The organism is Sphingobium chlorophenolicum, from assembly GCF_000722875.1.
GTDB lineage: Bacteria > Pseudomonadota > Alphaproteobacteria > Sphingomonadales > Sphingomonadaceae > Sphingobium > Sphingobium chlorophenolicum.
On record NZ_JFHR01000001.1, the window covers coordinates 283949 to 334753 of the forward strand.

At 64.8% G+C, this 50805-nt stretch carries 47 protein-coding genes and 1 tRNA gene (1 of these 48 running past the window's edge); 13 read left to right on the forward strand and 35 right to left on the reverse strand.

What is annotated here, in order from left to right:
- The 7 genes from BV95_RS01375 to BV95_RS01405 form a co-directional block, all read left to right on the forward strand.
- A protein-coding gene (locus BV95_RS01375; protein WP_232037389.1) for an efflux transporter outer membrane subunit crosses the window boundary here: on the forward strand, positions 1 to 744 show its 3' portion. It extends 669 nt beyond the left edge of the window; 744 of the gene's 1413 nt are visible here — the last part of the coding sequence; the start codon falls outside the window, past its left edge; it ends in the stop codon at positions 742 to 744.
- The gene (locus BV95_RS01380; protein ID WP_021246282.1) at positions 744 to 1817 is read left to right on the forward strand and encodes an HlyD family secretion protein; all 1074 of its coding nucleotides are present in this window, start codon (positions 744 to 746) and stop codon (positions 1815 to 1817) included. The genes BV95_RS01375 and BV95_RS01380 overlap by 1 nt, the downstream gene beginning before the upstream one ends.
- Positions 1814 to 4564 carry a ribosome-associated ATPase/putative transporter RbbA gene (gene rbbA, locus BV95_RS01385; protein WP_030538167.1) on the forward strand — a complete coding sequence of 917 codons (2751 nt, stop codon included), beginning with the start codon at positions 1814 to 1816 and terminating at the stop codon, positions 4562 to 4564. Before BV95_RS01380 ends, rbbA begins: the two co-directional genes overlap by 4 nt.
- 1 nt (position 4565) lies before the next feature.
- The gene (locus tag BV95_RS01390; protein WP_030090407.1) at positions 4566 to 5690 is read left to right on the forward strand and encodes an ABC transporter permease; all 1125 of its coding nucleotides are present in this window, start codon (positions 4566 to 4568) and stop codon (positions 5688 to 5690) included.
- Between the two features lie 294 nt (positions 5691 to 5984).
- Complete coding sequence (locus BV95_RS01395) at positions 5985 to 6776, forward strand: helix-turn-helix transcriptional regulator (RefSeq protein ID WP_013846843.1); 792 nt, start codon at positions 5985 to 5987, stop codon at positions 6774 to 6776.
- A 193-nt stretch (positions 6777 to 6969) separates the two neighbouring features.
- A complete protein-coding gene (locus BV95_RS01400) occupies positions 6970 to 7755 on the forward strand; it encodes a type IV toxin-antitoxin system AbiEi family antitoxin (protein ID WP_021690794.1) in 786 nt (261 codons plus the stop codon).
- Between the two features lie 4 nt (positions 7756 to 7759).
- On the forward strand, positions 7760 to 8680 hold the full coding sequence (locus BV95_RS01405) for a nucleotidyl transferase AbiEii/AbiGii toxin family protein (protein WP_013846841.1): 921 nt from the start codon (positions 7760 to 7762) through the stop codon (positions 8678 to 8680).
- 213 nt (positions 8681 to 8893) lie between these two features.
- Here the strand turns inward: BV95_RS01405 and BV95_RS01410 are convergent, their stop codons facing one another.
- Positions 8894 to 9247 (reverse strand): hypothetical protein, encoded by a 354-nt coding sequence (locus tag BV95_RS01410; protein ID WP_013846840.1) that lies wholly within the window; start codon positions 9245 to 9247, stop codon positions 8894 to 8896.
- A 597-nt stretch (positions 9248 to 9844) separates the two neighbouring features.
- Between BV95_RS01410 and BV95_RS01415 the strand changes: the two genes are divergently transcribed.
- Positions 9845 to 10294: a hypothetical protein gene (locus BV95_RS01415; RefSeq protein ID WP_013846839.1), complete on the forward strand. Its 450-nt coding sequence runs from the start codon at positions 9845 to 9847 to the stop codon at positions 10292 to 10294.
- On the opposite strand, the gene BV95_RS01420 is transcribed toward BV95_RS01415, so the two are convergent.
- The 23 genes from BV95_RS01420 to BV95_RS01535 form a co-directional block, all read right to left on the reverse strand.
- Positions 10291 to 14061, reverse strand: a complete 3771-nt coding sequence (locus BV95_RS01420) for a conjugal transfer protein TraG N-terminal domain-containing protein (protein ID WP_013846838.1) — start codon at positions 14059 to 14061, stop codon at positions 10291 to 10293. The two genes, BV95_RS01415 and BV95_RS01420, sit on opposite strands and share 4 nt — an antisense overlap.
- Before the next feature lie 14 nt (positions 14062 to 14075).
- A complete protein-coding gene (locus BV95_RS01425; RefSeq protein WP_013846837.1) occupies positions 14076 to 15500 on the reverse strand; it encodes a conjugal transfer protein TraH in 1425 nt (474 codons plus the stop codon).
- A 45-nt stretch (positions 15501 to 15545) separates the two neighbouring features.
- On the reverse strand, positions 15546 to 16130 hold the full coding sequence (locus BV95_RS01430; protein ID WP_013846836.1) for a hypothetical protein: 585 nt from the start codon (positions 16128 to 16130) through the stop codon (positions 15546 to 15548).
- Positions 16127 to 16999: a conjugal transfer protein TraF gene (locus BV95_RS01435; RefSeq protein ID WP_013846835.1), complete on the reverse strand. Its 873-nt coding sequence runs from the start codon at positions 16997 to 16999 to the stop codon at positions 16127 to 16129. Before BV95_RS01435 ends, BV95_RS01430 begins: the two co-directional genes overlap by 4 nt.
- The gene (locus BV95_RS01440) at positions 16996 to 17607 is read right to left on the reverse strand and encodes a S26 family signal peptidase (protein ID WP_013846834.1); all 612 of its coding nucleotides are present in this window, start codon (positions 17605 to 17607) and stop codon (positions 16996 to 16998) included. The genes BV95_RS01435 and BV95_RS01440 overlap by 4 nt, the downstream gene beginning before the upstream one ends.
- Entirely contained in the window at positions 17579 to 18460 is an 882-nt protein-coding gene (locus BV95_RS01445; protein WP_013846833.1) for a type-F conjugative transfer system pilin assembly protein TrbC, read from the reverse strand. The genes BV95_RS01440 and BV95_RS01445 overlap by 29 nt, the downstream gene beginning before the upstream one ends.
- Positions 18432 to 19550 carry a conjugal transfer protein TraN gene (gene traN / locus BV95_RS01450; RefSeq protein ID WP_013846832.1) on the reverse strand — a complete coding sequence of 373 codons (1119 nt, stop codon included), beginning with the start codon at positions 19548 to 19550 and terminating at the stop codon, positions 18432 to 18434. Before traN ends, BV95_RS01445 begins: the two co-directional genes overlap by 29 nt.
- Positions 19547 to 21490 carry a hypothetical protein gene (locus BV95_RS01455; RefSeq protein WP_013846831.1) on the reverse strand — a complete coding sequence of 648 codons (1944 nt, stop codon included), beginning with the start codon at positions 21488 to 21490 and terminating at the stop codon, positions 19547 to 19549. The genes traN and BV95_RS01455 overlap by 4 nt, the downstream gene beginning before the upstream one ends.
- Positions 21491 to 21809: 319 nt before the next feature.
- The gene (locus BV95_RS01465) at positions 21810 to 22826 is read right to left on the reverse strand and encodes a TraU family protein (RefSeq protein ID WP_013846830.1); all 1017 of its coding nucleotides are present in this window, start codon (positions 22824 to 22826) and stop codon (positions 21810 to 21812) included.
- The gene (locus BV95_RS01470) at positions 22823 to 23488 is read right to left on the reverse strand and encodes a conjugal transfer protein TraW (RefSeq protein ID WP_013846829.1); all 666 of its coding nucleotides are present in this window, start codon (positions 23486 to 23488) and stop codon (positions 22823 to 22825) included. Before BV95_RS01470 ends, BV95_RS01465 begins: the two co-directional genes overlap by 4 nt.
- Complete coding sequence (locus tag BV95_RS01475; RefSeq protein ID WP_013846828.1) at positions 23478 to 23714, reverse strand: hypothetical protein; 237 nt, start codon at positions 23712 to 23714, stop codon at positions 23478 to 23480. The genes BV95_RS01470 and BV95_RS01475 overlap by 11 nt, the downstream gene beginning before the upstream one ends.
- Positions 23711 to 24253, reverse strand: coding sequence for a hypothetical protein (locus tag BV95_RS01480; RefSeq protein ID WP_143761317.1), 543 nt, complete (start codon positions 24251 to 24253; stop codon positions 23711 to 23713). The genes BV95_RS01475 and BV95_RS01480 overlap by 4 nt, the downstream gene beginning before the upstream one ends.
- Positions 24217 to 24624, reverse strand: a complete 408-nt coding sequence (locus BV95_RS01485) for a hypothetical protein (RefSeq protein WP_037446411.1) — start codon at positions 24622 to 24624, stop codon at positions 24217 to 24219. The genes BV95_RS01480 and BV95_RS01485 overlap by 37 nt, the downstream gene beginning before the upstream one ends.
- Positions 24624 to 24950, reverse strand: a complete 327-nt coding sequence (locus BV95_RS01490; protein WP_013846825.1) for a hypothetical protein — start codon at positions 24948 to 24950, stop codon at positions 24624 to 24626. The genes BV95_RS01485 and BV95_RS01490 overlap by 1 nt, the downstream gene beginning before the upstream one ends.
- Positions 24947 to 27463, reverse strand: coding sequence for a TraC family protein (locus tag BV95_RS01495; protein ID WP_013846824.1), 2517 nt, complete (start codon positions 27461 to 27463; stop codon positions 24947 to 24949). The genes BV95_RS01490 and BV95_RS01495 overlap by 4 nt, the downstream gene beginning before the upstream one ends.
- Positions 27460 to 28062 (reverse strand): TraV family lipoprotein, encoded by a 603-nt coding sequence (locus BV95_RS01500; protein WP_013846823.1) that lies wholly within the window; start codon positions 28060 to 28062, stop codon positions 27460 to 27462. Before BV95_RS01500 ends, BV95_RS01495 begins: the two co-directional genes overlap by 4 nt.
- Positions 28063 to 28097: 35 nt before the next feature.
- Positions 28098 to 29411, reverse strand: a complete 1314-nt coding sequence (locus BV95_RS01505) for a TraB/VirB10 family protein (protein ID WP_013846822.1) — start codon at positions 29409 to 29411, stop codon at positions 28098 to 28100.
- Positions 29408 to 30166, reverse strand: coding sequence for a type-F conjugative transfer system secretin TraK (locus BV95_RS01510; RefSeq protein WP_013846821.1), 759 nt, complete (start codon positions 30164 to 30166; stop codon positions 29408 to 29410). The genes BV95_RS01505 and BV95_RS01510 overlap by 4 nt, the downstream gene beginning before the upstream one ends.
- Entirely contained in the window at positions 30150 to 30788 is a 639-nt protein-coding gene (locus tag BV95_RS01515; protein ID WP_013846820.1) for a TraE/TraK family type IV conjugative transfer system protein, read from the reverse strand. Before BV95_RS01515 ends, BV95_RS01510 begins: the two co-directional genes overlap by 17 nt.
- Before the next feature lie 8 nt (positions 30789 to 30796).
- Positions 30797 to 31063 (reverse strand): type IV conjugative transfer system protein TraL, encoded by a 267-nt coding sequence (locus BV95_RS01520; RefSeq protein ID WP_013846819.1) that lies wholly within the window; start codon positions 31061 to 31063, stop codon positions 30797 to 30799.
- 136 nt (positions 31064 to 31199) lie between these two features.
- Entirely contained in the window at positions 31200 to 31517 is a 318-nt protein-coding gene (locus BV95_RS01525; RefSeq protein WP_013846818.1) for a hypothetical protein, read from the reverse strand.
- 181 nt (positions 31518 to 31698) lie between these two features.
- The gene (locus BV95_RS01530; RefSeq protein WP_013846817.1) at positions 31699 to 32469 is read right to left on the reverse strand and encodes a DsbC family protein; all 771 of its coding nucleotides are present in this window, start codon (positions 32467 to 32469) and stop codon (positions 31699 to 31701) included.
- On the reverse strand, positions 32456 to 32761 hold the full coding sequence (locus BV95_RS01535) for a hypothetical protein (protein ID WP_013846816.1): 306 nt from the start codon (positions 32759 to 32761) through the stop codon (positions 32456 to 32458). Before BV95_RS01535 ends, BV95_RS01530 begins: the two co-directional genes overlap by 14 nt.
- A 260-nt stretch (positions 32762 to 33021) precedes the next feature.
- On the opposite strand from BV95_RS01535, the gene BV95_RS01540 reads away from it, so the two are divergent.
- Positions 33022 to 33627, forward strand: a complete 606-nt coding sequence (locus BV95_RS01540) for a helix-turn-helix domain-containing protein (protein WP_233423676.1) — start codon at positions 33022 to 33024, stop codon at positions 33625 to 33627.
- 46 nt (positions 33628 to 33673) lie between these two features.
- A complete protein-coding gene (locus BV95_RS01545; protein ID WP_013846814.1) occupies positions 33674 to 34342 on the forward strand; it encodes a MobA/MobL family protein in 669 nt (222 codons plus the stop codon).
- 59 nt (positions 34343 to 34401) lie between these two features.
- Here BV95_RS01545 and BV95_RS01550 read toward each other — a convergent pair whose 3' ends face one another.
- Genes BV95_RS01550 through BV95_RS01570 form a run of 5 tightly spaced genes read right to left on the reverse strand, consistent with a single transcriptional unit; the run spans position 34402 to position 41003 of the window.
- Positions 34402 to 35949, reverse strand: coding sequence for an efflux transporter outer membrane subunit (locus BV95_RS01550; RefSeq protein ID WP_234703078.1), 1548 nt, complete (start codon positions 35947 to 35949; stop codon positions 34402 to 34404).
- Entirely contained in the window at positions 35949 to 37085 is a 1137-nt protein-coding gene (locus BV95_RS01555) for an ABC transporter permease (protein ID WP_013846812.1), read from the reverse strand. The genes BV95_RS01550 and BV95_RS01555 overlap by 1 nt, the downstream gene beginning before the upstream one ends.
- Positions 37085 to 38212 (reverse strand): ABC transporter permease, encoded by a 1128-nt coding sequence (locus BV95_RS01560; RefSeq protein WP_013846811.1) that lies wholly within the window; start codon positions 38210 to 38212, stop codon positions 37085 to 37087. Before BV95_RS01560 ends, BV95_RS01555 begins: the two co-directional genes overlap by 1 nt.
- Complete coding sequence (locus BV95_RS01565) at positions 38209 to 40008, reverse strand: ATP-binding cassette domain-containing protein (RefSeq protein WP_013846810.1); 1800 nt, start codon at positions 40006 to 40008, stop codon at positions 38209 to 38211. Before BV95_RS01565 ends, BV95_RS01560 begins: the two co-directional genes overlap by 4 nt.
- Positions 40005 to 41003, reverse strand: a complete 999-nt coding sequence (locus tag BV95_RS01570) for an HlyD family secretion protein (protein ID WP_013846809.1) — start codon at positions 41001 to 41003, stop codon at positions 40005 to 40007. Before BV95_RS01570 ends, BV95_RS01565 begins: the two co-directional genes overlap by 4 nt.
- Before the next feature lie 103 nt (positions 41004 to 41106).
- On the opposite strand from BV95_RS01570, the gene BV95_RS01575 reads away from it, so the two are divergent.
- A complete protein-coding gene (locus BV95_RS01575) occupies positions 41107 to 41790 on the forward strand; it encodes a TetR/AcrR family transcriptional regulator (RefSeq protein ID WP_013846808.1) in 684 nt (227 codons plus the stop codon).
- A 518-nt stretch (positions 41791 to 42308) separates the two neighbouring features.
- The gene (locus tag BV95_RS01580; protein WP_013846807.1) at positions 42309 to 42524 is read left to right on the forward strand and encodes a helix-turn-helix transcriptional regulator; all 216 of its coding nucleotides are present in this window, start codon (positions 42309 to 42311) and stop codon (positions 42522 to 42524) included.
- Between the two features lie 288 nt (positions 42525 to 42812).
- Here BV95_RS01580 and BV95_RS01585 read toward each other — a convergent pair.
- The 6 genes from BV95_RS01585 to BV95_RS01610 all read right to left on the reverse strand — a co-directional run bounded on the left by BV95_RS01585 (position 42813) and on the right by BV95_RS01610 (position 48711).
- A tRNA-Lys gene (locus BV95_RS01585) sits at positions 42813 to 42888 on the reverse strand.
- Between the two features lie 123 nt (positions 42889 to 43011).
- Entirely contained in the window at positions 43012 to 44124 is a 1113-nt protein-coding gene (gene rodA / locus BV95_RS01590) for a rod shape-determining protein RodA (protein ID WP_013846806.1), read from the reverse strand.
- Positions 44121 to 46199 carry a penicillin-binding protein 2 gene (gene mrdA, locus BV95_RS01595; RefSeq protein WP_037446417.1) on the reverse strand — a complete coding sequence of 693 codons (2079 nt, stop codon included), beginning with the start codon at positions 46197 to 46199 and terminating at the stop codon, positions 44121 to 44123. Before mrdA ends, rodA begins: the two co-directional genes overlap by 4 nt.
- Positions 46196 to 46723 carry a rod shape-determining protein MreD gene (gene mreD / locus BV95_RS01600; protein ID WP_037446420.1) on the reverse strand — a complete coding sequence of 176 codons (528 nt, stop codon included), beginning with the start codon at positions 46721 to 46723 and terminating at the stop codon, positions 46196 to 46198. The genes mrdA and mreD overlap by 4 nt, the downstream gene beginning before the upstream one ends.
- A complete protein-coding gene (mreC, locus tag BV95_RS01605; protein ID WP_037446423.1) occupies positions 46720 to 47652 on the reverse strand; it encodes a rod shape-determining protein MreC in 933 nt (310 codons plus the stop codon). Before mreC ends, mreD begins: the two co-directional genes overlap by 4 nt.
- A gap of 12 nt (positions 47653 to 47664) precedes the next feature.
- Complete coding sequence (locus BV95_RS01610) at positions 47665 to 48711, reverse strand: rod shape-determining protein (RefSeq protein ID WP_007685698.1); 1047 nt, start codon at positions 48709 to 48711, stop codon at positions 47665 to 47667.
- A gap of 150 nt (positions 48712 to 48861) precedes the next feature.
- Between BV95_RS01610 and mutL the strand changes: the two genes are divergently transcribed.
- Positions 48862 to 50634 carry a DNA mismatch repair endonuclease MutL gene (gene mutL / locus BV95_RS01615; protein WP_013846802.1) on the forward strand — a complete coding sequence of 591 codons (1773 nt, stop codon included), beginning with the start codon at positions 48862 to 48864 and terminating at the stop codon, positions 50632 to 50634.
- The last annotated feature ends 171 nt before the right edge of the window (positions 50635 to 50805 follow it).

The following is a 50805-nucleotide window of genomic DNA, read 5'->3' on the forward strand; positions in this document are numbered from 1 at the left end:
GCGCTGCAAGCGCTTGAGCAGGACCGCGACGTGAACCGCAACGCGCTGGCGCTGCTGGTCGGGCGGCCCGTGGAGATCGTGCCTGGGCCCCTCGGTCTTGCCGAAACCGGACCGGATATCGCCCTTCCGCCGGGCTTGCCCTCCGACCTTCTGGTCAACCGGCCTGATATCGTGGCGGCGGAATATCAATTGCGGGCGGCCAACGCCGATATCGGCGCGGCGCGGGCGGCGTTCTTTCCCAATATCAGCCTGACGGGTGCCTTCGGCACGGCGAGTTCCGATCTCGACGGGCTGTTCGGCGACGGGAGCCGCGCGTGGAGCTTCACCCCGACGATCGCCCTGCCGCTGTTCAATGCGGGCCGCCTTTCCGGCAACCTCGATCTGGCGAAAGCGCGGCAGGTCGAAGCCGTGGCCAGCTATGAAAAGACCGTGCAGGGCGCGTTTCGTGATGTTTCCGACGCGCTGGTCCGGCGCCGGCAACTGGCGTTGCGGATCGACACCGCGCGCAGCTCGCTGGACGCCTTGCGCGAACGGGCTCGGCTGGCCGGGTTGCGGTTCGACAACGGGCGTTCGGCCTATCTGGAAGTGCTGGACGCGCAACGCGACCTTTTCGACACCGAACAGGCGCTGATCCAGTTGCGCCGCGCTCATCTGGCGAGCGGCATAGCCCTCTACGCGGCGCTTGGCGGGGGTCCCGCCGAAGTCGTCCACGACAGCAACGATCAAGGCGGAGAACACAGGTGATGACGGCGTCCCGGAAGACATGGCTCATCAGGGGCGGCATCGCGGCGGCGCTCGTCGTTGTAGCTCTGCTCCTTTGGCAGGTGCTCAAGCCCGGCGATTTGCCCGAAGGCATCGTCGGCGGTAACGGCCGGATCGAAGCGGTTGAAATCGACGTTTCCGCCAAATCGCCCGGCCGCATCCGCGAAATCCTGGTCGACGAAGGCGCGTTCGTGCAGGCGGGGCAAGTCGTCGCCCATATGGATACGGACGTGCTGAGTGCCCAGAGGGCCGAAGCCGAAGCGCAACTGGCGCAGGCGCTGAACGGCATCCAGATCGCGACCAGCCAGGTCGCGCAGCAGCAGAGCAACCGGGCGGCGGCTCTCGCCGGCGTCCGCCAGCGTGAGGCGGAGCTGAACGCGGCGCGCAAGCGGCTGGCGCGATCGGAAACGCTGGCGCGAGAAGGTGCGACCGCCGTGCAGGAACGGGATGACGATCAGGCCCGCGTCGAAGGCGCGGCGGCGGCAGTGGAGGCCGCTCGCGCCCAACTCGCGGCCGTCGACGCGGCGATCACGACGGCGCGCAACCAGGTGATCGGCGCGCGTTCGCAGGTCGATGCCGTGCGCGCCACCATCCAGCGGATCGAGGCCGATATCCGCGACAGCGACCTCAAGGCGCCGACGGCCGGCCGCGTGCAATATCGCGTCGCCCAGCCGGGCGAAGTCGTGGGTGGCGGCGGGCGCGTGCTCAACCTGGTCAATCTGGGCGACGTCTACATGACCTTCTTCCTGCCGGAAACGGTCGCGGGCAAGGTGGCGCTGGGCAGCGATGTACGCATCGTGCTCGATGCGCTTCCGGATCGTGCGATCCCTGCGAAAGTCAGCTTCGTTGCCGATGTGGCCCAGTTCACGCCCAAGACGGTGGAGACGCAAAGCGAGCGCCAGAAACTGATGTTCCGCGTGAAGGCGCAGATCGATCGCAAGTTGCTCGATCGCTATATCACCCAGGTCAAGACCGGCCTTCCGGGCATGGCCTATGTGCGGATCGATCCGAAATCCGAATGGCCCGCGAAACTGACCGTCAACGTGCCGCAATGACGGAAGCTGTCGCCCGCGTTTCGGGCGTGAGCCTGCATTACGGCAAGGTGCTGGCGCTCGATGATGTGAATCTTGAAATCCCCGCCGGGCGCATGGTGGCGATGATCGGCCCGGACGGCGTCGGCAAGTCCAGCCTGTTTTCCCTGATCGCGGGCGCGCGAGCCATCCAGGAGGGCCGGGTCGAGGTGCTGGGCGGCGACATGGCCGAGGCCCGCCACCGCAACGCCGTGTGTCCGCGCATCGCCTATATGCCGCAGGGGCTGGGCAAGAACCTCTATCCTACGCTCTCCATCGACGAAAATCTCGAATTCTTCGGGCGGTTGTTCGGGCAGGACGCGGCCGAACGCGAGCGCCGCATTGCCGACCTCACCGAAAGCACGGGCCTCGCGCCGTTCCGCAAGCGCCCGGCGGGCAAGCTTTCGGGCGGCATGAAGCAGAAGCTCGGCTTGTGCTGCGCGCTCATCCACGATCCCGATTTCCTGCTGCTGGATGAGCCGACAACCGGCGTCGATCCCATGTCGCGCGCGCAATTCTGGGATCTGATCGACCGCATCCGCGCGAACCGCCCGCACATGAGCGTGCTGGTCGCCACGGCCTATATGGAAGAGGCCGAACGCTTCGACTGGCTGATCGCGATGGACGCGGGAAAGGTGCTGGCCACCGGCACCGCAGCCGACTTCTATGCACGCACCGGCGAACAGTCGCTGGAACAGGCGTTTATCTCGATGCTTCCCGAGGAGCGCCGCCGCGGGCACAAGCCGGTGGAAATTCCGCCGCGCAGCGACGGCGGCGAGGCCGAGATCGCCATCGAGGCGCAGGGGCTCACCATGCGTTTCGGCGATTTCACGGCAGTCGATCATGTCGATTTTCGCATCGAGCGCGGCGAGATCTTTGGATTCCTCGGCTCCAACGGCTGCGGCAAGTCAACCACCATGAAGATGCTGACCGGCCTGCTGAAAGCCAGCGAAGGCCAGGCCTGGCTGTTCGGCCGCGAGGTCGAGAATGACGACATGGCGACGCGCCGGCGCGTCGGCTATATGAGCCAGGCCTTCTCGCTCTACTCGGAACTGACGGTCCGGCAGAACCTCGAGCTGCATGCCCAGCTCTTCCATGTTCCCGCCGAAGACGTGCCGGCCCGCGTGAGGGAAATGGCGCAGCGGTTCGGCCTGGATGGCATCATGGATGCGTTGCCCGGCGCCTTGCCGCTGGGCCAGCGCCAGCGGCTCAGCCTAGCCGTCGCCATGATCCACAAGCCGGAAATGCTGATCCTCGATGAACCGACGTCCGGCGTCGATCCGATCGCGCGGGACCAGTTCTGGCAGATGATGATCGACCTGTCCCGGCGCGACAAGGTGACGATCTTCATTTCCACGCACTTCATGAACGAAGCGGAGCGGTGCGACCGCATATCGCTGATGCATGCGGGCAAGGTGCTGGTCAGCGACACTCCCGCCGCCATTGTCGAGAACCGCGGCGCGGCGGACCTGGAAGAAGCGTTCATCGCCTATCTTCAGGATGCGAGCGGCGAGACGCCGACAGAAAAGAGGGACGATCCGGTTCCTGCGGGCGCGCCTGCCGCGGCCGATCAGGACATTTCGGCTGCACCGGCCCGCTCCCCATGGTTCATGCGGCGCCGGATGATGAGCTATGCCCGGCGCGAAGGGCTGGAATTGCGCCGTGATCCCATCCGCGCCACTCTGGCTCTGCTCGGCAGCGTCATCCTGATGTTCATCATGGGCTATGGCATCAGCATGGACGTGGAGGACTTGCCGTTCGCCGTGCTGGACCGCGACGGCACGACCACCAGCGAGAACTACGTCCTCAACCTGGCCGGATCGCGCTATTTCATCGAACGGCCGCCGATCACCGACTATAGCCAGTTGGACCGGCGGATGCGCTCGGGCGAACTGAGCGTGGCCCTGGAGATTCCGCCCAATTTCGCGCGCGACCTGCGCCGGGGCGTGCCGGTGCAGATCGGTGTATGGGTCGATGGCGCCATGCCGCAGCGGGCTGAGACCGTGCAAGGCTATGTCCAGGCCCTGCATGCCCACTGGCTCAGTGAAATGGCCGTGCAGGAAACAGGTGCGCGGCCATCGATGGGTCTCGTCAATATCGAGCTGCGCTATCGTTACAATCCGGACGTGAAAAGCCTTGTGGCCATCGCGCCGGCCGTGATTCCGATGATGCTGCTCTTGTTCCCGGCGATGCTGACGGCTTTGAGCGTGGTGCGGGAAAAGGAGCTGGGATCCATCGTCAATTTCTACGTGACGCCGATCAGCAAGGTGGAATTCCTGCTGGGCAAGCAGCTTCCCTATGTCGCGCTCGCCATGCTGAACTATGTCCTGCTGGTGTTCCTCGCCGTCACGATGTTCGGCGTGCCGTTGACGGGCAGTTTCCTCGCGATGACGCTGGGCGCTCTCTTCTATACGCTGTCGGCGACGGCCATCGGCCTGCTGTTCTCCATCTTCATGCGCAGCCAGATTGCCGCGATGTTCGCCACCGCCATCGGCACGATCCTGCCCGCCGTGCAGTTTTCCGGCCTGATCAACCCGGTGTCCTCGCTCGAGGGGGCGGGCGCGGTGATCGGATCGATATATCCCGCGACCTGGTTCGTCACCATCTGCCGCGGCGTCTTTTCCAAGGGGCTGGGGTTCGCCGACCTCTGGCCCGACCTTCTCGTGCTGTTCGCGACGTTTCCCGTCATCCTGGCGCTGTGTGTCGCGTTGCTGCGCAAGCAGGAGAGCTGATATGCGCCACGCGGCCAACATCTACCGGCTCGGCATCAAGGAACTGCGCAGCCTGTGGCGCGATCCGATGATGCTGTTCCTGATCCTCTATTCGTTCTCGGTGGGGATCTACGTCGCGGCAACCGCCATGCCGGAAACGCTGCACAAGGCGCCTATCGCGATCGTCGATGAAGACCAGTCGCAGCTTTCCAGCCGGATAACCGGCGCCTTTTATCCGCCGCACTTCACGCCCCCTTCGATCGTGGGACTGAACGAAGTGGACAAGGGGCTGGATGCCGGGCGCTATACGTTCGCTCTCGACATCCCGCCCGATTTTCAGCGAGACGTACTTGCGGGACGCCAACCCGGCTTGCAGCTCAACGTTGACGCTACGCGGATGAGCCAGGCTTTCACGGGCGGCGGCTACATCCAGCAGATCGTGCAGGGCGAAGTTGCCGAATTCATGAAAGGCACGCGTGCGAGCACGCCGGTCCCGGTCGAGCTGGCGCTGCGCGTGCGGTTCAATCCTACGCTGGCGCAAAGCTGGTTCGGCGCGGTCATGGAAATCATCAACAGCGTCACCATGCTGTCGATCGTGCTGACGGGCGCGGCCCTGATCCGCGAGCGCGAGCACGGCACGATCGAACATTTGCTGGTGATGCCGGTGACGCCATTCGAGATCATGGCCAGCAAGGTCTGGGCCATGGGGCTCGTTGTCCTGGTCGCCTGCGCTTTCGCGCTTTTCGCGATGGTGGAAGGGGTACTGTCCGTTCCCGTCGAAGGGTCGATCGCGCTGTTCCTCGCCGGAGCGGGGCTGCACCTGTTCGCCACGACCTCCATCGGCATCTTCATGGGGACGATCGCGCGCTCCATGCCGCAGTTCGGCTTGTTGCTGATGCTGGTGCTGCTGCCGTTGCAGATGTTGTCCGGCGGTTCGACGCCGCGCGAAAGCATGCCTGAGTTCGTCCAGACGGTCATGTTGGCCGCGCCCACCACCCATTTCGTGAAGATGGCGCAGGCCATCCTTTACCGGGGCGCGGGCTTTGACGTGGTCTGGCCCCAGTTCCTGGCTATCATTGCTATCGGCGCGATCTTCTTCGCCATTGCGTTGGCGAGGTTCCGGCGAACCATCGGCACGATGGCGTGAGGAGGCAGTCGAATGTCAGAACACCAAATTGCGTGGGGCATCGTAACGATGCTTCAGACTAACGATTGCCGAACGGTTCCGCGCAGGTTTCGCAGGAGAATAATACCGGCGGCGGTGTCACGGATCCTGAGCCAGGTTTTCGAAACAGCGAATCCACGATTGCCCTAGCAGCCTCACGCGTCAGCCATAGCGCTGGCTGACGGCTGTGAATGCCCCCTATCTCCCATAGGTATCACAACGGCTTCTTCTGGCACGTTTGCCGGTGCACGGCCAACACAACCCAAGGAGGATGCCATGTATGTCAATGCCAGACTGCGTGAGACACTCTCACGCTTCAATGTCGCTTCTTCAATGGAAGCGCTGCTCGCCGCCTTAGCTGATGCCGCCACGAAAATGGGCTTCCCCTATGTCGCGATGATCCAACATGGCGGCCTCCCACGCTTGGTCGAACGGGCGCTGGTTATTACCAACTATCCGGCGGAGTTCGTGCGTTTCTACACCGAGAGCCACGCGTACGTCATCGATCCAGTCTATGAGGTGAGCCAGTTGCTGGACCGCCCGTTCAGCTGGGACGAGATTCCCGGTTATGTCGATCTCACAGGCACACAATCAGCCCTGTTCGAAGAAGCGCGGCTGCATGGTCTCGTCCACGGTGTCACCGTGCCGCTCCACATACCGAGCGAATCCCATGCGTCTTGCACTTTCGCACGCGCGGAGCCGATCATGGCTTCGCCATCGCTACTGACGACGCTCCACATCGTCGCTGCCTTCGGGTTCAAGGCGGGCCTCAGACTACATCATGCCTCGCGCGGACATGACGTACCCAGGCTCACGCGCCGCGAAGCTCAATGCACGGCATTGGTCGCCGTCGGCAAGAGCGATTGGGAGATCAGCCAGATACTCGGTCTGAGCGAGACCTCGGTGCGCTATTTCGTCTCCCACGCAAAGCAGCGTTACGGCGTCTACAAGCGCTCAGAGCTTGTCGCCAGGGCGCTCATCGACGCGCAGATCCTTCGAAACGACCAAGGGATCATTGAGGCTGGACCCCGCCGCCCGCGCCACAGGGCGAAACGGCGCAGTCCTTGACAGTCCTGTCGGTGTCGCCGTGTTGCGCATCCCGTCAATTGGCCCGCGAACCGCCATGCCTAGGGCGGATAAGTGTATTGACCTACGGTCGCACGATCCAGTTTGCCGAGCTCTGATAATGCCAAGCAAGGCTTAGCTAATTTCGAAATTAATAAACTCGACAGTAGTTTCCCAATCTGTCAAAATGCATAGCATGGCTTCGCAAACATTAGGAAAATTAAACCGGCTGCAACGGGATCTCCCAGAGAGCCTGCTGGTCGACGCGGCATGGATGGAAGCCCATGGTTACTCATCATCGCTGCGGAGCCAATATGTTCGCGCGGGATGGCTCGATAGCCCGACCCGGCGCGTCTATCGCCGCTCGCGTGGACCGCTCACCTGGGAACAGGCCGTTATCTCACTGCAATCCCTGTTGGACCTGCCTTTGACAGTTGGCGGGCGCACAGCGCTCGAACAGCAGGGCTACGCTCATTATCTCTCCATAACGGTGCGCGAAGTCCATCTCTATGGGCCAAGCCGGCCGCCGACATGGCTCGACAGCCTGCCACTCGATGTCTCGTTCCGCTGGCATAACAGCCTCCGGCTGTTTCCAGTCGACGGCGAGATTCCTCCCGAGCCTGCGCCCCGGATGTCCAGCACCGCCGGCACGACCTTGCCGATCCGCTGTTCGAGCAAGGAACGCGCCGTTCTCGAACTGCTCGATGAGCTTCCCCATGAGAGCTTCCATCAGGTCGACATGCTGATGGAAGGAATGAGCGACCTCAGCCCACGTCGCCTTCAGACACTTCTTGAGGCGTGCGCGAGCGTAAAAGTGAAGCGTCTCTTCCTCTTCTTCGCGGATCGCCATGGCCATGCCTGGCGTTCGAAGCTCGATGTTTCCCGCCTGGATCTCGGATCGGGCAAACGCGTCCTGGTCAAAGGAGGGAAGCTCGACCGGCGCTACAACATCACCGTGCCCTCCGACCTGGCGGGAGAATAGCTGTATGGCGTTTCTCGACGGCTACCGGAGACAGGTCGCTCTTCTTCTGCGTGTTATGCCTCACGTCGCGAAGGAGGATATCTTCGCGCTGAAAGGCGGAACAGCGATCAATCTGTTCGTGCGTGACCTGCCGCGACTTTCGGTGGACATCGACCTCACCTATCTGCCGATCGAGGACCGCGCGACCTCGCTCGCCACGATCGATGCGGCGATGCTGCGGATCAAGGAACGCATCGAGGAAGGACTGGTCGGAGCCAGGATTCATGCGTCGCGTTCCGCTGACGAAAAAATCGTCACCAAGCTCATCGTTCGTGCGGATGATGTGCAGATCAAGATCGAGGTCACGCCAGTGTTGCGCGGGACGGTCTATGATCCCGTCGTTATGGGTGTCGTTCCCGCAGTCGAGGACGCCTTTGGTTTTGCTGAGATTCAGGTGGTGTCCTTCGCCGATCTCTATGCGGGAAAAATCGTGGCGGCGCTCGACCGGCAGCACCCTCGCGACCTCTTCGACGTCCGCGACTTGCTGGCGAACGAAGGCGTCACAGACGATTTGCGACGTGCATTTCTCGTCTACCTCGCCAGCCATAATCGCCCGATGGCCGAGGTTCTCGCTCCCGCCCGTAAACCGCTCGCCGAGGAGTTCGAGCGCGGTTTCGTCGGAATGACTCACCAGCCGATCACTCTGGCGGAACTGGAATCAGCGCGTGAAGACATCATCGCGTGCATGGTTGCCGGGATGCCTGACACTCATCGGCAATTCCTTGTCGGCTTCAAGCGTGGTGAACCGGACTGGGCGCTTGCGGGCATTGATGAGGCGAGGCGACTGCCCGCGGTTTTGTGGAAGCAACGTAACCTGGACCGGTTGGACCCTGGCAAGAGGCAGGAGCTTGTTGCCGCGTTGGAGAAGCAATTGCTGCCGGGATAGGTCAGGCGCCCCTCCGACGCCTGCAGGTCAGCCTGTTTGCGGCGAGCAGCGCGGAAGGGTGGTGGTTAGGTGAAGTGCGGGAGCAGCGAGGAAAGGGTGGAGGTGATGGGAGAGGGAGCCGCTCGCGTTTGGGACCAGCAGGTACATTGAAGGCTTACGGTTCGACATGGATTTTGGCGGAATGGCCGGGCAATGTCTTTCCGCCAGCGCTGGCTATATTCTTGGTGATGCAGGCGCGCGAACATAGCGCACAGCGTGGTCGAGGCGCTCCGCCGCGTCGGCCTCGCTGATGCGGAGGCGGCGTGCGATCTGGCCAACGGTAAAGCCGTCATTGCGATGAAGGAACAAGGCCCGCATGGTCAGGTGCGGTAGATCGGTAAAAACAGAATCCCATACCTCGCCTTCTTCCCCCATCTTGCCCGACGACCCCATGACCCTCTCAATCACATCGTGGAGATCGGCAGCAGCGGGTTCCTGCAAGGCGTATAGGATCGCCAAGGACTGCTCCATCATTTCCAGCGCTTGTTCTTTTAATTCGTCGTTGCCCGGCTCGTTACCGCTCCCCATGCTCTCACCTCCTTCTTAGTTGCAGAGGAGCATGACAGAAATCGCGGGATTTTCATCAACAACAACCCCCAACTTGGATATTGTTGTGCGCTGGCTCTTTGCGCGAAGGTGCCATGCGCTATTTTATGGTTTCCGAGCCGTTAGCCGGACTTCAGATTTTGAAAACATCATGACTGCCAGCCTTACAGGTCGCGCCGCCGCTCGCATCAGCGGAGGTGCCGAGAAGGGGGTTGCCCGGGGATGGAGATGCTCGAGATATGGAAAATGCACGGTCTCGTGCCGACCTTGTAAGTCATATGCCCAGCAGAAGCGGCTGAGACGCAGTCCGTGTTGGACACCGCAAAAGCTGTCCCAACCGCGACATTTACCGGAACTGGCAAGAACGACCGTCATGCATTGACATTGGTGACGGTTATTGCGGCGGCGCCAATACCCTCTCTCTGGAATTGACGCCGCCACATCGATCCCTGTTCGCAAAGATGGGTCAATGCCGATAGATTAGAAGCGTTGTTCCCAATCGGTTTCCAGATCGAGCCGATTCACAAATGATGGAACACCGACAGAATTCTGCTATAGTCCTCCAGTGAGGATATAGCGATGAACAACGCCGCCCATATTCAAGCGCCCGAACCGGCATCGCCTCGGCTGAAACCGGCCGATTGGCTTTGGCGTCCGTGGTACGCGAAGCTGTGGTGGTCGGCAATTCCGGTCTGGTGGATCGGCATGGCTGCATCGACCAGGATCGCGCCGCTTGAGGCGTTCTACGACAGCGCGGCGGCCGGTTTTCTCAACGTCCTGTTCTTCCCGATGATGGCGCTTATGGTGCTCGGAATCGGCTATGCACAGCATTGGCTCGCGCAGTTTCCAAAGCAGGGTGACGGAACTTCGCTGTCCGATGAAACGGTAGCTAGAATCGCCGATGTATGGGAGGAGCATGATCGGGCAATGGAGGATCTCCATGCCAGCTCCGATATTCTCGATCCGAGGTCTGGTGCATTGTGGATCGGAAATCCTTTGAGCTCTCACTGGCCTCACAAACGACTTTAACGCTTCTTGAAGCTACTGTCCCCGTCGCCGGGGCTGTTATCGAGATCGGTCGAGAACCGACCACTTTTCAGGACGGAATTCTGTTCGATTGAGGTGAGCGGACCGGTGATATCGAACGTAGCTCGCCCGGAATCCGCATCCTGCAGGTAGCGATTGCGCATCCCGTTCGGGCCAAGAATGCGTTCCGATAGTTCGCGCGAGAAGGCCGCTTCCGGGCTGCCGGAGCGGGCAGCCGCCCGTTCAGCCGCTGCTATTGCATTGCGGACGTCGTAGTTCACGATATCAATCGCTGACTGCGCCGTCTCGCTCGTGGTGCCAACGTCACGGCTCTCAAACCCAAGACTCCCACCGACACGCCCCGATGTGGAGCGTCCCTTTTGGGTGATCGGGCTTTGGTTCGATTGTTGCCCTTTGCCGCTAGGTTGTCCGCGACCGCCCGTCGCTTCCGACTCATTGGCACTGATAGTGCCGCCAACATGAGCGCCGATAGTGGTCCCCATCGTGGTCTGGTCCTGCGCGGATCGTGAGAGCCCGCGCTGCCATCCGGTCTGCGCGATGATCGCCTGGACGTCGCGCGTAAGCGTATCGGCCACCTGCGGGTTAAGCCGCCAGTTGCCATGCCGATCCATCTCGAACCCGCCGCGCAGCCAGTTCTGCATCATCGCCTGGCCCTGTTCGCCGCTGCTGAGGAAGTGTTCAATGGTGTCAGGGCCTGCCTGCTTGCCCGCCTCGAACCGCGTGGAGGTGTCGTTGCGTGCCGATTGCTGGAACCCGACCGAGCTGGAGACGAGAAGATCGTTGTCGGCGAACGAGAACCTTGCCCGCCCGCCATTGGCGACCGCGCCGAGCTGGCTTTCGTTGATGAGCCCGCCACGCCACATCTGCGCCGCCGTCTCCGGGGTAAGATTGAGGCTCAGATCGCCATTCTGCGCCATGGCGATCTCGCGCTTCGACATGTCCACCCCATGATCGGCCAGCAACTTCTGCATGCGGGTCAAGCGCTCATTGTCGATGATCCGCGTCAACCGTTCGTTGCGGGCGCGATCAGCGATGCCTGCCGCGCCGCCTTCGGCCATATCGACCTGATTGCCGGCACCCTGGCTGAGCGTGCGGATGAAGCTGTCGAGATGTGCGGCCTGTCGCACCGACATGCCCGCCGCGGCCGCGCCTTCCGCGAACCCGGCGTTGTCGGCCTGCCGCCGCTGCTCACCGATCCGGGCGGCGGACCGTGTCCCGTCGTGACCGACCTCACGCTGCGCGTCGAGCTTGCCCGACCGTTCGGCAAAATCGAAGCCCGCTGCCTCGCGGGTGCGCCCATAGACGCTGGTGCCCTCGCGCGCGGCCTCGGCGGTCGCACCGTCGGCGGTGCCGACCTGCACGGCGGCATTGTAGGTTTCGAGCGCCCGCATGACCTGCGCTTCATTTCTGCCCGTTGCGCGCGACAGTTGGGAAATGGCGGTGGAGCGAGCCTCTCCGGATAGCGCGTTGATAAAGGCGACGCGTCGGGAGGTTTCCTGAACGGAGAGGCCGAGCATGGAGGAAGCGTTGCGCTGGCCCTCATTGCTGCCGGTCCTATGCGCCTGCTCGGTCGCGACATTGCCGCGCTCGATCCGCCTTACATTGTCGCCAGCAAAATCGCGCCTGCCTTCCATCGCGCCGACCTGGATCTGCGCGCCGGTCAGATCGTTCCTCAGCATCTGCTCCTGGTCGAAGGTATTAGCGATCAGCTTGGCGAAGGTCGGATCGGCCGACGCCTGCGCGATCACCGTCGAGGCTTTGAGCGCGGCATCCTGCTGGTCGTAGCCGCTCCTCTCGAAATGCCGCTGCGCGCCGGACAGCATCATGTCATAGGCGCGCGTATCCCCGAACGCCTTCCACTGGACCATCTTCTGCGTGAAGGCCGCGAACGAACGCTCCCCGGACTGTCCCTCTCCAAAATAGCCGGTGCCAAGGCTGCGGAGCGCATCCTTCTCCGCGAAATTGTGGATCGCGCTGGTCGCGGCATTGTCGCGCACGGCGCGCACGGTCGCGGGATCGGTGAGGCTGCGGCCGGTGAGGGCAGGGGAGAGCCCGCCCAGTTCGCGCGCCGCATCGAGCTTGCCCATGCCGAATGCGGCCGTTCCGCTGGCGCCGCCGCCATGTTCGCCGAGCACGCTGCTCGCCGCACCGAACGCCCGGTTGGCGCCGAAGGTCGAGCGTTCGCCGAAGTCCCCGAAGTTCGAGGCCGCGCCCCGGCGCGCCATCGTGCCCGCGGCCCCCGCCTGCGCCTCGAGCGCGCCGGCATAGCCTTCGCTGGTGGCAAGCGGCGCGGCCGCCGCCGTGCCCTGACCCTGCACACCGAGCGCGCCGGATGTGAACGAGGTGAACACATTGCCGGAGAACCGGAAAACCGTGAACACGAAGGCCCCGGCGAGGCCCGCGGACGCGGTGCGGAAACTCCCGAAGATCGCAAGCGCCTTCATCGCGGACGACGGCGCCAGCATCCAGGCATTCGCCGCGACATGGTTGGCGCGCATCTCGGCCAGCACATCGGTCGCGCGGCCCAGCGTCAGCTGATAGATGCCGGCGTCGATCACGCCCCAGAGCGCCACGAAGACGAACAGGCCGAGGGCGAAGCTGGCGACGCGCAGGTTGATCGGGGTCAGGATGAAAAGCAGCGCGACGGGCATCATGAACAGCATGATCCCGAACACGGTCGCCCGGATCGTCGGCATCCACTCGTTCGCGGTCGACATGGTGGCGAGGCCAGACGAGACGACGGCGCGATTGGCCATGACGCGCGCCGCCGTCGCCGGACTATCCTCGAACAATACGTCGCCCACCGTGCTGCCGAGCATCACATTGGTCAGGAACTGCTGGAGCGAGAGCGGCGTATCCATCATCATCTGGCCGAGTTCGCCGATGTTGGACCGGCAGCGCTGAAGCTGTGTCGCGTTGCCGATGTCGTAGCCGGTGCGGGTGCAGACCTGCGCGACATAATTGTCGAACAGCGCAGGTTCGGAGAGGCGTGTCGAGATATGTTCCCACGCCTCGTTGCAGCTCACCGTCGTGCCGCCCTTGTCGGTGGACGTGAACACCGTGCTGAAGGTCGCCGGCCCCGCCATCGCGGCAAAGGCGGCAGGAAGATCGGTCGCCGTGCGGAACAGCTGATCGTCGTCGACGCCATAGGCGGGCGAGACGCGCGCGACCGGATAGCATTGGCGGACATAGTCCTTGATCGTTGCGTCGAGGAAGGTGTCCGTCATCGGCCCGCGCGGGGATGCGGCATTGAGGAACAGATCGAAGCTGTGCCCGCCCGCGCCGAACTCCAGCTTCGCATGGGGATCGGTGGTGTTGTCGTCGATCACTTCGGCCAGCGCGCGTTCCATCATGTTGGTCATGCCCGCGACCAGCACGATCAGGTTCGGCACATCGCCGACCGGCTGATAGGCGTTGCGGACGCGGTCGTAGACGTGGACCGTGCCCGTCGTCGCGACCAGGCCGACGAACAGCCCGACCCCGATCAGCATCTGGAACCCGAAGGCGACCAGCCCCATGCCTTGCCCGCGGATGCTCGCGAGCAGCACGCCGAGCGCGATGCCCACCACCGCGACGATCAGCACCAATGTCTCGTAACGCGAATCCCCGAAGATCATCGAGACGAGGCGGAAGGCGTCCACCGTCTCCGCAAAGCCGTCATAGGTGTGGAAACTCGCATCGATCGCCAGCGCGGGACTGGCCGAGAAGAGAGCGATCAGGACCGAGATCGCGCGAACTAAGCGGTGCATGACGCGGCCCTCCGTCAGCGGTTGCGGTTGGCGGCGGCGCCGGCGGCGTCGCGCGCATCACGGTCGCGCTGGCGCACGACCCCGGCATAGTTGGCCGAGAGGTTCGCCTGGTTCAGCGCAGCCATGTAGGACTGGCGCATCTGCGCGCGCTGGCGCAGCACCTCGTCGCGCAGCCCGCTCAATTGCTCGATGCCCTTGGCGAGGATGCGGGTCTGGCAGATCCTGGCGCTGCCTGCATCGGCCGCACCGGCGGCGGTCACGCCGCGTTCGGCATTCGACACGGCAAAATCTATGCTGCGCGTGAGGTCGTTGAGCATCTGATAGGCGAGCGTCAGCGCAACCAGCTCGTCGGTATCGCCGATCACGCTCTCGACCAGCCCCTGGCGCACGCCCCATTCGAGCAGGCGATAGACCGGCAGGGTCCGCACATTGGCGACGAACTGGCGTTCCTCCGTCGTCAGAGTGGCGCGCGTGCGGATCTTGACCGCGATCGACTCCATCCGGCCGCGTGCGAGCACCAGCGCGCCCTTACCGCTGCCGTCGGTCGAGCAGTCGGCGGCGGTCGGCGGCACCGCGATCGCGCGGGTCTGAACCTTGCCGGTCAGGAAATCGTCGACACTCTCGGTGTCCTGCCGTGCGCAGGCGGGGATGGCCGTGAACAGCGGAACCTTGTCCGCCGGGTCCCAGCGCATATAGACGTCGCCAACGCGGGCGCGCATGACGCCGGCCCAGTCGGACGCGCCGACACGCGCGGCGGCATGGGCTAGCAGCGAGCCCGTCTTGAAGATTTCCGTGACTTCCGCCGGGCAGTTTTCCAGCGCATCGCGCAAATCCTCGGTCGGATTGCCCTGGTTCGCCTGGATCTTCTCGCGGCTCTGCTGATAGCTCTTGGAGAAGCCCTCGCGGACGCTCTTGTAGCCGGTCATCTCCTCGATGATGCCCGACATATTGTCGTCGCCCCGGGCGATCTGGACCATGCGGTTGGCGAGCCGGCAATCGTTGACCTGGATCGAGTTCAGGAAATTGGTCGCCGCCTCCATCTTCGAGATGATGTTACCCATTTTTTCATCGAGGGTTTCCAACAGATACTGGAAAGCGACAGCCGGGGCAGCCTGAAGGATGCTTTCGAGCTTCTGGACGAGATAGTCGGGATCGAGGAACGACATGCCGCCCAAAAACATGTCGATTCCCCCGCAGCCCGCGCGGACCTTGGGCAGCGTGACCGACATGAGATAGTCGTTATGGACATCGATCCGGCCCGACATGCCGCCCGCGGTGATATAGCCGCGGGTCTGGTCCTCGAAGGAGCCGGGGCTGGTGTAGGTCACATTGTCGAACCAGCTTTCGGCCCAGCTTTGCGCGGACGCGGGCGAGGCGAAGGACAGACAAGCCAGCAGGGGAAGGGCGAGCAGGGTCAGGCGGCGGCGCGGGTTTGCCATGGCGGGCAGCTTTCGTTTACGCGGGCAAGGGGCTGGCTCCCCATGTCAGTTCCTTGCCCTGTTGGAGGAGGGACGCGTGGGTGCGGCCACGATTCCGGTGAACTTGGCCATGCCGCGCACGCCGACAGCGGGCTTCACCCCGGTCAGCATCTTGGCGGCGAGGTAGAGATTGCGCGCGAGGTTGGGCGCATGATCGGTGCCGATCGCGACGGGAATGACGCGATTGGAGTCGGAGACGGGCCGGACCCAGGCGACAGGGTGCCCGACCCAGGGCAGGCCGAGACGCCCGGAGCGCAGCATCGCTTCCTGGCTGCCGATCGTGCGGACCTTCCAGCCATAGCGTTGCCCCAGGGTTCCAAGCCGCGCCCAGAGATCGGCGCAGGGGATGCAACCGGGCGCCGTGCTCATCTCGACGATGAACGCGGGGGCCTGGCCTTTCATGGTTTCGGCGAAGTCGGGCGGCCAGTCGCGCGTCACCGGAACGCGGGCGAGCCACTGGCGCATCTCCGGGTCGGTGGCGACAGGGTGGATCGCCGCGCGCATCGCCTGTTCGTGCGTCGGCGCCTGCGCTTGAACAGGTGCACTCGCCATGACCAGCGCCACAAGCAGGATGGGGGCGAAGCGGATCATGGCCGGGGCTCCATCCGAACGTCCACCAGATCGCCCCCCAGCACGCGCGGATCGGTGGCCGACACCGGGCCGTTGGCGAGCGCGTCGAAGAACCCGTCTTCCTCGCCCGCACCGGTCAGGAACTGTTCGGGCCGGATATCGCCCGCTAGCAACCGGACTGCCTGGTAGGCCATCTGGATGAGGTTGGGATAGGCCTCGACTCCGCTCGCGATCACCATGCGCTGCTGGCTGCCTCGCCGGATCACCATCGTCGTGGGCGTGACCTCGACCCCGAAGCGCTGCGCGAGTTCGGGCTTGCGATCGATGTCCTGCAGCGTGACCTGCCAGCCCATCTCGTCCTGGAAGCGCTGGACGATCGGCCACTGGACACGGCAATAGCCGCAGGTCGAACGCGAGAACATGACCAGCGCGAATTCATTGGACCGGCTGCGCAGATACTGGCGGCGGACCTGATCCTTCTGCGCGGAAAGCTGATCGCGCGCCTCGCCGACCATAGGGTTCGCCGATTTGGCGTTGAGTTCGGGATTTTGCAGCATGGCGATCTGGGTGACGCCGGCGAAGGCGCGGGCCTTGCGCCGGGCGAAGTCCTGCAGGCGCCAGAAATCCGCCACCGCATCGACCGTCAGCACGGTCGCCGCGTAATCCCGTTGCTCCTCGATAAGCTTCCTGATCTTGGGCGGCGTCCATGTCGCCAGCTCGACCATCGGTGGAATGCGGGGTTTGACGAGCGCGTCGGGATCGGGTTCATCGTCGGCGGGTTTGGGCGGCGCCTGATACCACCAGTAGCCGGTGCGTTGATCGACGGTCTGCGCATGGACAGGCAGGATCGGCAGGAGCACCGCCGCGATGAGGAGGGCGGCGCGGATCACAGCAGCTTCTCCATGCGCTTCAGCCGCTCGATCTCGACCGGGCCGTAGTAGCGGCTGTCGAACCCGCTGGCGTGTGACGAGCCGACATAGATCATGCCCGCGGGGATCGTCGGATAGAACGGCCGCCAATGGTCGAGCTTCTGCCCATTGTGCCCATAGGGCTTGCTGATGCCGAGCAGCTTGCCGTTGCAATAGTACCAGCCATCCCATTCGCCGGGATGCATGGGGCCAGATGCAGACGACGGCTTCTCGATCCAGTCGATGCGGTCACCCGGCAGGCACAGAGCCATCTTGGTGACATCGACCGGCCTGGGGCCGGCGAGCGGATGCGACAGGGTGAACGATACGAAATCGCCGCGGTGGATCGGCCCCGGCGCCTTGCGGACGAGCCAGGCGTCGATCGAGGGACTCATCACGATGGTTGCCTGGGGAATCGCCCACCAGGTCAGGAGGCCGACCGGCAGGACTATGCCGAACGCCTTCCAGAGCTGTTTGGGGCGGGGTGGCTGGCCGAGGCCGGAACTGCCGAGCGCGACCGCGGCTTTCAGCGGCAGCAGCTTCAGTTCGGCCCAGCCGGATCTAGCGGCCCTGAAGGCGAGTCTGAGCATCGCTGACCTCCTGCTTGCCGCCGAGGCGGGCATATTCTTCGAGAAGTCCGGAAAGCGCCGCGTCGCCGTAGATGACATGGGCGGCACGCGGGGCATCATCCTCGCGCTCGCAATAGGGGAGCGCCGGATCGCCGGGCACCATGGCGAGCGCGGGGACGCGGGTGACGCCGTGCTGGCGGAAAATGAGCGGATCGACGATCAACTGCACGTCGCGCATCGCGCAGGCCGGGCCTTCGCAGCCGGGATCATGGCGCAGGATTTCCGCCGAGAGCTTCGCCATCGGCGCGACCTTCGTCAGCCCGCCGGGCATTCCCCGGAACGCCAGCACGCCGCCGACCCGTTCGAGCTGCCCGGCATAGGTGCGCAATGTCGTCAGCGGCATCGAGGACGAGACGAACAGGACCGGCACCCAGCCTTTGGCCTCGGGCGGTACGGTGGCGCCCGCGACCGCCTCCATGTCGGGCGCATCGAGACCGAGCGCCTGGCCGAGCCGTCTGGCCATGGCGTCGCGCTCGGCGGCCATCGCTTGCCTCCCTTTGTCGAGCGCGGTGCGCGCCCGCGCGTCCATCGCTGGCGACGGGGCGCGTTTGCGCAGTCCCTCGAAGGCGCGGCGGCGGGTCTCTTCCGATGGCGCGGGCAGCGCGGTCGGACCTCGTGTTTCCGCTTCGGCCTTTCGCGCGGCGGTGGCGCGTTCGAGCCGGTCCATCGCCGCGTCGCCTTGCGCCTGCGCGCGTTCCCTGGCGTTCACCGGTGGCGCGGCATCCTGCGCGTGGGAGGGCGCGGAGGCGGCGAGGAGGAGGGTGAGCGCGGAGAGACCGCGCAGCCTATGGCGTGACCGCACGCATATACGCATCGATCTTGTCCTTCATGTCGATCTGGATGTCGGCCTGGGCGCGGGCCTCGATCTCGGAATAATATTCGGAAAGGTCCATTTTGGAGAAATCCAGCGCCTGGAATTCCTCGGGGGTGAATCCGCGGCAGTAGGGGTTCTTCGGCGTGCCCCAGCCCAAGCCGTTGAAGCTCTTGAGCTGCGGGCGACCCTGTTCCTGGATGATGCGGCCAAGCTTGGTGTTGAAGCAGCAGTGGCCCTTGGATTTCTGCACGCAGATGCCGAGGATCTTCGAACTGCAATAGGTCCCGACTTCGTGGCACATGCCCGAGCCCCGGAGCATGCCCACTTCCATGTCTTGGCTGTCACAGCCGGACAGGAGGAAATCCATCATGAAGTTGATGGCGAGACTGATGGCGATCGAGGTCGGATCGATCCCGGCGATGATCGCGTTCGCGCCGGAGCTTGCGGCCTGGCCAGCGGTCGCGCCCGCCTTAAACGCACCATAGGCGGCCTTCATGCCGGTGAAGACGCCTTTCGCCACCGCGATCTTCGTGCCGATCGACGAGATGGATGAGCCCATCCCGTCCTTGACGATCTTGCCCTTGTCCTTGCAGCAGTTCGAAAAGGTGGTCTTGAGGCCCGCCGGGCGGCAGCGCACCGCGCGTCCCGCGAATATCTCGATATTGCCAAGGCAATGCCCTTCGGCGTCGACTTCGCCATCGGCAGGCGCGCCGGGATCGTCGACGATGGGATCGTCCTCAATTCCGGTGCCGTCGCTGCCGGTGCAGGCATTGGGCGAGCACATCGGCGTGCCGCCGCCGACCGGCGTCAGGCATGAGTGCTGGCTGCCGAGCGGGCAGCTATACGCGCCCTCGGCATCGGCCACGCACATCACTTGCTGGATCGGGCAGAGCCATTCTTCATCCGCCATGATTGTGCAGTTCGCGACCTCGCCAGGATCACCGGCATCGCCGTTGCCATCGAGATCGACCGCGCAGACCGGGAGCGTTTGCGCTTGCGCTGGCGTGACATGCCCCGCGAGCAGCAAGCCGGACAGGCCGAGCGCAAGCAGCTGTGCGCGCTTCCGCCAGGGAAGGAGGCGCCCGATCATCGCACTTCCCCCGTGCAGACCATGTCGGCCCCACCGAGGCGGACGGTCTGCATCATGACGACGGCTTCGGGAAAATCGTCGAGGCAGCCGCAGGCCGAGACGATTTCCTCGCCCGGACCCACAGGGCAGACATCGCCGCCGCCTGCCGCCGTGCAGGCATGGTAGAAGGTGTCCCACCCGACAGGCGCATTCTGTTTCGTGCCGACCACTCCGTCGAGGGTAGCCGCCGTATTGCGCGCGGGCGCGCGGGTCTTGCAGACCGGCTCGCAGGCCGGAACCGAACCGCGATCGGGCAGCGCGAAGGGCCGTGACGCGGTGGCATAACCCCCGTCCGAGGTCCTCGTCCGGTCGGCCAGCATGGTCTCGGTCGAATGGTCGATGATATAGGCGCCGCGGCTCAGATCAGGTTCCGGCATCGATCCGGTATCGACGGTACAACGATAACGGCGCTGACGCTCGAACCATGGCCGCGCGAGACGGAGCGAGCAGGCGCCGCTCTCGAACAGGCGTGCCTGGGGGAGGGGCGTAAGGCCGGTGCCGACGCCGTTGCGGAACGTCTCGACGCCATCGACGCTTTCGTCATGAAGCGCGCAATTGACGTCGCCGGCATAGCCCGCGCACAGGTCGACGATCCGCTCGGTCGGGTTGCAACTGAGATCGAGCATTGCATCGAACTGCGCGAAGGCCTCTCCTTCACCGCCGACCGCGATGCGCATGGAAATGACATGCTCGCCGCGGGTCAGCCACGGCTTGAGGTCGAGATTGGGATAGGCATGCCAGGTCCGTTTCCGCTCGCACTTGCCGGGCGGCAGGCCGGTCCCGGTCCAGTTCGCCGGATTGGACAGCACGAGCTCGCCGTCGATGCGAAGCTGGAGCCAGTCGTCGAAGAAATAGTGCGAGAGCCGGAACTGCGCGAGGCGATCGGGATCATCGATCCGCAGCCGCATGGAAAACTCGAAGATGCGGCAGCTCCCGCCTCGCAGGCTGTCGTCGCGCGGCGAGCCCATCTGCAATGTGAGCTGATCGGGTGCGGGCGCATAGATCGCATAGGCGCCGCCGAGATGCGCGATCACATCGTCCGCCTTGACGGCGTTCAACGACACCTCCCGCGTGATCGTGCAGGACCGGATCTGCTCGGCCTTGCCGACGCCGGCGGGCGAGCCCTTGAGCGCCTGGAAGATGCTGTTCGATGCGGCGACGCTCGCGGCATCGCCCTGGATCGTGGCGGGACTGGCGCGATAGGCCGTCTGCGGGAGCGCGGGGTTGGGCGAGCAGGCCGTGCTTTGGGCGCCAGTGTAACGGATGGCCGGGCCGTCGATCACCGCCTGCGCGACGCCGACGCGCGGATCGGCCGTGGTGAGCGCGCCGATGACGCCGCCGCCTAGGTCCTTCAGCACCGAGGCCATATTGCCCCAGACGAGGTTGCTGCCGCAGCTGTTGTTGATGCAGTAGCAACCGGCGAGATCGGTCAGGTCGACTTGCGCGAGCTTGAGATCGCCGCCTGACGCAACATCCCATTTGAAGCTCTTGCACTGGTTCCAGGTGCCCGGCTGACAGGAGACGACGCCATTGGCGCAAATGCCCGATACCGGCACCGGCAGGGTCAATGTCTGGTCGACCGTGCCGTCGAGATCCTTGTCGCGCGATATCCGCAGCGTGCCGATATCGCCGGTCGCCGCCGGCTGCGCGATCAGTTCGAGCAGCGTCGCCGTCTTCTGGCACGCTATATTGGGGTTGAACGTCCGGCTGTTGTCGACTGTCGAGATCGGTTGTCCGGCAAGCCCCGGCGTCAGATAATTCTGCTGGATCGCATCGCTGTCCGAGGTCTTCGCGCGGGATGCTTCGGCGGCGGCGCGGGCGCGGTCCTCGACCGTCTGGGCCGAGAGCGGCGCCGGCGCCAGAGCGCTGGCCGCGAGGAGGAGGATGCCGCGCTTCACCATGGCGTCCTCGCGCGGGTGGTTCGCGAGCCATGGGCGAAGCGCAGCATGTCTCCCGCCCGGAACGCGCTGGATCCGGGCGAGAGTATCCTGAAGACGGCCTGTCCCTCAAAAATGGTCAGCGCGGCCGCCACCGGAGATACGGCGGGAGGGGGCATTGCCGGCCCCGGCGGGGGGCTTTCGGCCGCGCTGACCGAGGGGGGAGCGGCGGTTGAAAGGCACACCGCCGCTCCTTCCGCGCGCCCGCTCACGGTGGGGAGCGTTCCGTGACGAGCGGGGCAGCTACCCGCGCGAGACGCACGGTTTGGGGGAAGCGATCTGCTCATGGCGTGGAAATCCCCGCGCAGCAGATCGCCTTCTCGAACAACATGAATTGGGCATTGTCCTTGCCCGGCGCGTGCTTGCCCGATGTCCAGAGCGCGCCGGGCCGCCCGATATTGACGCACTTACCGCCCTTGACCGGCTCCATGATCTGGAGCTTGTAGCGGGACTTGGTCCAGATCGGCTGCGCCTTGAACGAGCAGCCGTCCGCCGAATGGATCGTGAGAGCGCCCAGCCTGCCCATCATGAAGGTCGAGCGCGCGGCGAGCCCGGCCCAGGCCTCGACGCTATCGCCAAAATGAATATCGCCGGCGACCGGATAGGTCGCGCCCCAGGACCCCATGCACCAGAATAGAGGGTCAATGACCTTGCCAGCGGCCGCCGCGGCGCTGTCGGCCATGCAGGCAAGACCCGCCGCCGGATTGCCGAACAATATGCCTTCGGGCTGGATGATCGCGCCGAGCGTCCCCGACTGCCAGGTCGGCAGAACCTCGGTGATCATCGCGACGTCGAACCCGTCATCTTCGATGCACGGCAGGTCGGTGAACATGTCGAGCATCTTCCAGACCGGGCTGATGTAGTAGTGCGCCTGCGCGAACATCTTGCGGGTGTTGGTGCCGTCGGAGATCGACGACTGGCTGCCCTGGAGCTTGCCGCCGGTCGGCATGAGATCGACGCCGAGCGCCATCATGCAGCCCGGCTCGGTCACGACATCGATCATGCGGTTCGGGCTCCAGAACGAAACCTTGACCCCGAACCAGAAGGTCGCACCCTTGCGGCAGGCGCAGAGCGGTTTGGAGGCCGACTGGGCGTCCAGTTCCTTGTCGAGCTTATCGTAGGAGCCCACCCGCACGCCCCCGATCGTGATCGGGAAGATGCAGTTCCAGCGCACCTTGGTGATCGGATTGAACACCGTGCCCGCCTCGCATTTGGAGGCATGCGCAGGCGTGGCGGGCGCGACGAGCGCCAGAGCGAGGGCCGCCGCGCCGGTGCGCAGCATCGAGATGAGCCGACTCATGGGATGGCCTTTCGTACGGGAGTGCGATCGGCGCGCACCTCTGTCAGCTCCAGCTTCTGGCCGACCTGCCGGACGATCACGGGCGCGACGGTGAGGCCCAACCGCTCCTTCACGCGCTCCTCGAGAATGAAGAGGGCGCGGCCGTGCTTCTCGCCAAGCGAGAGCGCATCGTCCTTTGCGTCCCCACCGCCGGTGAGGATGATCCAGTCGGTGAGCGCGGCGGTCTTCAGCGCCCAGCCCAGATCGCGGGGATGCACGACCACCAGCTTCTGCGGCAGCGACACATAGGTCAGCGGGTTGAAGGTGAAGCCCGCCGGATAGAGCAGCTTGCCGTCCGGCAGCCGGATTTCCTGATCGAGCGTGTAGAACGGCACAACGCTGCGAACCTGGGTCTGGCGCGCGACACCGAGCGTCGCGCCTTTCAATGCGCTCCAGCCCGAACGCGGTCCGAACTTTTCCGCCATATTGGGCGGCTGCTTTGCGGCGCGCGCCTCGATCTCGGCCATCGCGTCGGGCTCGGCGATCAGCCAGGTGCGCCCGATGGTCGATGTCTCGGCGTGGGCCACCCCCGCGACGATCAGCGCGCCGGCCAGACACCCGGCGATGAGCGTGGACTGGATGGCGACGACATGCCAGCCTTGGGGGACACGTCTATCGACCACGGCGGCGCTCCCTCCAGGGAACGGCAGGCGTGCGACTCTCGCCGCAGACCGCGCAGATGAACGCGGTGACGCCCAGGAACAGCGTGAGCCAGATCAGCGCCTGGCTGCCGCCGAGGTCGGGGGCCGACCAGAGCACCAGCGAAGACTGGAGGATCATCAGCAGATGCGTGCCGACCAGCAGGCGAATGGATGACGGACAAGGCGCGCCGGAGAAGATGCCGTTCATCGGCCCCACCTTTCGGCATGTCGGGCGAGGGCATTTGCCATCCTCGACGCGCGGTGCAGGAACCAAAGTCCTCCCCGCACAAGCGCGATCGGCGTCAGGACAATAATGGCCGCCCGCATGAACAGGGGCATTTCCGGGACGAGCAGGAACAGGCCGACGATGATCGAGGCCGCCGCCGCTTCGAGGCCCACGATCTGCCGAAAGCGCAGAGCCGCGATCCTCTCGTCCCGACCGGACGTATATTCCATGGCAAGCGCGGCGCGGGCCATGATCAGGAGCACGGCTTCATTCGAGCGATGCAGGCGTTCGACATAGGCTTCCTGCGTCTCGCCCGGCAGGCGCGGCGCCATCCCTGGACGGACCAAAAGATCCTCCGGCCGTTTTCCGGGACGAGGAGGGATTTCGTCGATCCCGCCGTCGATCTGCCGGGCAAGCCAGCGGATCATGTCGCCGACCAGCGGGCGGATCGACGACGGGTCGGGCGATCCGGAGAAGCTGCCGTTCATGCCCATCTGCGTGCCCTCCGCGTGACCAGCCAATTCGGGATGCTGTCGATGATGCGGGCGATGCCGATCGCCAGCGCGGCGCCGGTGAGTCCGGCACAGGCGATCAGCCCGGCCACGAGCGGCACGGGCACGCTGTCTGCGGCCCCGCACAACCCTAGGCCGGCATAGGCCAGGGCGGCGATGACCGGCCCGGTGAAGGTCAGCAGGAGAGCATGCCGCCGCCAGCGCTGGCGCTCGCTTTCCAGGATGGTCCATTGCGCATCGCGAACGGACGCGAGGAACCGGACCCGGTCGCCCAGTTCCCACTGGCAGCGGACCAGGTAGTCGTGAAGGGATTCGTCCGGCCTGCGCACGACGAGGGTCAGGCGCTCATTGCCGCCACTGGGCGGGAGTATGTCCAGCATCATCTTTTCCTCCTGAGTTTTGCGAGCAAGCGGCCCGCGGCCCCGGTCAGGCCGATGAGGATGAGCCCGGTCAGGAAACAGCCGCCGCCAACGATCGCCGCGCCGCGAAGAACGATGCCGGCGGGCTGTTCGAGCACCAGCCCGGCCGCGAGCACGAGCGATGCGATCATCACGGATTCGATGACCACCAGGCGGAAGCGCCAGCGCAATGCGTCGGCTTCCGCCCGTGCGGCGACGCGCGCCTCGATGATCCGCTCGATATCCTCATCCGGGCTCTCCACGAGCCGGAGTGGCAACTGGTCGGGGGAGGGGGAGCGCCGCGTCATGACAGCGCACTCCGCTTCAGCGGCGCTGCGTCATCGAAGGACGTGCCGATTATCCCGGCGGGATCGACGCCGGCGAGATCGCACACCGCTTCGAGCGGCGAGCGTCCGGCGCGGACCAGCGCCTCGAACGCGGCCACGTCTTCGGGCGCGGAGGTGTTGATCCAGTAGCTGAACGGATCGACGACGAGCCGGGCGATGCCGAGGCCAAGCGGGCTGTCGATGAAGACTTCCGAATAGTTCGGTTTGTTGTTGCGGACCGATTTCAGGAGGTCGAGGACGAAACCCGAATAGTCGAGGATCTTGTTTTCGACCGCCTTGTCATAGGTCGATCCCTGCAGGAGGAAGCGCGTCGCGGCATTTTCCAGGATCACCTGTCCCGTGCCGCCGAACAGCAGCAGATCGTTCATGCTCTGGAGAATGATGCCGAAGCTGCCGCGATATTTTCGGGCGCGGCGATAGCCCTGGCTGATCGCCTCGGCGAGGCGCGACAGGTCCTGGCCCTCTTCGCGGGTCATGAACTGCGCGGCTTCATCGCACAGCACGAAGCGGGGGCGATCACGGGCGGACAGGTAGAGTTCCTGCGTTACCGCGTTGATCACCACCATGACGACCACGTTGAACAGGTCAGGCATGGCCTTCAGGCGCTCGAGTTCGAGCACCACGAATTCATCGTTCGAGATGTCGAACGTGCTGGGACCGTTGAAATAATGGCCGTAGGCTCCGTCCGACCCGAAATCACGCAGGTTGAAGGCCAATTCGCGCGCCGTGGGCACGAGGTGGTCGACCCGGTCGAGATCGGAGACGGTGTTGGCCGGATAGGAGCCGAGCCATTCGCGCACCGCATCGATCCCGGCTTCCGCGCGGCCGCTCTCGATCGCCCATTGCACGGCGGACTTGAGCAGGTTCCATTCGGACGTCGTGACGGGCTTGCGCGTCCCGGCGTTGGCCATCTCCGCGACGATCGACACCGCCATCGAGATCGCGGACTCTCGATCGTCGCCGTCGAGAGCGAGCCCCAGGTCGAACGGATTGAGGACGAGATGCTCTTCGCCCAGATCGATGTAACGGCCCGAGCAGAGCGTGCAGAGTTTCTTGTAGCTGCCGCCGATGTCGATGATGCGGATGAGCGCGTTCTGCGCGAAATACTGCTGGCACAGGTTATTGAGCAGGAAGCTCTTGCCCGCGCCCGATTCCGCCGAGACGATGAAGTTGTAGTTGTTGATACGCGGATCGAAGAGGTCGAGCGTGATGAGCTGCCCCTTGCGGCCCGTATAGAGCAGCGCCGGCCGCCCGCCGCCCCGGAAATCGGTTTGGATCGGCGACATCAGCACGCCCGCGCGCACCGGCACGCGGAAATCGCGCTGCAGCATACCGATCGTGCGTCGCTCGGGGTACAGGCCGAAGGGCAGGCTTGCCGCCAGCAGGATCGGGTTGAGGTAGGATTCCTCCTGGACCATCCACGGCAGCGGTTCGCTCTCCCACAGCCGCTTGGCGCGCGCCGCCATCTCGCGGGCCTGATGGCGGTCGCGGCCAAACACCCACATGGTGGGGATTACCGAGACGAACCGGGTGTTTCCGGCCTCGTCCAGGATCCACCCGATCTCTTCGATCTGCTTGCCGACCTCGACCGCGAAGGACCCCGCCGCCTTCTGCGCCGAGAGAATCTGCGCGCGCTTGTGGATCTCGAAGGCCGAGTGATCGAAGAGGACATTGAGCGTATAGAGGAACGGCCCGCCGATCTGGTCGCTGTCCTCGGACGACCCGCGCATGCCGCCGGTGAGACGATTGGCACGTTCGGCGGTGATCCGCCGCGGCGGCGACTTGGGCGTCAGACAGCGCGCCACCTGGTTGCCCAGATATACTTCCGGCCCGTCGAAGCGGAGCGCCGGCCCGGCATCGATGATCTGGCGGCGCAGCGGCACGTCGGCGGTCTGGGTGAAGACGCCGGGCGCGGGCGCATGAACGCCGTTGAAAATGCGCCGGTAGAGCGAGATGATCTCGCTCGGCGCCATCGGGCGGATGCCGAGCTTGGCGAGCTGCTCCTCGATCTGGCGGCGCAGGTCGCTGTCCATCGGCGCGCGCGTCTTGACCGACAGGAATGCGCGGAAATCGCGGATCGGGATGCCATGCAGGGCCTTCAAGCCCATGGTGCCGGCGCGCAGATAGTCGAAGGTGCGCCGGGCCGAGGCCTGGATGAGCGGATCGGGCCGTGTCTTGAGGTCGAGAAAGGCGTCGAGCGCATCGTCGATCAGCGGGTCGGCGAAACTCTGGAGCTGGAGGATCGTGCCTTCGGGAAAATTGACGTTGAGCAGCCCCAGCAGCGCCTCATGGACATGGGCGAACATATAGGGGGAGGGGACCAGCTCCCAGCTATATCCCCAGCCGTCGTCGATGGTGAGGAATGCCTGTTCTTCCTCGACCCAGGCAGCGAGCGGCAGGAAGTCGGAATAGCTGTCGCGCTCGACGCTGCGGCGCAGCCGCGCCAGCGTCATGCCCGATTGATAGCTGGTCATGGCCGGGGGCCCACTTCATTCTGGCCATCGTCGAGGTGGTCCCGGACCTGTTCGAGCACGTTCACGCGGGACGCGGGCGAAACCGGGGCGACAAGATAGTCGCCGACCACCCATTGCGGGCGCTCGACCAGCGAATAGACATAGCGCGGCATGTAGAGCCGGTCGGGACGCTGCCGGTCGGCATAGGGCAGGATCAGCGTGCGGACCGAACGCGGGGGCTTGAGCATCGGCGTGACCGGCTGCTCGATCAGCCCCTGCAGCTCGCGATAGACGCTGTCGCGATAACCGGCGAAGGCGCCCGATGCCGCTTTGCCAGAGCCTGATCCGCCCGAACTGCGTGCGGACTTGCCGTCCTTGAGCAGTTTCCTGTCCCTGGTGACCGCCGGATCGGACTTCGATGCGACGCCCGCAACGGCATCGGCATAGGCTTTCTCAGGATGGATGCATTGGCCATGATCGTCGTTCTTGCAGCTGAACTTCTCGCTATAGGGCGACATGACCGAACCCAGCGTGGCGCAGCCGCTCAGCATGAAGGCGGCGCAGACCGGAAGAAGCCGGGAGAGGGCGCGCGATCGGCGCGCGGGCGATAGAGGCCGCATGGGCGATACTCCCTGTTGGATGAGGAGCCGGCGCATCAGAATTTGCTCCCGGCGGTCGGCTTGATTTCGAGGGTGACGCCCTCCTGAATCACGACCACGACGTCCTTCGCCGCGCCGACCTCGACGATCGGCCCCGCCTGACGCGCGAGATCGAGATAGAAATCCGTGAGCTTCTCGGACGATCGCGACAGGCCGCCGGCGATGCCGGCCTGTGCGGCGTCGCCCGCATCGAGCGTGCGCACCGAACCCAGCGCCGAGGTCGAGACGTCACCGACGGTGTTCTGGACCGTATCGGCGACCCCGGTGATGGTGCCGGCGATGAACGCGCGGGCGAGCGCAGCCCCGGCGCGGGTGACGACCTTGCCGGAGAGGCCCTTCTTGCCGTCGGCGTCGACGAAGAAGCCCTTGATGGGCTGGTCGACGACCGAGCGTTCGTCGAAATCGACGCAGGAGAGGCTGACCAACTGGACCTCGACCCGTTCCTTCGCGAGCGACCCGGTGGCGTTGCCGATGACGAAGCAGCCGGCGAGGTTGGCTTTGACGTCATTGGGCAGGACGGCGGGGGCTTGCACCCGCGCGATCAATGGTTCGGGATTGTTGGTCGCATCCCGGCTCGCCAGCGCATCGATCCCGGTGAGGAGCCGCGCCTTCATGAAACCAGGTGGCAAATAGATGGTCCGCGTCTTTTTTTTAGCGGCCTGTGCCCCATCGGCGGCCGCGACCGGGCTGGTCGCGGCGCCGATCGCGCCCACGGTCTTCTCGACCGGCGGGGCCGGAGGCGCGGGCGGCGCGGCAGGCGGTGAGGGCGGCTTCGCGACGGACGGATCGATGTCACCGGTCGCGGGCGGTTCGGGAAAATCGGGAACCGAGCCGGGTATTGCCGGAGGCAGATCGCCGTCGAGCGCATGGGGCGGCGTGCCGGCGCCGGGCACGACCTTGCCTTCCTCGATGGCGGTGACGCGATCGCCGAGCAATTGCTGTCCGTCGAGGATCTTCTGGAGGTCGCCGCGCAGCTTGACCTCGAGGCTGTCGCCGCGAAGCCCCGCGCCCATGTCGAGCTTCGAGCTGGGCGATGGCGCGGCCTGCTCGGTCTTGTTGCCGCTCGCCGTATAGAGGCCGAGCCCCAGCACGCCGATCGCGCCGGCGACGCCAAGCTGCCTTAAGCGCAGCTGCTGGCGTGCGGTCAGCGTTTGCCACCGCGTCTTGAGATCGAGCAGCGCGGGGCCGCGCGTATTCTCGCCAGAACGAGGGCGGTCCGCCTCATAGCCGTCGAGGTCGAGTTCCTCCGCGCGATCGTCAGGACCGCGCCCGCGGGGCCCGCGACCGCCGCGAGAGTCCCCGCCGCTCATTGCCCGGCTCCCCGGCGAACGACGATCAGCCGCGCGGCTTCCCCGGCCTCGATATTGCCCCGGTCGAGCGTGATCGCGAAGATGTTGGCGCCGAGCGCGCCGTCGAGAAAACCGCGTTCGTCGAGCTGCGCGCCGCCAGCGGCAGAGACCAGATATTCCGATGCCGAGAGGCCGGACCCGTCGATCTCGATCCGGCGTCGTTCCTCCAGCGTGGCGCCCGGCAGCGCCCGGAGCCGGATCGGACCTGATCGCGGCGCGACGCTGGTGAAGCTCGCCGGGATCCGGTCCTGGAGCATCGAGAGCGTGATCGAGACCGCCCGTTCTTCTTCGACCAGGGGCCCTAGCAGTTCCTCATTGGCGCGGGCGCGCTGGGGAGCACCGGGCTGGAGCAACACCGTCTGCGCCGGAATGTCCGACGGCTCGGCATAGAGCGCATAGACCGCGCCGTTGCAGGTGATGAAGAATTCGGACGGTACGGTGACGAAGCTGCGCGTCACCATCCCGGCATCGTCGATCTCGCGAACGAGGAACTTGATCCAGGCGTCCGATCCGGCACGCTCGACGGCGATCGCCTTTTCGGCCGAAAACCTGACGTCCTCGATTTCGCCGCCCGCGCAGACGACATGGTTGATGTCGCGATTGGACAGGCGAATGGTGCTGGTTTGATCGGGCAGCGCGGTGACGGTCTGCGCCATTGAGGGCAATGGCGTGGCCAGGAGGGCGAGCGCCAACGCCCGCTTAACGGGGGTTCGCATCGAAATTTTCCTCGGTAAGGGCGGTCAGCCAGAAACGGCCATTGTCGATCACGTAGCGAATCCGCAGATTGCCCCGGAATTTGCGGATCACGCCGCCGATCACCCGGACCTTCTCGACCGGCACGAGTATCTCGGTCCGGGTCCAGGTCACGGGCTGATCGGGACGGATGTAGGTCGCGATCGAGAGCGTGGGGTTGTTGGCCAGTTCGTCGAGCAGCCGGTTGAGGCTGTCGCGCAGGCTGTTGTAGGTGGACGGATGCGTGATGCTCAGCAGTTCCTGGAACTGCCGGTCGGCCGAGTAGGCTGAATAGGTTCCCGAAAGCGACACGACATTGCGAGTCATCGAGCGCAGATAGGCCTCGGACGGCTCGCCGCCCGTGACATAGAGGTCGCCGCCCGCGCCGAAGGGGACGATGACCGTCCGGGTGTTCTGGTTGGAGGTGTAGATCACCATGCCCAGCACCGCCGTGATACCGAACAGGCCGATGACGGCGAGCTTCAGCAGTCGGTTCTCCTCGAACAGGTTGCTCGCTCCCTGCAGGTAGCGGTGGATGCCATAGCTGCCGGGCTTGCCGATCAGCGGATCGCGTGGGGGTGTGTCGGGGGATTTGCGTCCGAACATGGCCCGCCTCACTCGTAGAACCGGGTCTGGGTCGGACCCGGATAGTTGGACCAGCGGACAAGCCCCCAGCGCCAGGCCATGTGCGGGATGAAGCCGCGCGGCTTGGTGCGGAGCCAGGGAACGAAAAGGAGAAGACCCGCGACGAGCGCCCAACCGAGCATCCCGCCCACGATCACGGCGACGAAGATCACCGTGATCACGAGCACGAACTCGTCCGATCCAAACCACAGGATCTGGACAGGTTTGTGCAGATATTGGGGTAGCCGCTCGTCCACGAGCCTTCTCCTCCTTGCGTCGTGACCTCCCTGCGAAGCTGGTTGAACTTCGGGGGTTGTCCCGCCAGTGCGCCTCATGCGCCCTGGCCCGTTGAGGTCCGCCGACCGCGCCCAGGCGCGGCGGCGGACCAATCCGTCAGATGACCATTCCGAATGTCTGGAGGATCGAGTCCGCCTTGATCAGGCAGACGGCCGCCACGATGGTCGGGATGCCGATCATGATGTTCGAGAAGAGCCTGCTCACGCCGAACAGGAAGGCCGCGACGCCGCCGACGAAGCCGAGCGGGCCTTTGACCCCTTGATTGACCACGATATCGTAGATGTCGTAGCCGAGGTCGCCGGCCGCCGGCGCCGAGAAGGCGTGAGCCCCACCGGCCCCGAGCAGCGCGAGCAGGGTTACGGGAATGCCGACATTGGCGATTGAGGCGGATTGTCTGCCGAGTGTTTTCAACATGCACTTGCTCCAGGGAAGATGGGCCGCTCCGGGGACTGCTTGCCGGCATCGATGAGGATCGCTGTCGGCCGACGGCGAGGCTGGACGGCCCGGTTCGGGTCCCGCCGCCGGCATTGGGATTTGCGCGGCAGCGGCAGGGCCGATGCACCGCGCGTTCGCGATGTGAGGAGCCGGAAGGCGATCAGCGGCCGGCATTGGCGAGCGCCTTCTTACCGTCGAGGAACGCCTCGATCTCGGCCTGCCGGAAACCGGAAATCATCTGTCCGTCCGCGATCAGGGTTGGCGTGCCGGTGATGCCGGTCTTGCCGACGATTCCTGCATGCGCCTCGACCCTGGCCTTACCTTCCGCGCATGTGCGCAAAGGCGTGGGCGCGGCTCCGGCGTAGATCGCCTTGAACGCCGCTTCCTTGTCCGGGGAGCAAAGGACATGCTCGGCCTTGGCGGCGGCCTCGGCGTGGATGCCGGAGACGAAGAAGATCAGGCGCCGTACCGGCTTGCCTTCGGCGGCCTTCGCCGCCCAGAAGCGCTCGAGCGCGCGGCAATAGGGACAATCGGGATCGGTGAATTCGACAACCGTGGGCGCGCCCGCCGGACCGATGGCGAGAGCCATGCCGGTGTCGATCCCGGCGAGTTTCTTCGCTGAAGCGGTGTTCTGCGCCAGCGCGGTGAGGTTCTGGCCGTTGCGGTCGTAGATTTCCGCGAACAGCAGATGTTCGCTGTCAGGCGCATAATAGATGATGCGGCCGCCTGCCGTCGCCTGATAGATCGGGCCCTTGACGGGCGCCGGCCCGAAATCCTCGAATTGCAGATTGACGAATGTCTGCCGCAATTCGCTTTCCGCGTCGCGCGCGGCGGCGGTAAGCGGATCGGCGGCTTGCGCGAACGCCGCGCCTTGAGCGGCAACCAACAGGGGGAGAGCGAGGGTTGTGGCCCCCAACTTACGGATGCGCATGCGAAGTCTCCTGAAGAGTGCTGGCGGGGCGGGAGAGCAGGCGCGCATCGATATGCGTGCCCGTTCCCACCGGGATGTGATCGGCGGTGACGGTTGCGGGCATCGGCTCCGTCCGGTTCGTCGCGGCGGCGCGCAGAACGAACCCATCGACCGTCGCCACCACGATGCGCGGCTGCTCGGCCACCGGCGCGACAACTGTCTGTCGGCCATGTCCGCCGGGTCCGGCACAGGCCGTCGTCGTGACGATCAGTGCGCCCAGGGCAGCCGTCATCGCTTTGGCAATCGGCATCATGCACGACTCCATGCTGGCGCCCCGCGCCATGGTTGATGAATACTTAATGGTCCGAAGTATCAGGTCCGATTCGACTTGAACCCTCGGAACACGATCTGAGTGATTTGAAACGAAGAGGATTGCAACAGGACCCGGCAGCGTAGTGCCTGAAATGGCGATATTAGCCGTAAATATGCGAACTTAGCCTTATAAACTCGCTTTCGGGATCACATGGCCTGATCCGGTGCCGGTTCGACAATGAAGTTCCTGAATGATCCGATGTGGAGGAAACGGGAAATTATCTGCCCATTGCGCGTCAGAAAATAAATATGCTCGCGCATCCGTTGCAAATGAGCAGAAATATTCCTCTAAAATCATCGGCATCTATTCTTGATGCCGACCGCTTCGCGATTCTACCTTCGCCGGATAACCCACAGAGCCCGACGGGCCGAACCGGGGAGGAAGGACATATGGCATCCGATGGAAAATTCGCCGACGTCGACCTGTCGATCTTCAAGGAACTCAAGAAGCTCTCCGGCGAGAAGATCAGGCAGGCGCGAAAGGCGCTCGGTTTGACGCAGCTGGAGGTCGCCACCGAAATGGGCGGAAGCCTGCGCTGGTATCGCGCGATCGAGTCCGGCGATCCGGGGATAAGGCTGGAGGATCATCTGATCGCACTGCTCCGGCTCGGTGCATCGACCGCGCATATCGCGCTGCCTGTCCTCTATGCGGGCCAACGCATGCGGTTCCCGCGGCAACTGATCCACGGCGACCTCGCCTACATCGAGCGCAAGTGCATCGAGGCGATCTCGGACGCGGTGATCACCGGGTTGAAACAGGACCTCTTGCCGGAATGGTCGCGGAACGACGGGAAGGACCGGTCATGAAAATTGACGGTCCGGTTCGGGCGTGACGCTGGGACAGGAGGAAAAGATGGCGATCTTTCATTTCCATGTGAATATCATCAGCCGCGGCGCTGGACGCAGCATCGTCGCGGCCGCGGCCTGGCAAAACAGCTGCCGGCTGTACGATGAGCGCTACGGCCGGTTTTCCAATTTCGCGAACAAGCGGGCGGTCGCCTGGTCGGCGCTGATACTGCCGTCCGGGGCCCCCGCGCAGTGGGAGGATCGCGAGTGTTTCTGGAACGCATTGGCAGCAGCCGAAATCCGCAAGGACGCGCAGCTCGCCAGGCAGTTCGACGTCGCGCTGCCCGATGAACTGGACCTGCCGGCGTCGATCGCGGTCCTGCGGCGTTTCGCCAGCGAGATATTTTGCGTCGCGGGTTTTGCCGCCGACCTGACGCTGATCGAGATGGGCGACACGCCCAGGGGCAAGCGCCACCATGGCTATCTGCTGATACCGACCCGTCCGATCGTTGACGGGCTGTTTGGCCAGAAACCGCGCGAATGGAACAGTCGCGGGAAGCTGCTCGACATCCGTGCCGCTTGGGCGAGGGTCCTGAACGATAAGTTCGCGGCGCTGGGATATGATGTCCGCGTCGATCATCGATCCAATGAAGAACGTGGCATTAAGGCGGCACCGGTTGCGCATATCGGCGTGGCCCGCAAGCGCATCGCGGCGCGCGCCCGGCAAACATCCTGACAACACCTTACGTTGATGAACATCGGTGGCTTTGCTCATCGCCGCTTCTGGCGCCGCACTCAATTCGCTTTAGCTGCCGTCGATTCCGATGCGTTCCCGATCGCCTTGTTGAGCGCGGCATAGCGGGTTGCGAGGCGCCCATTGCTGTCCGCCAGATCGCGCGACGCCTGCAGCATCGTCCGCTGGCTGTCGATGACGTCCAGCCAGGTGATGACCCCGCCCCGATAGCGCGCGGATGCCAGATCGAACGCGGCCCGCGCGCTGTCGAGCCGCGCGGCCAGCATCGCGTTCTGCTGCTGCTCGGCGGTATAGCCATTGAGCGCATCGTCGATCTCTTGCCAGGCCTGAAGCACGGTCTGCTGGTAGGAGACCGCCGCTTCCTTCTGCTCCAGCTCGCGAAGCTGGACGACGCGCTTGCGCCGCCCGCCATCGAACAGCGGCAGGCTGACGCTCGGCCCGATCGACCAGGCGCGGCTCGCCCAGTCGAACAGGTTCTCGGCTCGATAGGATTCGAGGTTGAACCCACCGCCGAGGCGGATGCTCGGATACATGTCCGCTTTGGCGACACCGATATTGGCAGTGACGCTGTGCAACCGGGCTTCTGCCGCGCGGATATCAGGCCGGCACAACGCGATCTCGGAGGGAAGGCCGAGCGCCAGATCGGGCAGCGCGGGCTTGCCGGCATCGGCCACCGGCTTCAGCAGATCGCCTAGGGCGCCGGGCCGTTCCCCCAGCAGCAGGGCGATCTGGTTGGCCTGCGCGGCTTCCTGGGCGAGCAGCGCGGGCAGTTGCGCCTCGATCCCCTGCAATTCGCTACGCTGGCGTTCGAGATCGAAGTGATTGTTAATCCCACCCGTGGTGCGGGCCGAGAGAAGATCGGTGCGTTCCTTGAGCGCCGTGATGTCCTCCCGCGCGAGCGCAATCTTGCGCTGGGTCGCGCGCAGATCGAAATAATTGCGCGCGACGTCGCTGGCAAGGCTGAGCCGGGCATGATCGAGCAGCGCGGCCTGCTGCGCGACGCCCGCATCGGCCGCCTCGAGCGACCGCCGGACCTTGCCCCAAAGGTCGAGCTCCCAGGAGGCGTCGAGCCCGGTCTGGTAGAGCGTGAACGGCTCGCTCAATAGCTTGACCAGGGCATCCCGATCAGAACCTGACGAGGAGCTCGATACCACGTTGAGCAGCCGCGTACTGGCGCCATGTTCGCTCTGGCGCTGGCGCGACACCTGCCCGCTGGCATTGATCTGCGGCAAGCCCTGCACCGCCGCGCTACCACGCTGGACGCGCGCCTGCGCGACGTGCAGCGCGGCGGTCTGGAGGTCCGGGCTCGCGGCGAAACCGCGGCGCACCAGTTCATCCAGCACGGGATCATTGAACGCCCGCCACCAATCGGCAGGCAATGTGGCGTCCGTGCCGATGGCCCCATGCAGGCTGGCGTCGCCGCTGCGCCAACTCGTCCAGTCGGCGGGCGCGGAGGGCGCCGGCTTCGTGAAGTTCGGTCCCATGGTGCAGCCGGCCAGGGCAAGTGCCATCAGGGAAGAAGCAATTGCCTGCCGGATCGGGATGCTAGATGCGGGCGGAATGAAGGGCATGGCGAAAGTCCAGTTCATCAGGCGAGGCGGTTGCGGAAGAGCCATGCGGCGAGCGGCAGGGTAATGGCTGCCACCACCAGCATCGGCACGAAGTCGAGGGCGACATCGGCGAAGACCGCGCCCTCAAGATAGATGCGGCGCACCATATCGATGCCGAAGCGCAGCGGATTGACGTAGGTGATGAGTTGGAGGATCTGCGGCATGTTGCGCACCGGCGTCAGCATGCCCGACAACAGCATCAACGGCATCACCAGCAGGAAGGTATAGAGCATCGCCTGCTGCATGGTGAGCGACAGGGCCGAGATCGACATGCCGATGCCGACACCCGCGGCCGTGAACGTGACGAGCCCCAGATAGAGCAGCCAGTAGGAACCGTTCATCGGAATCTCGAACCAGAAGCGGATGATGAGCAGGATGATGGTCGACTGGATGAGGCCGACGAGGATCGAGGGAATAGCCTTGCCGATCAGGATCTGCATCAGACCCAGCGGCGTCACCAGCAGCTGGTCGAACGTTCCCTGTTCGCGCTCGCGCGCGACGGACAGCGCCGACAGCAGCAGGGTCTGCAAAAAGCTCAGCGCCGCGATCATTGCGGGCATCAGCGTCCAGCGCGATTCCAGGTTCGGATTATACCAGGCCCGCCGCTCGACGGTGATCGGCGGGCTGCCGCCCAACGAGCGGCCATAATCGGCAACGATCGCGCCGATCTGGCCTGCCGCCGCCCCCGCCGTCGAACTGTTGCGGCCATCAAGGATGATCTGGATCGGCGCGGTATCGCCCACGGTCAACCGATGCTCGAAGTCGGACGGGATGCTGATCGCGAGCAGCACCTTGCCGCTGTCGATGAGGTCGCCGATCTGCGCGTTGGACGCGAGCGCCGCCTCGCGCCGGAACACGCCGGTGCCGTCGAGCCGCGCAAGCAATTCGGTGGAGGCGGCGCTACGGCTCTGGTCGACCACCGCATAGGGCACATGGGTCAGGTCGTAGGTCGCGCCATAACCGAACAGCAGGGCCTGCATGAGGGCCGGGGCGAACAGGATCGTGCGGTTGGCGGGATCCTTGACCAGCGCCAGTATCTCCTTGCGGACGAGCGCGAAGGTCTGGGCGAGCCAGGCGATGAAGTCGGCGCCGAGTGTCAGTCCAGCAACGCGCATCAGTCCAGCCTCTTGCGCAAGGTGCGCCCGGTGACGAAGGCCAGCAGGACGCCGTAGGCGGCGAGAATCGCGCAATTCTTGAGGACCATTGGCCAGATCGTCCCGGCGAGGAACAGCGATTTCACCAGCTCCATGAAGTGCGTTGCGGGCAGAAGCTGGCTGACGATCTGGATCACCAGCGGCACATTGCGCAGGTCGAAGACAAAGCCCGACAGCATCATCGCCGGCATGAAGCTCGCCAGCAGCGCCATCTGGCTGGCGGCGAACTGGTTACGGGTCGTTCCCGAGATGAACAGGCCGAGCAGCAGCGCGACGATCAGGTAGAGCAGCGAGGCGACAATGATGACGAGGAGCGAGCCGCGGATCGGCACCTCGAACAGGAAGCGCGCTGATATCAGGCAGACGCCCATATCGATCGCGCCGATCACCACATAGGGCGCAAGCTTGGAGAGCACGAGCTCCAGCGGGCGAACCGGGGTCACGAACAGCGATTCCAACGTGCCGCGCTCCCATTCCCGCGCAATCAGCAGCGAGGTGAGGAACGCGCCGATCAGGGTCATCACCAGCACGAGGAGGCCGGGCACCAGATACCAGGTGCTGACGCCCGCCTCGTTGAACCAGGTGCGCTGCACCAGCGTGATACCGCCTCCCGATCCGCTACCGGATCGATCCATTATATGGCGAGAGGCTGTCTGGATCCCGCCGTTCACATAGCCTTCGATTGCGGACGCTGTCGTCGAATCCGCGCCGTTGACGATAAGCTGTATCCGCGCATCGCCCGCGGCTCGGCGCTGGGAGAAATCGACCGGCACACGCACGATGCCCTCGACCTTATGCGCGCGGATCAGCCTGACGGCCTCGTCCATGCTCGCGGCTGCGACGGGCACGAGATAGGGTGAGCCGCCGATCCCCGCGACCGCTTCCTGAGCGGCGGGGGAGCGATCCTCCAGCACGATCGCGACCGGCGCATCCTTCACGTCGAAGGACAGGCCGTAGCCGAACAGCAAGATGAGCGCGAGCGGCAGCAGCAGACCGACGAACAGGTTGCTCTTGTCGCGCAGGAGCTGGCGCACTTCCTTGCGGGTCAGCGCGATCAGCCGCCTGTGGAAGCCTGAGGCGCTGCTCATGCGGCCACCTTCTCATTGGTTTGGCGGGCACGGTTCTGTTCGACGATGGCGATGAAAGCCTCGTTCATGTCGCTTGCGTCGTCGCCGGCCTGTTCGCGCACCTCGGCAGGCGTTCCGAGCGCGAGCAGTTCGCCGGCATCCTGGATGGCGATGCGGTCACAATATTCCGCTTCTTCCATGAAATGGGTGGTGATGATGATCGTGACGCCGCCCTGCGCCAGGCTGGTGATCGTGCGCCAGAAGGCGCGGCGCGCGAGCGGGTCGATGCCGCTGGTCGGCTCGTCGAGGAAGAGGATGTCGGGCTCGTGCAGCAGCCCCGCCGCCATGGCGAGCCGCTGCTTGTAACCGACCGGCAGGATGCCGCTCTGCGCCGACGCATCAAGATCGAACTGCGCGATCACCGCCTTGACCCGCTCGCGTTTCCGCTCGCCGCGCAGACCATAAGCGCCGGCGAAGAATTCGAGATTCTCCCTGACCGAGAGGTTGCCGTAGAGCGCGAACTTTTGGCTGACATAGCCGATCCGTGCCCGCGCCTTGGCGCGTGCCGTGCGCAGATCGACACCCGCCACCTCGAGATGACCGCTGGTCGCCGGGAGCAGGCCGCACAGCATGCGAAATGTGGTGGTCTTGCCCGCGCCATTGGGGCCGAGCAGCCCGAAGATCTCACCGCGCTGCACGTCGAAGGACGTGCTGGCAACGGCAGTGAAATCGCCGAACTTGCGGACGAGATCCCGCACGACGATCACTGGCCCGTCCCGTTCCCCGGCAGATGGCGACGCGGTTTCGGCCGTACCGTACCGATCCCCGTCTTCCTTGTTCGTGTTCGCATCATCGGCTGCTTGTGCCGGCTCGTTCTCATGCTCGCGCAACAGCAGCATGAAGGCGTCTTCGAGTTCGGCGTCGCGTGGCTGGACCCTTGTGTCGGACAGCAGGTCGGCCAGCGCTGCTTCGTCGCATTGCGGCCTGCGAATGAAATGAACGTCGCCGCCCTTGGGAACCGCATCGATGATCCGGTCCGGTGCATCGATCAGGCGGGCCTGGAGAACCCGCGCGGGCCGATCCGGCAAGGCGTCGGCCACATAACCGAGGCCTTCGGCCCTCTTTCGCAGCGCATCCGGCGGGCCGTCGGCCAGTATCCTGCCGTGATGGAAAACGAAAATCTGCCCGCAGCGCTCGGCTTCGTCCATGTAAGCGGTGCTGACGATGACGCTCAATTGCTCGTCGGCGATGAGCTGGTCGATGATCTTCCACAGGTCCCGGCGCGAGAGCGGATCGACCCCGACGCTCGGCTCGTCGAGCAGCAGCAGGTCGGGCGAGCGCACCAGCGTGCAGGCTAGCCCCAGCTTCTGCTTCATGCCGCCCGACAGCTTGCCCGCCGGCCGGTCGGTGAAGCGCGCCATGTCGGTCATCTCGAGCATCCGGCCGAAGCGCTCGCGGCGCACCTCCTGCGGCACGCCGTGGAGGTCGGCGTAGAGATCGAGATTTTCCTGGACGCTCAGATCCTCGTAGAGGCCGAAGCGCTGAGGCATATAGCTGATGCGGTTCTGCACCGATTGCGGATCGGCGCGCACGTCGATGCCCAGCACATTGAGGCTGCCCTCGTCGGGGCGCAGCAGCCCCGCCATCATTCGCATGAGCGTGGTCTTGCCCGCGCCGTCGGGACCGACGAAGGCGGTCAGCTCGCCCGCGCGGACGGTCAGCGAGATGTCGTCGATCGCATCGAACGGCTTGCCGTCGGGCGCATCGAAGCGTTTTCGCAAGCCCTCGATCGCGACCGTTATGTCGGGCTCGCTCACCGCGCCGCGCCGCCATTGCCGGTATTGATCCGCACCGTCACCGGCTGCCCAAGCCGCAGGCGGTTGGCCTTGTCCTCGACCTGCACCCGGACCTCATAGACGAGGCTGGTCCGCAGTTCCTCGGTTTCGACCGACTTGGGCGTGAATTCGGCGACCGACGAGATATAGCCGATCCTGCCGGGCACCGGTTGATCGGGCATGCTGTCGCTGACCACGCTCGCCGCCATGCCCGGCTTGATGCGGCCAAGGTCGGGCTGGTTCACATAGACCCGCACCCATTTGGGATCAGCGAGGGCGATGGCGAACACCGCCTTCTGCGGCGAGGCCATGTCGCCCGGTTCGAGCAGGCGCGAGCGCACCACCCCATCGACCGGCGCGCGCAGCACGCCCTGGTCGATCCGGTGCTGGAGCAGCGCGACCTGCGCCTGCGCCGCCTTCACCTGGGCTTCACCACCCGCGACATCTTCCGCCCGCGGGCCACGCCGGGCAAGGCGGAGCGCTTCGGCCTGTTCGCGCGCCCTTGCCCGCGCCGCCACTGCCGTCTTGCTGGCATGATCGACATCCTGCGCGCTGACCCCGCGCCCCTGGGTCGAGGCGGCAATGCCGCGAAGACGCGCGAGATCACCTTCCGCGCGCGCCGCCTCGGCTTCCACCGACGTCAGGCGCGCCTGGGCCTGGGCGATTTCCTCCGGCCGGGAGCCATTGCGCAGGCGCAGCAGATTCTGCCGCTGCACCTCGCCCTGGGCTTTGGCTTCCTCGGCCTGCAGGTTGAGCGACACGGTATCGAGCGTGGCCAGGATGCTTCCCGCCTTCACGCTGTCACCTTCCTCCGCCCGCACTTGTGCGATGCGGCCGCTGTCCTCGAACGCGAGCGAAACCTGCCGCACATCGACATTGCCCTGAAGGACAAGTTCGGTCTTGCCGGCATCTTTCCCGCCACACCCACTCAGCGCCAGTCCGGCCATGCCGAGGATACTAAGGGTGCGATTGTGCATGTGACGACTCCGGACGGTGAGGACTGCGGCGAAAAGAATGTTAGTCTAAATCGGATTTAATGTTCGACTTGTCCTACAATCTGATCCGGTTCAAGAGCAAATCATGAATGGCAAACCCCTCCGAGGCCCCCGGTCGGACGGTGCGGCGACCCGCGCGCGCATATTGGAAAGCGCTGGCACATTGTTCGCGTCGCAGGGGCTGGCCTCTACCACGAGCAAGGCGATCGCCGCGAAGGCGGAAGTCGACCTTGCCTCGATCAACTATCATTTCGGCAATCGCGATGGCCTCTACCGGGCCGTGCTGGTCGAGGCGCATCGACGGTTTGTACGGCTTGAGGAACTCGAGCGGATATCTGCAAGCCAGGTGATGCCCGAAGAAAAGCTTGGCACGCTGCTCGATGCCATCGTCGGCCGCCTCGCCGGGCCCTCGCATTGGAGTACTGCCGTGCTGGTTCGGGAACTTGCGGCGCCGTCCGCGCATTTTGCCGTCCTGCGCGACGAGGAAGCGCCGCCCAAGCTTCGCGTCGCGCTGCGGATATTGAGCGACGTGAGCGGGATACCCATCGGCGCGCCGGAACTGCTCTGCTGCCTGATCAGCGTGGCCGCGCCATGCGCCATGCTGCTGATCGCCGGCGATAACCTGCCCGCACCGGGCAGGGACATATTGCGGATCGATCGCCGGGCGCTGGCGGACCATTTGCATCGTTTCGCGCTCGCGGGCCTGAACGCTGCCGGGCAGGACTATCGCGCGCGCCATGAGGAAGACAATGCCCAATTGCCAGCCTGACATTCATCCGCGCCAATCCGGGCGGACAGCCGCATTTGTCTTTGGCTTCGTCTTCCTTCTGAAGGCAGTTCTTCGTCGGCTATGGCGAGAATCTGTTCGACTATGACCGCAATGCGACACGCCTCAGGATCGGCGTGGTATTGGCGCGGTAGCCTTGGCGTCCTAGCCTCGTGTAAGGCTATAAAGCACCGAGAGCCGACAAGTAGGCACTGGATTGCCCAAAAATGCGATCTTGGCCCCTTTGGGGACTTTCCGTGAAATGCTAACCTGACATTGCGTTGTGGTCTCCCCGCGCTGCCCGACGGGTCAGCGATCCATGCACTATTTCAATCAGAATGCTTCTGGCCGAGTGTGGCGCCCTTTTGCACCCTGTGGTCGCTGCATCGTCCGATCATCTCAGAGTTATCGGAAGAGGAGGGGGAAGGGAGAAAGCGCAAGCCGTGGAGAGATCGCTGCCGGTAGCTCCATTTCCCCAATCGCGCCTCTGGAGTCAGCAGACGGTCAGATTGGATGTTACCATGCCTGACCTGCTCGCGTTCTCCGACCTGAAGGCGAAGGGCATTCCTTTCACCCGGCAGCATGTAGCACGCCTGATCAAGCAAGGGCGGTTTCCCGCGCCGATAAAGTTGGGCGTCGGGACAAACCGCTGGATATCGTCCGAAATCGACGACTGGATCGATCTGCGTAAAGCCGATCGCGACGCATTATTGAAAGCGCGTGAGGCACGCGCCTAGGACCGCAGGGGCAATTCGCCCATCGCCAACGGTGTAGAACAGCCTCTGGCTGAACTCCGCGCGTTATCTGAACACGCGAATCGCCCGTACCCGCGGTGCATCCATGCGGGTGCCAGTCATGTCGTGACGGGATGCGGCCCCCGGGCATCAGCTGTGCCGGCACTTTTTTGAACATCCTGGAGCCGCGCATCACATGGAATCTGTAGCGCAGTTTGTAGCGCAAAACGCAAAAAGAGAAAATCACCTTGCGGCGATTTCCTTGCATACTATTGATTTCACTAGAGAATTTGGTGGACGCACTTGGGCTCGAACCAAGGACCCGCTGATTAAGAGTCAGCTGCTCTACCAACTGAGCTATGCGTCCACACCCGCTTTCGGCTGGTCCGGATGGACCGTCGCCTTGGCGTGGGCGGGCTGTTAGCAGTCGCATCGCACTTTGCAAACAGGAAATCGCTCGCCCAGACGAATTTTTGCGGACAGGGCCGTTTCAGCCCCAATTGCCCGGCCGGCTGCGCCGCCGCCCCGACCGCTCGATGGCCATGATGATGCCGACGCACAGCATGACCGTCAGCATCGACGATCCGCCATAGGACATGAAGGGCAGGGGGATGCCCACCACCGGCGCCAGCCCCATGACCATCATCAGGTTGATCGCGACATAGAAGAAGATCGTCGTGGTCAGCCCCGCCGCCACCAGCCGGGCATATTTGTCCTGGCTGCGCATCGACACGCCGATCCCCCAGCGGAACAACAGCATGAATGCGCCGATCAGCAGCACGCCGCCCATCAGCCCCCATTCCTCCGCCATGGTGGCGAAGACGAAGTCGGTATGCCCTTCCGGCAGGTAATCCAGATGGCTCTGCGTGCCCTGCAGGAACCCCTTGCCGAAGATGCCGCCCGATCCGATGGCGATCTTCGACTGGCTGATATGGTATCCCGCGCCCAGCGGATCGCTCTCCGGGTCCATGAAGATCAGCACGCGGTTCTTCTGATAATCATGCAGGAAGCTGAAGGCGATGGGCACGATGGCGGCGAAGGCCAGCCCTGATCCGACGAACAGCCGCAAAGGCAGGCCCGCCAGGAACATCACCGTCACACCGCCCGCCGCGATCATGGTCGCGGTGCCCAGATCGGGCTGCACCAGCACCAGCGCCCAGGGCACGCCGATCAGCACCAGCGCCGGCCAAATCGCGTTCCATCGCCTGATCTCCCCCACCGGCAGCAGCGCATAGAAGCGCGCCACCGCCAGCACGATGACCGGCTTCATGAATTCGGATGGTTGCAACTGCATGAAGCCCAGGTTGATCCACCTCTGGCTGCCCCCCGCAACGCCGCCGATCAATTCGACCAGGAACAGCGCGACCAGCACGACGCCATAGGCGGGAAAGGCGAAACGGGCGAATAATTCCAGCGGAATGCGGCTCAGCACCAGCGCCATGCCGGTGAATATGACGAAGCGCACGCCCTGGTTGATCGCCCAGGGGGTGATGCTGCCCCCCGCCGCGCTGTACAGCACCAGCGTCCCGAATCCGGCGATGGCCAGCAATATGCCGATCACCCGCCACGGAAATTCGGCCAGAGGTTCCGGAACGATGCTCATGGCGCGCTATCCGCTGGAGGAGGCGCATCGTCGGCTTCGGCCGGAGCGGGCGGTGGAACTGGAGCCACAGGCGCAGCGGCGGCGCTGTTGCCCACCTCGGCCGCATTGGCTGCATTGGCCGCCTCCGGGGGCGGCGCCTCTCCCTTCTCAATCGCTTTCGCCAGACGATAGGCCGCCATCTGCCGTGCCATCCGCTCGGCAGGGGGGCCTCCCCAATCCTTCTCGATTGTCTCCAGCTTCTCCATCGCCTTCGCCTGATCGAACAGATAGGTCATGGTGTCGGCCGCGATCATCGGCGCGTCCTCGATCCGGTTGACGTGTCCGCCATGCTCGATGATGCAGGCGATGGCATAGCGCGGATTGTCGAACGGCGCGAAACCCTGGAACAGCGCATGGTCGCGCAGCTTGAAGGGCAGGGACGCGTTGCTGCGCACGCCGCCGCCGCGTTCCGCCATGGTGATGCGCCGCACCTGCGCCGTGCCGGTCTTGCCCGCCATCATCACGCCGGGCAGGGGAATGCGCGCCGCGCCGCCGGTGCCGCCGCCGTTCACCACCGCGCTCATCGCATCGCGGATCGTCACCAGATGCTCCTCATTCACGCCCACCGGTTCAGGCGCAGGCCGCTCCGCCCCGAAGAGGAAGTTCGGCATCAACTGCCGCCCTGTCGCCAGCCGGGACGCCATCACCGCCATCTGCAACGGATTGATCAGCATATAGCCCTGCCCGATGGTCGCGTTGACGGTATCGTAGACCTGCCATTTCTGATTATATTTCTTCAGCTTCCACGCCGGATCGGGCACCGTGCCGAAACTCTGACTGGGGAAGGGCAGGGCGAATTTCTGCCCCATGCCCACGCGCCGGGCCATGCTGGCGATGCGATCCATGCCGATCCGCTGCGCCATCTGGTAGAAATAAATGTCGCAACTCTGCGCGATCGCCCCCCGCATGTTGAGCGACCCATGACCGCGCCGCTTGTGGCAGTGGAACAGCGTGTTGCCGACCCGGATCGCGCCCGCGCAACTCACCGTGTCCATGGGCGAAATCCCCGCCTCCAGCAGCGCCAGCGCCACCATCGGCTTCACCGTCGACCCCGGCGGATAAAGCCCCTGCAACGTCTTGTTGCGCAGCGGCACATGGTCGTCCTTCGACAACATGTCCCATTCCAGATGGCTGATGCCGTCGGAAAAGCTGTTGGGATCGAAACTGGGCATCGACGCCATGGCCAGCACATCGCCATTATGGCAGTCGATCACCACCACCGACCCGCTCTGCGTCGCCAGCCTGCGCCCGGCATATTCCTGCAAGCCCGCATCGATGGTCAGCTTGATCGGATTGCCCGGCGTGTCGGGCCGGGTGGTCAGTTCCCGCACGATCTTGCCCCGCGCCGTCACCTCCACCCGCTTCGCGCCCGGCTTGCCGGTCAGTTCCCGGTCGAACGACCGCTCCAGCCCATCCTTGCCGACCTTGAAGCCCGGCGTAATCAGCAGCGGGTCTTTCCGCTCCTCATATTCCTTGGCCGACGCCGCGCCGACATAGCCCAGCAAATGCCCGACCGTCGCCCCCGCCGGATAGTTGCGCGAAAATCCCTGGCTGGGCGCGACCCCTGGCAAGTCGGGCAACCGCACGCTGACGGCGGCGAACTGGTCGTAGGTCAGCTTCTCCGCCACCTGCACCGGCCGGAAGCCCGCCGACTTGTCCAGCTCCTCCTTGATCCGCTCCACCTCGTCATCGCCCAGCGCCAGCAGATGGGCCAGGCTGCGGATGGTATTTTCCGCATCCGTCGCTCGCTCCGGGATCAGGTCGACGCGAAAGTCGGTCCGGTTATTCGCCAGCGGCCGCCCGTTACGGTCAATAATCCAGCCCCGCCGCGGCGGAATCAGCGTCAGATTGACCCGGTTGCTCTCCGACAGCAGATTATATTTCTCATTCTCCGCCACGCTGATCCAGCCCATCCGCCCGACCAGCAACGCTCCAATCGCCCCCTGCAACCCGCCCACCACCATCGCCCGGCGAGTGAAGGTGAAGGACAGGGATGCTTCGGTGACGGTCTTCTTCTTGAGCAGGGGCAGCTTCATGCCATCACGCGCCAGCTATCGATCCGGGCGCATTGCCGGACGACGAAGGGAAAGAGCAGCACGGTCCAAAGCATTTGCGGCGCAACCAGCAACAGCTTGATATTTCCTCCGCCGGTGATCCGCGCAAAGAAAACGCCGCCGGCGATGCAGAAGATAATCGCCGCCGCCGCGATTAACCAGTCCTGCCGGTAACTGCGCCAGACCATGCGATGTTCGACGGCGTCGATGCCGATCAGCGTGACGGTCCACAGGAACATGGCCGACCCGATGGGCTGGCCGCTGGCGATGTCGTCGAACAGGCCCAGCGGCACGCCGATCCATGTTCGCCATAATTCCGGGCGCAGCAGCCGCCAGGACAGCATCAGCAACAGGCCGAAGGGCGGCATGACCGGCGACTGCGCGATCACCGGCAGCGTCGTCACCAGCGACCCCAGCATCACCGTGATCACCGGCGTCCCCGCCAACCGGAAGCGCGACGGATGACGGCCCAGGCGCGGCACATGCTGCATATGCGGGTCGATCATGGCGGGGGCGCATCTACCGAAGCGTTCGCCCCTGCTTCGGGCTGAATGGGCGGCTCGACTGGCGCATTGGCGTCGCTCCGCGTCACCGTTTCCTCAAAGGACCGCTCGACCACCACGGCGTCCACCTTGGACGGATTGGCGAGCGGCACGCCATAGGCGATCTCGCCCTCTATCCGCACGATCACCGCGACCGGAATATTGGGCTGATAGACCCCGCCGATCCCCGACGTCACCAGCAGGTCGCCCGGCTTGAACGGATTGCGCCCCGCCGCCAGCGCCCGGATTTCCAGCGTTCCGTCGCCAAGCCCGGTCGAAATGGCGGGTACACTGTCATTGGCCCGCCGCACCGGCACGATATTGCTGGTATCGGTCAGCAGCAGCACTTCGGCCGTATTGGGCGTGGTGATATGGATGCGCCCGATCAGCCCCTCAGGCGCACGAACAGGCATGCCCGGCCGCACCCCCTGCCAGCGCCCCGCATTCAACCGTGCATAACGCCGCGTGCTGGAGGAGGAGGAGGCGATCAGTCGCGCCGTCAGCAATTCGCTGCCGTCATCCTCGACCAGTTTCAGCAGTTTCTTGAGCCGCAGATTCTCCTGCGCCACGGCCTTCGCCTCGATGATCCGGTTGCGGTCATTCTCCACCTGCCGCCGCAGCGCGACATTCTGCGACCCGGCGCGCCAGAAGGAGGCGAGCACCTCATCGACCGAAGCGACCCCGCTCACCATATTCTTGAGCGTCAACGAAGCCGGACGCGTGACCTCCGCCGTCGCGATGCGGATCGCGGCGAACCCAGTCGGATCGAAAATGGCGACAACCACCAGAAGCAGGCCGACGGCGGCGCCCGTCATCGCCACCACATAGCTGGCGAAGAGGCTATATTGCGCCTTCCGGTTGTGTCCGGGACGTCGGCTGGGTGGCCGCGCCATCCACTTGCCCCCTTAAGCGGTCTGGAGAACGCCCCGGAAGATCGGATCTTCCATCGCCCGGCCAGTGCCGATGGCGACGCAGGTCAGCGGATCTTCGGCGATGGTGACGGGCAGGCCGGTCTCGTCGCGCAGCTCGTCGTCCAGCCCCTTCAGCAGCGCGCCGCCGCCGGTCAGGACGATGCCCTGATCGACAATGTCCGCCGCCAGTTCCGGCGCGGTATTCTCCAGAGCGATGCGAACGCCCTCGACGATGGTGCTGATCGGCTCCGCGAGAGCGTCGGCGATCTGCCCCTGGTTGATCGAGATTTCCTTGGGCACCCCGTTCACCAGATCGCGGCCCTTGATGTGGATCGTCTCGCCCACGCCGTCTTCGGGCGGCTGCGCGACGCCGAACTGCTTCTTGATCCGCTCGGCGGTCGCTTCGCCGATGAGCAGATTGTGATGACGGCGCACGAAGGAGACGATGGCCTCGTCCATCTTGTCCCCGCCGACACGGACGGAAGTAGTGTAGGCCAGACCCCGCAGCGAAAGCACCGCGACTTCGGTCGTGCCGCCGCCGATATCGACCACCATCGACCCGATCGGTTCAGTCACCGGCATGTCCGCGCCAATCGCGGCGGCCATCGGCTCCTCGATCAGGAACACCTGCGAAGCGCCCGCATTGCTGGCCGCGTCGCGAATCGCGCGGCGCTCCACGCTGGTGGAACCCGACGGCACGCAGATCACGATTTCCGGGAAGCGCCAGGGCCGCGATTTGCCGCCATGCACCTTGGTGATGAAATGCTTGATCATCTGCTCCGCGACGTCGATGTCCGCGATCACGCCGTCCCGCAGCGGCCGGATGGCTTCGATCGAATCGGGCGTCTTGCCCATCATCAGCTTGGCGTCGTCGCCGACCGCCTTGACCCGCTTCACGCCGTTCAGCGTCTCGACCGCCACCACCGAAGGTTCGTTCAGCACGATGCCGCGCCCGCGCACATAGACCACGGTGTTCGCCGTGCCGAGGTCGATGGCCATGTCCTGGGAGGAGAGTTTGAAAAGTCGCGAGAAGATCGACATGCCTGTTCCTGTTCAGCCCACCCCCCCGGCGAAGCGAACCGGGTCAGTCGGAAAGTTCGCCCCACGTTTCACCCGCCCCCTTGGGTTAACCAAAATTTTCTTGAGGCTTGTGTCTCGCGGAAAGCGCTCGCTTGGGCTAGTCACTAATCAATGTCAATACGCCGTCTGCCCGAACATCTGGTCAATCGCATCGCCGCGGGCGAAGTGGTCGAAAGACCCGCCAGCGCGCTCAAGGAAATCGTTGAAAATGCGGTGGATGCCGGATCGCGCCGGATCGCCATCCGCATCGCGAACGGGGGCCTCGACAGGATCGAGGTCAGTGACGACGGCTGCGGCATGGATTCATCGGAAATCGCGCTGGCGCTGGAACGCCACGCCACGTCCAAATTGCCCGACGACGCCATCGAAAATGTCGCCACGTTGGGCTTCCGTGGCGAAGCCTTGCCCTCTATCGCCAGCGTCGCCCGCCTCTCCATCGACAGCCGCCCGGCGGGCAGCGACGGCTGGAACCGCACCGTCGACAATGGCGTGGTGGTGAACGAAGGCCCCGCCGCCCTGCCGCCGGGCACGCGGGTGATAGTCGAACAATTGTTCGGCAAAGTCCCCGCCCGCCGCAAATTCCTGCGCTCGGCCAAGGCGGAATATGCCGCCTGCCTGGACGTGGTCCGCCGCCTCGCCATGGCGCATCCCGCCATCGCCTTCAGCATGGAACATGACGGCCGCCGGGTGCTGGGCGTGCAGGCGGACGAAGCGCGGGAGGATCGCGTCGCCGCGCTCACCGACCGGGCGCTGGCGGACAATCATGTCATCGTCGCACTGGAACGGGAAGGGGTGCGCCTCTCCGGCGTGGCCTCGCTCCCCACCTATAATCGCGGCGTGGGCGATCATCAGTTCCTGTTCGTTAACGGTCGCCCGGTGCGCGACCGGCTGCTCGTCGGCGCAGTGCGCGGCGCCTATGCCGACATGCTGGCGCGGGACCGGCACCCGGTCGTCGCCCTGTTCCTGGACGTCCCACCGCTGGAGGTCGACGTCAACGTCCACCCCGCCAAGACGGAGGTGCGCTTCCGCGACCCCGCGCTGATCCGGGGCATGATCGTCTCCGGCCTGCGCCGCGCCCTGGATGCGGAGGGTTTCCGCGCCGTCCAGCATGCCGACCCCGCAGGTCTCTCCGCATGGAGGCCCGAACCCGTCTCCCCCACGCCGATCGGCGCCATGCCGATCTTCGAAGCCGCAGGCGCGCCCGTTCCGGCCTACTCTGTGGCCGAACGCCGCCCGACCTTCCTCACCCCTCCGCCCCAGGCCCGCGCCGAACCCGCCGCCGCGCCCGCCCCGGAAGGTACCAGCTTCCCGCTTGGCGTCGCCAGAGGTCAGGTCGCCCGCACATATATCGTGGCGGAGGCGGAGGACGGCCTCGTCATCGTCGACCAGCACGCCGCCCATGAACGGCTGACGCTGGAGAGGATGCGCCGCGCTATGGAAGGGCAGGGGGTGGCGGCGCAGGCGCTTCTCCTCCCCGAAGTGGTCGAACTGGACGAACCAGCCTGCGACCGGCTGGAAGCGCGCATCGCGGAACTCAAGGATTTCGGGCTGGAACTGGAACGCTTCGGCCCCGCCGCCATGCTGGTCCGCGCGACCCCGGCGATGTTGGGGCAGGGCGACGTACAGGGGCTGGTGTCGGATCTGGCCGACGACCTCGCCGCCTATGACAGCGCGCTTTCCCTGAAGGAGCGCCTGGACCTGGTCGCCGCCACCATGGCCTGCCACGGCTCCGTCCGCGCAGGCCGGATATTGAGCGTGGCGGAAATGAACGCCCTGCTCCGCGAAATGGAGATCACCCCCCGCAGCGGCCAATGCAACCACGGCCGCCCCACCTGGGTAAAGCTCGGCCATGGCGACATAGAAAAACTCTTCGGCAGAAAGTAACCTCCCCCAATCCTCCCCATCAAAGATGGGGAGGGGGACCGGCCGAAGGCTGGTGGAGGGGAAATAACCCAACCTAACCCATCCGGAAGGAACCAGAAAAAAATGAACCGGCTCCTCTTCCTCCTCGCGCTAACCCCGCTGAACGCCCAGGCCGCCCCAGCCCCCTGCGCC

Bases quoted from the DNA above. Each gene is read 5' to 3' on its own strand.
- BV95_RS01380 (WP_021246282.1), top strand. From the start codon at position 744: ATGACGGCGTCCCGGAAGACATGGCTCATCAGGGGCGGCATCGCGGCG.
- rbbA (WP_030538167.1), top strand. From the start codon at position 1,814: ATGACGGAAGCTGTCGCCCGCGTTTCGGGCGTGAGCCTGCATTACGGC.
- BV95_RS01390 (WP_030090407.1), top strand. From the start codon at position 4,566: ATGCGCCACGCGGCCAACATCTACCGGCTCGGCATCAAGGAACTGCGC.
- BV95_RS01395 (WP_013846843.1), top strand. From the start codon at position 5,985: ATGTATGTCAATGCCAGACTGCGTGAGACACTCTCACGCTTCAATGTC.
- BV95_RS01400 (WP_021690794.1), top strand. From the start codon at position 6,970: ATGGCTTCGCAAACATTAGGAAAATTAAACCGGCTGCAACGGGATCTC.
- BV95_RS01405 (WP_013846841.1), top strand. From the start codon at position 7,760: ATGGCGTTTCTCGACGGCTACCGGAGACAGGTCGCTCTTCTTCTGCGT.
- BV95_RS01410 (WP_013846840.1), bottom strand. From the start codon at position 9,247: ATGGGGAGCGGTAACGAGCCGGGCAACGACGAATTAAAAGAACAAGCG.
- BV95_RS01415 (WP_013846839.1), top strand. From the start codon at position 9,845: ATGAACAACGCCGCCCATATTCAAGCGCCCGAACCGGCATCGCCTCGG.
- BV95_RS01420 (WP_013846838.1), bottom strand. From the start codon at position 14,061: ATGCACCGCTTAGTTCGCGCGATCTCGGTCCTGATCGCTCTCTTCTCG.
- BV95_RS01425 (WP_013846837.1), bottom strand. From the start codon at position 15,500: ATGGCAAACCCGCGCCGCCGCCTGACCCTGCTCGCCCTTCCCCTGCTG.
- BV95_RS01430 (WP_013846836.1), bottom strand. From the start codon at position 16,130: ATGATCCGCTTCGCCCCCATCCTGCTTGTGGCGCTGGTCATGGCGAGT.
- BV95_RS01440 (WP_013846834.1), bottom strand. From the start codon at position 17,607: ATGCTCAGACTCGCCTTCAGGGCCGCTAGATCCGGCTGGGCCGAACTG.
- BV95_RS01445 (WP_013846833.1), bottom strand. From the start codon at position 18,460: ATGCGTATATGCGTGCGGTCACGCCATAGGCTGCGCGGTCTCTCCGCG.
- traN (WP_013846832.1), bottom strand. From the start codon at position 19,550: ATGATCGGGCGCCTCCTTCCCTGGCGGAAGCGCGCACAGCTGCTTGCG.
- BV95_RS01455 (WP_013846831.1), bottom strand. From the start codon at position 21,490: ATGGTGAAGCGCGGCATCCTCCTCCTCGCGGCCAGCGCTCTGGCGCCG.
- BV95_RS01465 (WP_013846830.1), bottom strand. From the start codon at position 22,826: ATGAGTCGGCTCATCTCGATGCTGCGCACCGGCGCGGCGGCCCTCGCT.
- BV95_RS01475 (WP_013846828.1), bottom strand. From the start codon at position 23,714: ATGAACGGCATCTTCTCCGGCGCGCCTTGTCCGTCATCCATTCGCCTG.
- BV95_RS01485 (WP_037446411.1), bottom strand. From the start codon at position 24,624: ATGCTGGACATACTCCCGCCCAGTGGCGGCAATGAGCGCCTGACCCTC.
- BV95_RS01490 (WP_013846825.1), bottom strand. From the start codon at position 24,950: ATGACGCGGCGCTCCCCCTCCCCCGACCAGTTGCCACTCCGGCTCGTG.
- BV95_RS01495 (WP_013846824.1), bottom strand. From the start codon at position 27,463: ATGACCAGCTATCAATCGGGCATGACGCTGGCGCGGCTGCGCCGCAGC.
- BV95_RS01500 (WP_013846823.1), bottom strand. From the start codon at position 28,062: ATGCGGCCTCTATCGCCCGCGCGCCGATCGCGCGCCCTCTCCCGGCTT.
- BV95_RS01505 (WP_013846822.1), bottom strand. From the start codon at position 29,411: ATGAGCGGCGGGGACTCTCGCGGCGGTCGCGGGCCCCGCGGGCGCGGT.
- BV95_RS01510 (WP_013846821.1), bottom strand. From the start codon at position 30,166: ATGCGAACCCCCGTTAAGCGGGCGTTGGCGCTCGCCCTCCTGGCCACG.
- BV95_RS01515 (WP_013846820.1), bottom strand. From the start codon at position 30,788: ATGTTCGGACGCAAATCCCCCGACACACCCCCACGCGATCCGCTGATC.
- BV95_RS01525 (WP_013846818.1), bottom strand. From the start codon at position 31,517: ATGTTGAAAACACTCGGCAGACAATCCGCCTCAATCGCCAATGTCGGC.
- BV95_RS01530 (WP_013846817.1), bottom strand. From the start codon at position 32,469: ATGCGCATCCGTAAGTTGGGGGCCACAACCCTCGCTCTCCCCCTGTTG.
- BV95_RS01535 (WP_013846816.1), bottom strand. From the start codon at position 32,761: ATGATGCCGATTGCCAAAGCGATGACGGCTGCCCTGGGCGCACTGATC.
- BV95_RS01545 (WP_013846814.1), top strand. From the start codon at position 33,674: ATGGCGATCTTTCATTTCCATGTGAATATCATCAGCCGCGGCGCTGGA.
- BV95_RS01550 (WP_234703078.1), bottom strand. From the start codon at position 35,949: ATGAACTGGACTTTCGCCATGCCCTTCATTCCGCCCGCATCTAGCATC.
- BV95_RS01555 (WP_013846812.1), bottom strand. From the start codon at position 37,085: ATGCGCGTTGCTGGACTGACACTCGGCGCCGACTTCATCGCCTGGCTC.
- BV95_RS01560 (WP_013846811.1), bottom strand. From the start codon at position 38,212: ATGAGCAGCGCCTCAGGCTTCCACAGGCGGCTGATCGCGCTGACCCGC.
- BV95_RS01570 (WP_013846809.1), bottom strand. From the start codon at position 41,003: ATGCACAATCGCACCCTTAGTATCCTCGGCATGGCCGGACTGGCGCTG.
- BV95_RS01575 (WP_013846808.1), top strand. From the start codon at position 41,107: ATGAATGGCAAACCCCTCCGAGGCCCCCGGTCGGACGGTGCGGCGACC.
- BV95_RS01580 (WP_013846807.1), top strand. From the start codon at position 42,309: ATGCCTGACCTGCTCGCGTTCTCCGACCTGAAGGCGAAGGGCATTCCT.
- rodA (WP_013846806.1), bottom strand. From the start codon at position 44,124: ATGAGCATCGTTCCGGAACCTCTGGCCGAATTTCCGTGGCGGGTGATC.
- mrdA (WP_037446417.1), bottom strand. From the start codon at position 46,199: ATGAAGCTGCCCCTGCTCAAGAAGAAGACCGTCACCGAAGCATCCCTG.
- mreD (WP_037446420.1), bottom strand. From the start codon at position 46,723: ATGATCGACCCGCATATGCAGCATGTGCCGCGCCTGGGCCGTCATCCG.
- mreC (WP_037446423.1), bottom strand. From the start codon at position 47,652: ATGGCGCGGCCACCCAGCCGACGTCCCGGACACAACCGGAAGGCGCAA.
- BV95_RS01610 (WP_007685698.1), bottom strand. From the start codon at position 48,711: ATGTCGATCTTCTCGCGACTTTTCAAACTCTCCTCCCAGGACATGGCC.
- mutL (WP_013846802.1), top strand. From the start codon at position 48,862: ATGTCAATACGCCGTCTGCCCGAACATCTGGTCAATCGCATCGCCGCG.